This window comes from uncultured Zhongshania sp. (assembly GCF_963975605.1).
GTDB lineage: Bacteria > Pseudomonadota > Gammaproteobacteria > Pseudomonadales > Spongiibacteraceae > Spongiibacter > Spongiibacter aquimaris.
On sequence record NZ_CAXBHN010000006.1, the window covers coordinates 115344 to 164093 of the forward strand.

Consider the following 48750-nt stretch of genomic DNA (forward strand, 5'->3'; position numbering starts at 1 on the left):
TAGACGCAGCAGGTATGTCGAATGCCGAGTTGGCAAAACTGCTGAAAACCCTAGAGCAAGATATGCAGAAGCACGCTAAGAATCTTGAGTTTGAAGCGGCGGCGAATGTAAGGGATAAATTGTCAGAGATAAAACAGCGCTTCTTTGCTAGCTGAATCGGCCATGTATTAATCTGGGTTAAAACCTTGTGCTGATGTAAGCGCGTGATTATAATGCGCGTCCTTGTTAGGCAAGCGATTCGACGATTGCCAGCACGCTTTGTACGACCGTAGCTCAGTTGGTTAGAGCATCACCTTGACATGGTGGGGGTCGGTGGTTCGAATCCACTCGGTCGTACCAATTCGTTTAATCCTCAGTAGAGGCTGCCGCTGCATCAGCGACAGAAGAACATGCCTCCCACACAAACGTTACCGTCGAGCAAATAAGCTACTTCGTGTTCTTGCTCACCGGATTCATACTCTACAGCCACTAACAGCCGTCCGTCTGGACACTCCAGCTTACCGTCGTCGCGCAGGGCTATGCCCCATGAAAAATCGACTTCCCTGCCTGGTTCATAGCGTATCGCTTTACCGCCGGGCTTGATGACCATTCGCGTGCCTGACTCGCCCTTGGGTGCGTTTCTAAACCAGTAGGTTCCCGCAATAGAAGGGGAGATGTCGGTGCTCAGCTTAACGCTTGTGCCGTTAACAACGGTGGTGCGGGTGCGGTTTGATGTGAGCTTAAAACTGCTACACAGCGGCGCTGCCGTTTTCGGCTTCGCGGTACCTGAAATGCCAGCACTATTAGATCCCGACGCCGGTGAGGGTATCATGGTGTTTGGGCCTGTCGAATTGCCTGGTGCTCGCGAGGACATCGCCGTGCTAGAACCGTTTGCTGACGCCGCAGAAATCGGCTTCTGAGCGGCTTCGTAAGCAGCCACCTTTTGGTCTACGATGGCTTGTAATTCCCTATTTCCTTCTCGAAAAATTTCGTCCACCGAGCGGTTGTCGCCATAGCGGGACTGCATGCTCGCCAAGTTGTCTGTAGAACCGCTCAGTACGTCTTTGCTGTACGCGGTGATAAATTCTGACTTGGCATCTGCTGGCATATCCGCTGAGTTTGCGAGCGCAGCGCCCGCTGCCAGCGCAAAGACTTTATCCCAAGGCATTCTGTTTTTTGCCTTGCGCGCTTGCTCCTGCTCTTTTCGACGTTTTGTACGTTCTTTACGCTCTTGGTAGCGTTCATATTGTGCGACCTCAGCTTGGTACTCCTGGTATATTTTTTCGATAGTTGGCTTATCAGAGGGCATCATATCCAGAGGTTCGGCCACCGCATATTCGCGTTGCACATAAATACCTGTCTCGCTCTCCTTACCAAGAGTTACTGTGCCGACAAAGAACAGGTTAAACGCGTCTTTCATTTCGATAGGGCCACTGCCTTGGAGGTCGTCACGACCAGCCGAGCCAACAGTGGGGATGGCGATAAAATCACCCTGCAAGGTCACGCCGCTAGCAAAGTAATAGGTGCCGGAATCCGGTAGCGGTATGATCTTTTTGGTAAAGGGGTGTTGGTAGTGTTTAAACGTGCCGACAAAATAATCAGGATCCCCGTAGTATGCGTCGCTAGAACGAAGAAAACCCTCAAGAATAAGGCCTTGCTCATCGTAAATCGATCGGAACTGTTGGCCGCGATAAGTCACCGTGTATTCCCCAGCCACAGGTCTGCCCTGCTGCCAACGGCCATGGTAGCTAAGGTTGCCATCACGGGTCTGCTTGGTGCCTACACCATTGATACAATCACCCCGGACACACAGATCGTGTTCTGGGCAGGCAAACTCACCGTTGACCACACTGATTTTACACCGGTCCACAGGCATGGCGAGGGGCACGTAAGCCCAATGCTCAACATAGTGTCGAACAGCAATGGTTTTGGCCATACTCGGGGCTGCCAGTAATAGCAAAGCAAACGCCGTTATTAACGTGCCGCGAATTCGATAAATAGTCATTCTTAAAAGGTCTCACAGTTGGCTTTTTCAACCACGATACCCGCCTCATAGCAGGTGTTCGGTCCATCGCTTATCTCATATAAGCCGTGAATTTGCCCATTCTTCATCCGTAACACGCTTTTGAGTTCCGCGGCGTCGTAGCTGAGTATCTTCTTGCGTTGCTCATCAATATGGGTCACTACCATAGTGGTAAACTTACCGCTGATATCAGCGAGGTCGACGATCGAGACAGTGTCACGCTTACCCTCTATATTACTAGGGTAAGAAAGTACCGCGCTGAAGGTAAACCTCGGCTTCATGAAATCCTCTTTCATATCTGCGGCGTATTGGTCACCCGCGGCAGCCTCCTCTGAAGCCTCGTCCAAAAATGTTGAGGAAACCGTTTGAAATTTTCCATAGCCCAAAACAAAGTGGCGCTGATTATTCACTTGGGTGCGCTGCCAATCTTCCTGAATGCCGATGTGATCTTTCTCCCCCATATTAGCTTCGCGCTGTTGAATAGAGTGAAGATAATGGTCGGACTGTTTCCAGCTTCGGCATTGCCCAATTGGGGTATAGACCTCATAAACAACATAGCCGTTAACGAAGGTCGTCTTTGGCGCCGAACGTGCTGACGCCATCAGTGAGCGTTTCTTGCCGCTCTTTGGCGTTGTTATATTTGGGTCTGGAGCATCGACATTGCCACACAATTCGTAACTTGATAGATCGGTATTCAAATGATTTTCAGGCCTCGCTGTTTCACGGTTCGCGAGAAATTCCGCTTTTAAGTCTTCATAACCGGGCAGATTGAGTGCGGGCAGCGAATAGTCAAATGTCGTTGGTTTCATCGCGTCCTTGTATTCTTGGTAGATCGGAGCGGGAGGCATTCGATAGACGCAGGCGGCTGTTACTAGTGTGGTAGAAATTAAAAACGGTATCGACAAGGTGCGATTCAACAATGTCTGCGTCAATGTAGGATCCTCGGCAAGGCAATGAGTCGGGGGTATTAAAATTTGTTTTATACAACAAGCGCTATGGTGGGCGCGTGACTACTACGAAGAAGCTGAATGGAAAAGCCAGAAAAACGGGGTAGATAGCTGCATAATTATTTATCTGGGTTCAAGATAAATAATCTGGCTTTCTACTGCAAGTCCTAGTGGGGAGTGTATTAGTTGTATGCGCTTGGTTATGTTACTGGCTACTCAAAAATCCTTCAGTCATGTTTAGCAACAAACTGTTATACTCGCCACAGTATTTTTAATACTCAGCCAGCCTCGGAAAAGGGATTCCCGACTCGCTTAATTGCTTTGTTATAAGTCGGGAATACACCAATTAAATTAGCGCTATTTACTAAGGGCTTTTCCGCTAAGCCCGTCTGTTTTTTGTTTGCGGTTCTCTTAGTATCCGGCCTCGGTGCCGCTGAGTTTGGCAGTGCAACTGTGGCGGAAGTGCGTACTATCTATGACGGAGATACCTTTCGGGTAAATATTGCCGGTTGGCCGTCGGTGGTTGGCGAGAGTATGCCGGTGAGAATAAAAGGGGTTGATACGCCAGAGCTGCGTGGCAAGTGTCAGTCCGAAAAAGACGCGGCGCGAGCTGCCAAGCAATTCTCTGTCGGTCGGCTTAGAGAAGGGCGGGTCATTGAGTTGCGCTTTATCGAGCGAGATAAATATTTTCGTCTATTGGCCGAGGTTTGGATTGACGGTATGAGTCTTGGTGATCAGTTGATAAGCCAAGGATTTGCGGTGCCTTATACTGGCGGCAAAAAGATCGTCTGGTGCTGAGTGTCAGTATGTCTTGTTAAAATTAGCCTTGCGGTGAGTGGGATTTATGGAGTTTGAAGCGGACTTTTGGTGGGATAGCAAATTTAGCGGTTTGAAATTTGCGGGTTCTATTCACGGTAAGCGCTATGTGTTTGCGATATCACGGACTGCATTGGTAGATTTTTTCCAGACCGCAGATACGGTTGAGCAGGCGATTGAGAACTTCGAGCAGAATCGGCCTCGCTTTGAAAGTATGGTTGAACGGTTTGTTCTTGGGGAGCGCTTGCCTCACGATGATGGCCCTGTCGTGGTTACCTTGTTGCGATGCATCGAGTATCAACTTTAGCGGTGTCCGGTTGCCTAGATAAGCTTGCAGCTCGCAGCCACAATCCGCATAATAGTCGACCTAAAATTTCTATGTTTTTCAATTACTCACGTGGCCTTTAGTAGGGGTCACCACTGAAAGGAAAGTGCAATGCCCGTAATTACCCTTCCTGATGCAAGTCAGCGTGTTTTCGATGCCCCCGTTTCTGTTGCCGATGTCGCCTTTGATATAGGTCCTGGTCTAGCTAAGGCCGCGCTCGCTGGCCGGGTAAATGGCAAGCTTGTCGATACCAGTTTTGTGATTACTGACGACGCCGAACTGGGAATTATCACTGAGCGTGACGAAGAGGGTGTTGATGTTATTCGGCATTCGACCGCGCATTTGTTGGCGATGGCTGTGCAGGATTTGTTTCCTGGCGCACAGGTGACCATCGGCCCCGTTATTGAAGACGGCTTTTATTATGACTTCGCATACGAGCGCGCGTTTACCCCAGAAGATCTGGAGAAAATTGAAGCGCGAATGACCGAACTTTCCTCTGCGGACTTGGCGATATCTCGTGTAGTGATGAGTCGCGAAGAAGCAGTAAAAGCATTTGGCGATCTTGGCGAAGAATATAAAGTCGAAATTATTAAAGATCTGCCTGGTAACGAAGACATCTCTGTTTATAAGCAGGGTGAGTGGATGGACTTGTGTCGCGGCCCTCATGTGCCGAGCACAAGTAAATTGAATGCCTTTAAGTTGACCAAGGTAGCAGGCGCCTATTGGCGTGGTGATCAAGCTAACGCCATGTTGCAGCGTATCTATGGCACGGCGTGGGGTAATAAAAAGGCGCTGAAAGCCTATTTAAATCGTATTGCCGAAGCTGAAAAACGTGATCACCGCAAAGTAGCTAAAAAGCTGGATCTCTTCCATATGCAGGAAGAGGCGCCGGGCATGGTGTTTTGGCACCCCAAGGGTTGGAGTATTTACCAAGCGATTGAGCAATATATGCGCAAGCAGCAGGATAAACATGACTATAAAGAGATACGCACGCCGCAGGTGGTCGATATTTCCCTGTGGGAAAAATCGGGTCACGCCGATAAATTCAGTGACGGTATGTTTACCTTAACAGCGGATGAGCGCAATTTCGCTGTTAAGCCCATGAATTGCCCTTGCCACGTGCAGGTGTTTAATCAGGGTTTGCGAAGCTATCGCGACCTGCCTTTGCGTTTGGCTGAGTTTGGCTCATGTCATCGCAATGAACCTTCCGGTTCCCTGCATGGCATTATGCGGGTGCGTGGTTTTACTCAAGATGATGCGCATATCTTCTGTACTGAAAATCAAATTCAGCCAGAAGTGGCCTCGTTTATCGATTTCCTGCACGAGGTATACGAAGACTTTGGCTTTAGCGAGGTGATTTATCGCCTGTCTACGCGTCCAGAAAAGCGCGTGGGCAGTGAAGAAGATTGGGATCGCGCTGAACAGGCCTTGGCCTTAGCATTAGACAGTAAAGGTTTGCCTTGGGAATTGCTTCCGGGTGAGGGGGCGTTTTACGGCCCCAAAATCGAATTCTCACTAAAAGATTGTATTGGTCGGGTATGGCAGCTGGGTACGATTCAGGTCGACTTCTCAATGCCAGGGCGATTGGGTGCGCAATATGTTGATGAAGCAGGGCAGCGCCAAGTTCCTGTCATGTTGCACCGCGCAATATTGGGCTCCTTTGAGCGCTTTATCGGAATTTTAATCGAACATTACGAAGGTGCATTTCCGGTATGGCTGGCTCCCGTGCAGGCCGTAATTTGTAATATTACGGACAAACAGGCCGAATATGTGAGTAATGTGCAAGATTTATTGCGAGATAGTGGCTTTAGAGTCGATGCGGACTTGAGAAATGAGAAGATCGGCTTTAAAATCCGCGAGCACACAATTCAGAAGGTTCCGTTCTTGTTTGTTGTAGGTGACAACGAGATCGAAACCCAGACTGTTTCGGTACGTGCACGCAGTGGCGAAGATTTGGGGTCGGTATCAATTAATGACCTCAGTAAACTCCTCGCAGATAGCGTAGCTAAACGTAGCCGCGCAAATTCGGAGAACTAGCAATTAAACGCGATAACGCAAAAGGGCGCAGCAAACGTGCGCCGATAAACGAAGAAATTGAAGCTAATGAAGTACGCTTGATCGACGCTGAGGGCAACCAGGTTGGCGTTGTTCCCCTTGCGGAAGCGCTGAAAGCTGCGCAAGAAGCGACATTAGACTTAGTACAGATCACTGATTCGGACCCAATCGTCTGTAAAGTGATGGACTACGGCAAACATGTTTTCGAGGCCAAAAAGCAGCAAGCTGCGGCCCGAAAAAACCAAGTTCGAACCCAGGTTAAGGAAATTAAGTTCCGCCCAGGTACGGAAGACGGGGACTATCAGGTAAAACTACGCAACCTGACACGTTTCCTTGAACACGGAGATAAAGCCAAGGTAACCCTGCGTTACCGCGGTCGTGAGATGGCCCACCAGGAATTGGGTATGCAGCTATTGAAGCGGGTTGAAGAAGACCTTGCTGAATTAGGTTCTGTAGAACAATTTCCTAAAATGGAAGGTCGTCAATTGACCATGGTTATTGCTCCGAAAAAGAAAAAGTAGCGAGCTCTTAGGGCCTACTTGAATTAATTTACATTGAGAATGCGGAGTATCTAACGATGCCAAAACAAAAAGTACACAGCGGGGCGGCAAAACGCTTCAAGAAAACCGGTAGCGGTTATAAGCGTAAAAGCGCTCATAAAAGCCACATCTTGACCAAGATGACCACCAAACGTAAGCGTCAATTACGTGGTACTAGTGCTGTCCATAAGTCGGACAAAGTTCTAGTAGACCGCATGTTGCGCGCCATCTGATAAACGTCATCGAGATTAAGAGGAATATACTATGCCCCGCGTAAAACGTGGTGTGACCGCACACCGTCGTCATAAAAAGATTCTGAAACAAGCCAAAGGTTACTACGGCGCTCGTTCACGTATTTATCGTGTAGCGAAACAAGCGGTAATTAAAGCAGGTCAATATGCTTACCGTGACCGTCGTGCCAAGAAACGCGTATTCCGCGCTTTGTGGATCACTCGTATCAATGCAGGATCACGTGCTAATGGCTTAAGCTATAGCCGTTTGATCGCTGGCTTGAAAAAGGCAGACATCGCTTTAGACCGTCGCGTATTAGCTGACTTGGCAGTACATGACAAAGAAGCCTTTGCTGTGATCGTAGAACGCGCGAAATCAGCCTTAGCTTAAAAAGCGTTTGACCGTTGCGTGGCGGTCATTGTGCTTAGTTTTATTATAGGGAAAGGGCTAGCGCCCTTTCCCTATTTTTGTTTTTAAGACACTAATTTAAGTCACCGCTAATGATGTCCGTGAGGCTCATTAGCGGGGCAGTAGCGCAGAGATTGGGAGCGCAGAATGGAAAATCTTGAAGGCTTGGCGGCGGAAGCGGCGGCAAAAATCAGTGCCGCAACAGACGCGCAGGCGCTGGATCAGGTGCGAGTTGAGTATCTTGGTAAAAAAGGTCACATCACTGCGCTATTAAAAGGGCTTGGTGGCTTGTCTGCAGAAGAGCGGCCCGCAGCGGGCGCAGAAATTAACCGCGTGAAAGAGGCTCTGTCTGATCAGATCTCTGAGTCGAAGCTGCGCCTCGATCAAGCCGCTGTTGATGCGCGTCTTGAGGCTGAAAAAATTGATGTCACCCTGTCTGGCCGAGGTCAGCATGCCGGTGGTCTCCACCCAGTAACTCGCACTATAGAGCGCATCAGTGAATTTTTTGGCAGCATCGGTTTTGAGGTTGTTGAAGGCCCAGAAATTGAAGACGATTATCATAATTTTGAAGCGCTAAATATCCCCGCTCACCACCCAGCGCGCGCCATGCACGATACCTTTTACGTTGATGACTCGATGGTATTGCGCACGCATACATCACCGGTGCAGGTTCGTGTGATGGAGAGTAGCGAACCGCCAATGAAATTGATTTGTCCGGGGCGAGTTTATCGCTGCGACTCGGATTTAACCCATACCCCGATGTTTCATCAGGTGGAAGGGTTATTAATAAGCGAAGACACCAGCTTTGCCGATTTGAAAGGTATGCTTGAATCCTTTTTGCGGAGCTTTTTTGAAAAAGAGCTTAGCGTTCGTTTTAGGCCCTCGTATTTTCCGTTTACTGAACCTTCGGCAGAAGTCGACATCCAGTGTGTAATGTGTGGTGGTGAAGGTTGCCGAGTTTGCAGTCACACTGGCTGGATTGAAATACTGGGTTGCGGCATGGTGCATCCGAGCGTGTTTGAGGCCTCTAATATCGACGCCGAGCGCTTCACGGGCTTTGCCTTTGGTCTAGGTGTTGAGCGCTTGGCAATGTTGCGTTATGGCGTGAATGACCTGCGCTTGTTTTTTGAAAACGATCTGCGTTTTCTCGCCCAATTTAAGTAGGCCGGTTTCTGTGTCTGTAGACAGCTTAAGTACCTGCTAACCAAAAGCTTTTAGATGGAAAGAATATGAAATTCAGTGAACAGTGGTTGCGTGAGTGGGTGAGCCCCGCAGTCGATACCGAACAGCTAGCGGCACGGTTGACCATGGCTGGCTTGGAGGTCGACGCAATCGACCCCGTGGCGGGCAAATTCTCGGGTGTGGTGGTGGCGGAAATAATTGCCGTGCAGCCGCATCCCGATGCAGAGAAGTTGCAGGTTTGTCAGGTGAGCGATGGCAACAGCGAAGTCCAAATCGTGTGTGGTGCTGCAAACGCCCGTGCAGGTATTAAAATTCCCCTGGCGACATTGGGGGCGGTATTGCCTGGCGACTTTAAAATTAAAAAGGCTAAGCTGCGCGGCGTGGAATCTTTTGGCATGTTGTGCGCGGAGCAGGAGCTAGGTCTGGCGGAAAAGTCAGATGGCTTGATGGAGCTGCCAGCAGACGCACCGCTTGGGCAGGATATCCGTGACTACCTTAATTTAGATGATGCGGTCATTGAGCTTGGCTTAACCCCAAATCGCGCGGACTGCTTGAGTCTTCGCGGTATTGCCCGTGAAACAGCGGTGCTGAGTGAGTTAGCGTTTGAAGACAAAGCTATCTCTGCAGTGGCAGCCAGCATAGACGACGTATTGCCTGTGGTCGTGTCAGCGGCTGAAGACTGTCCGCGCTATGTTGGTCGTGTCATTCGCAATGTCGATGTTTCTGCGGCCAGTCCGCTGTGGTTGCAGGAAAAGCTGCGGCGCTGTGGTTTGCGCAGCATAGATGCTGTGGTCGATGTCACTAATTTCATTTTATTGGAATTAGGTCAGCCCATGCATGCGTTTGACTTGGATAAAATAAATGGCGGTATTACCGTGCGCCATGCAGCAGCCGGCGAAGTGGTCGCGCTGTTAGATGGTCAGAGCCTCGAGCTACGCGAAGGTGCACTGCTCATTGCCGATGAGAAACAGCCTTTGGCTCTGGCCGGTATTATGGGGGGCGAGCCATCGTCCGTTACCGATGCGACCGAGCACTTATTTCTTGAGGCGGCCTTTTTTGCGCCGGACAAAATCGCGGGTAGAGCTCGTTCCTATGGACTGCATACCGATTCGTCGCATCGCTTTGAGCGCGGAGTAGATTTTGAGCTGCCCGCGCGCGCAATTGAGCGGGCAACAGCTCTAATCCTAGAAATATGCGGTGGCGAAGCCGGTCCAATTAGCTTCGTAGATAGCCAGCTGCCAGCGCGCGAGCCTATTTTGCTGCGTGAAAAGCGTATCGAGAAGCTATTAGGTATGGCTTTAAGTACAAGCGACGTCGAGTCGATTTTGACGGGCTTGGGTATGTCGGTAAGCCCAACTGAGGGCGGCTGGACAGTTATCGCGCCAAGTTGGCGTTTCGATATAAGTATCGAAGTAGATTTGCTTGAAGAGCTGGCGCGGGTCTATGGCTATAACCGACTGCCGATAACACCCATCAGAGATACCTTAACTATTCGCACGGCGCCAGAGAGCAAGCGTGGCTTGCCGCTAGTTCGACAGCAGCTCGTGGCGAGGGGCTACCAGGAAGCGATTACCTATAGTTTTATCGATCCTGCGATGCATGCGGCTCTGTCAGAGGGGGACGTTGGTGTTGAACTGCTAAACCCAATTTCTGCCGATATGTCTATTATGCGGACAAGCTTGCTTCCCGGCTTATTAAAGACCGCGATGCACAATGCCAAGCGCCAGCAATCGCGTATTCGTTTGTTTGAATCCGGTCTGCGGTTTATTAAGTGCGCTGATGGTATGAAGCAAATACCGACTGTTGCTGCTTTACTCACTGGTCGTCGTGAGCCCGAAAGTTGGAGCGAGAATGGCGAATTAGTCGATTTCTTTGATCTAAAAGCAGATCTAGAAAGCCTCTTGTCGGTGTCGAGCGGCACAATATCATTTAGCGCGGCGAAGTATGCCTCGCTGCACCCCGGCCAGACCGCCGATGTTTTTTGCAATGACGTGCGAATAGGGCGAATCGGTGCACTGCATCCGAGCCTGCAATCGCGCTGGGATTTTGTGAATCCGGTATATTTATTTGAGATCGATTTGCAGCCGATCTTAGAGCGCAGTGTTCCGGTATTTTCTGAGTTGTCGCGTTACCCAGAGGTTCGCCGAGACCTCGCTTTGATAGTAGACCGACGGTTAGCTGCGTCAGAGGTGCTGAGTGCGGTTAGAGAATCTGCGGGTGAAAACCTCAGTGACTTGAAGCTATTTGATATTTATCAGGGTAAAGGTATTGATCCTGAACGAAAAAGTTTGGCGCTGGGCTTGACCTTCCGTCATTCATCGCGCACCCTTAACGAAGAAGAGGTGGGTCAATCGGTTGACGCGGTTGTACAGACCTTGAAGGAGGCATTTGGCGCAAGTTTAAGGAACTAGTGTGATGACGTCCCTCACCAAAGCAGAAATGGCTGAACGACTATACGAAGAGCTGGGCTTTAACAAGCGTGAGGCCAAGGAGCTGGTCGAATTGTTTTTTGAACAAATTCGGCACTGCTTGGAAAACAACGAGCAGGTAAAAATATCTGGCTTCGGGAATTTTGATCTTAGGGATAAGAGTCAGCGTCCTGGACGTAACCCCAAAACCGGTGAGGAGATTCCCATTTCGGCTCGCCGAGTTGTGACGTTCCGGCCCGGGCAAAAACTGAAATCCAGGGTAGAGGACTATGCTGGAACCAAGTCATAACGACGAATTACCACCCATACCGGGAAAACGTTACTTCACCATTGGTGAAGTCAGCGATTTGTGCTTGGTAAAACCTCATGTTCTGCGCTACTGGGAGCAAGAGTTCCCGCAGCTTACGCCGGTGAAACGCCGCGGAAATCGCCGCTATTATCAGCACCAAGACGTGCTAATGATCAGACAGATTCGCAGTTTATTATACGAGCAGGGCTATACCATCGGCGGAGCTCGTCAGCGTATGTCGGGCGATACAGCTAAAGATGAATCCTCACAAACCCGCCAAGTTATTCGGCAAATGCTCGGTGAGCTTGAGGAAGTGTTGAAACTATTGAAAAGATAGTTCACTCAACTTATATCTTGGGGTATGATGCTGCCCCTCAAGTCGGGGCGTAGCGCAGCCTGGTAGCGCACCACACTGGGGGTGTGGGGGTCGCAGGTTCGAATCCTGCCGTTCCGACCAAAAACATATAAATATCAATAGTTTGAGTAGGTTGTTTTTTTTGCCTGAACAAAAGTGAACACTAATTTTTGATATTTGAACAAAACTTAGAAGTACTTCTGCATGAAGAGACTTGGCAAGGAAGCTCGTATTCGCCATAAACGGCGCCTGCTGAAGTTCGCAAATCAAGAAATCTCTCCCTCGTCTGGTTTCAGACCACCTGTAAATTTGTATGAAATAGCCTGTCCTCCGGGTTACAAAATCCTGAATGCGCCATTGAATATCTCCATTGAGGGTGCGGAAGTTCAAAGAAGTTTTCTTACCTTCTTTGAACTTCTGAATGATACGGTAAAAGTTGGTCGTGTATTTATATCGTTTCAGAAAACCTGCTCTGCGTCGGCTGCGGGACTTGTTCTGTTTGTCGCGAACATAGATCTGTTGATAGGTACTTACGGGCAAGGTAGATTGGCTTGTTCGTCGCTGGCTGAGAACAAATTCGTTAACCGCGTATTGCGTGTGAGCGGAATAATCACTCTAATTCGTACTGGCGACTATGTTAAATTGGATGGTGGCGTTATTCCCGTTGTCAAAGGTAATACTGGCTCCCAAATACATGACCTGATTGATGCGATACTTAAAACTTATTTTAATGACAAAATAGAGGCTTTGAGTGAGCAAAAGATATCTACTGCCTTAACCGAGGCTGTGCTCAACGTGCAATATCATGCTTATGAGGGGGTGCCGGAGCCTAAAATAGGGCAATCAAAGCCGTGGTGGTTTTTGACAGAGGTTTCAAATCAGACGCTATCATTGGCGCTATATGACTTTGGGATAGGTATCCCTGCCAGCTTGCCTAGAAAGGATTTTTTCGAGAAATTGGCAGCTATTTTTTCAGTAAATGATGATGCCGATATGATAGAGGCATCATTGGAAACGTCGAGAACAAGAACAAATCTCGATCAGCATGGTAAGGGAGGCCGAGATATCAAGGCGCTGGTTGAGACCAGTGCCGGTGCGCATTTAGTGATTTACAGTAACGCTGGTGTATATCAGATATCGCGCAACGGTGAGTCGAACATCTCGAAAGAGAAGTTCTCTATGAAGAAGCCGCTGCGTGGGACGTTGATACAGTGGCAGATCCCTTTAGAGAGTTTTAAGAATGAAGACCATTGATGTCGCGAATGCTTTTTCAAAAAGGCCTTACGGCCGCTATCGAGAGGATGGGCCATTCAGTGGGCAGGACTTCCGAGATAAGCATATCGTCCCAGCCTTAAAGAATATTGGAAATGACAAGCTAAATGTGGATTTGTCTGGATCTCGGCGCTACGGCTCTTCTTTTCTTGATGAAAGCTTTGGTGGTTTAGTCAGGGTGGGATTTGACGTCAAGTTTCTCAAGTCTCATCTCGAGATTACGCATAATGAATTGCCTAGTATTGTTGAGCTATGTTGGTTGTATATCCTGCAGGCAGATAGTAAAGAATGACTGCTGGCGAAGTTGGCTTAGTCATTAGCCTCATTACTTGGGCTATTATTCTTTGGAATACACGTGCGCTAGCTTTTCGGACAGAAACGCGAGCCCTCTGTGAAAAAATTTATACTATCGATGCTTCTGTTAGTGAAAATGCTATAGGTCTTTGGGTTTCAGATATGAAGATCTCTCAAGCAGAAGTTGAGCGGCTACTTATTCAGATAGGTCGTTTGGAAATATATTTGCAGCATCTTGAGAGTAGAGAGTCTGCGTTTAAGCTCCCGGATAATCTTTTGGCTGAGTACCGTGGTTCGCTTACGCATTCCATCGAGAGTGCTGCCAGCTTACCTGAAAATGAAAAACTTGATGCGGCAAACAAGATTGCTGAGGATTCGACGCGATTGCAGCAGCATATTGAAACTAGTTATTTGAATACATACTTAACATTTTTTAAGCGCAACAGGATGGGTTTGCGCAAATAGCACCTAGGTTTTCTCTGTTTAAAACTCCCCACCCATAACCTCTGCAGGCATCACTAACCCAATTTCAGTCCATTTGGTTTCGTGGCCTGCTAGGTATCCTTCCGTTATTTTCTCTTCTGTGTGTGCTATTAGTTGCTGAATGTCTGCGGTGGTGTATCCCGCGCGTCGGTATAGGTCGCTTGATAGGGCGCGCACTTCGTGTAGTCCTGGGCGTGCTGCCGGGGTGTGGGGGTCGCAGGTTCGAATCCTGCCGTTCCGACCAATATTTAGGGGTTGAATTAACCCCTGATATTTTCCTTCTGATTTTCTGTATTTCACCCCTGTTTCGTTAATTTTTCCTGATATCTATCCTAACTGTGTGCTGCCTGGTGTGAATGATGGGCTTTCTACCTTGGCTGAGCAGGCCGTGGTAATTGATTTTGCTTGTCTTTGAATATAGTAACCCCAGCTAAGTAACTGTTAAGTCAATAGTATTGTCATTTATATGATTTTGGTGAAGTGCTAGACTTTTGGGTTGGCAGCTTTTATTCTTCGTCAGACTAAAATTATAAAAATACCTTGGGTGCTTACTTCAAAAAATACGTGTCTTGCTCGCCGTGTTGCATACGCTTGCTTTTGTGATGCCTTAATTGCATTGTGGCGGTAGAGTAATACACAAAATAATAAGAAGAATTTTATGGTTCAAATAGGTGTGTCTCGCCGTACCGCGCGGGGGTTTTCTGTTCAACGTCTCATTGCATTGTTAGCGATTGCGCTGGCATTGGGTGTTATTTCGTTTCTATTGTGGAAAACATTGCGAAATCCGCTCGAAACGGGCTTGCACATCATTCGATTAGAGCAATTGGATACCGCCGCCAAAGCGGATGCTGAGCTCAATCAGCAGATCGCCAGGGGACGGTTATCCCTTGATTCTGGGCCGCAGGAGCTAGAGCTGTCACGAGATCGCTTTACAGTTGCCCAGGAGGCTGTCAGCAGTGGTCAAGCGAGTTTGGCGGGATTGGCGCAGCCGATTGATGCGGCGCTTGCGCATTACAATGCCGTCGCTCAGTCCAAACTTAGTCTTCTCAATGATTACTCTGCCAAGCTGGCACGCTTAGCCCAGCATTTTTCCGTGTTGCGCGTTGCTGGTATTTCACTATTGAGTGCGCCATCTGTGAATGCCTCGGAAGAGCTGCGTAAAAATGTAATGTCTATTTTGCGTGAAGCGACGGCCTACGGCATTCAATCGTCGCCAACGAATGGCGGCTATATTGACGAGCTTGGCCAAGAAATTGTTGCCGCTGAAGAAGGCTTAGCAAATGACGCCGAGCGCGGTGCAGTCAGGCATTTATTGAATACGGTTGATTCTTTGCGCAGCGCCGCTGATCAGCTTCAAGTTTTGACCGAAGAATTTGATGCTGTGCCTAGTGGGCCGGCACTGTACGATTTGCGGACCGCCTACGAGAAACATTTCTATAATTTGCAAAGTACAGCGCGCAGCTATCGGCAAACCCTCGCCGTGTATGCGGTTGCGTTGCTGCTGGCCTTCGGTGTGATCGCGGTTCGATTGCGTTCGAGTTTCTCGACCTTGGACAGTTTGAACAGTGAGTTGCAGAATGCCAACGTCAATCTAGAGCAAATAGTCGATAAGCGTACGCAGGCACTGAGTAAGGCGCTAGACGATCTAAAAATGCAGCAAGGGCAGTTAATTCAGTCGGAGAAAATGGCTTCGCTAGGTCAAATGGTAGCCGGTGTAGCGCACGAGATTAATACCCCGCTAGGTTATGCATCGAGTAATGTCGAGATTGTCAGGGAGACGATGCAGGCTATGGATGGGGAGGTTGATGCCGAGAGTATTCTTGAGTTCGATACTCTTCTTGCAGATACCGAGTACGGTCTAAAACAAATTGCTGAGTTGGTAATGAGTCTGAAAGACTTCAGTCGTGTTGATCGCTCGCAATCGCAGTTGTTTGATTTGAACGAGGGCATCGAGACCGCACTTAAGATTTGCAATAGTCAGCTTAAAGATGGCGTTAAAGTCACAAGAATGTTCGCTGATCTACCGGAAATAAGCTGTGCGCCGTCGCAATTAAATCAAGTGTTCTTGAACCTTATCACCAACGCCGCGCAGGCAATGGACGGCAAGGGGCAAATTTGTATTCGCACCAGTGTTGTTGATGACAATGTGGAAGTGGCGATTAGTGACTCCGGAAGTGGTATGGATGAAGAAACTCGCGCCCATATTTTTGAGCCGTTTTTTACAACCAAACCGGTGGGTAAAGGCACGGGTCTTGGCTTGTCTATTGTGTTCCGTATTATCGAAGATCACGGTGGCACCATTCGAGTGGAATCCGAACTAGGTAAAGGAACGGAGTTTTTTATTCGCCTACCAATAGTGGGTGCGAGTAAAAGCGAAGACGTTATATCAGAGCAAGATGTGGTGGTGCTTGGAGATGCATAAAGTATGAATATGAATGTTGATACTGCGACAGAAGAACCCCGCGCGCGAATTTTATTTGTGGATGATGAACCTCGTATCCTAATAGCGCTGAAAGCATTGTTTAGGCGGGACTACGATGTGGTTACCGCCTCTTCGGGTGAGGCCGCTCTGGAGATTCTCCGGCAGGGTGATGTGGACGTCGTAGTTAGCGATCAGCGCATGCCAGAGATGACTGGCGTGGAGGTTTTACGTAAAGCTAAGGATCTTCGGCCACGGGCGATTCGAGTTCTACTGACGGGCTACTCAGATCTGAGTGCGATCCTGGCGGCGATAAATGACGGTGAGATTTTTCGTTTTATCAATAAGCCTTGGTCAAATGTTGATTTGCGGTCAACTATTGCCGCTGCGGTTAAGGCATCGGCAGTTGATTATGTGAAAGAAACGGTTGCTGCCGAAGAGGATTTAACGGAGCGCGTCCACATCCCAGGTATCGATGATGTCGGCACATTGATTCTGGATGATGATGAATCCACTCGGAACACCTTACAGCGTGTATTGGGTCGCGAGCGTTCGGTTTATACCGCATCGAATCTAGATGAAGGTCTAAACCTTTTAGAGCAGCATAAGATTGGTGTCATTGTGACCGAGATTGCGGTGGGGGGGGAGGTCGTCACTGATTTGCTGGCCGCCTTGCGGCAACACCATCCTAGTTTAGTGGCGATAGTGTTAACCGCAAAATCTGATGCTGAGCAGGGTATTGATCTTATCAACCGTGGCCAGATTTATCGCTTTCTCAGTAAGCCCGTCAGCGAAGGTTTATTGCGTGGCAGCGTTAACTTGGCGATGCGAAGATTTGAAATATTACAAAAGCATCCCGCGCAAACCTTGCGTCTTGCAGCAGAAGCTACACCGACTCCGCCGCCACAGTCTGATCGTCGCGGTGTGTTTCAGAGAATTGGGCGCTTGTTTGGTATGACGGCATGAGCAATTTTTGGGGAGTTGCTGAATGAATGATGCAGTAGGCACAATTGAGCAAAAACTGGGGTTGGGGCAGTCCGCAGAGTCGGTGATCGCGATCGCCCTCCTGTGCGTTTGTGCGGCGGCGGGATTGGCTGCGTGGTTGCTTTCCGGTGATGAGGCACCTGCGTTTAGCGCCGATAAAAGTGTGGTCGCGAAGGTCGCGACTGTGCAAGGTAATGAAAAATTGCAGTCTGAAGAGCAGGCGGTACTGGCTGAATGGCAGAGTCGCTTAGATGGCGAGTTTAGTCAGCGCGAACAAAATTTACGGCAACAGGCGCAGTTGGTGACTATGCAGCAGCAATCTGAGGCTCTGGCAATGGCGCAAGCTTCAGCGGAAGCTGCAGCTCGTGCTGCTGAGGTCGCTGAGGCGAGAGCGCAAAATGCTGAGAAAGAGCGTCAAGCGGCCTTAGCTAAAATGCGCGAAAAACCCGCTGACGTAGCGGCGGCTGAAGTAAAGACTCAGCCCAAGCTTGCATCGGCGTCGTTGCCTGTTAGTTCTGCGCCGGCAGTGAATACCGCGACTGTGCCGGCAAGTATTGACTGGAGTAGTTGCGCGCGTCCGGAATACCCTGATGAATCAGTTCGTTTTGGTCAGCAGGGTACGGTAACTATGTCGTTTTCGGTTGACGCTGAAGGTAATCCTAGCGATGGTAGGGTCGTTGACTCCAGTGGGACGCGACGTTTGGATTATCGCGCCTTATCTGCTTTATCACGCTGTCAGTTTGAGCCGGAGCGGGTAAATGGCACCGCGGTAGCATCCTTGGCCCAAGTGCGTTTTACCTGGAAGCTGACGCGTTAAACGGCGGGGTTTTCAGGTTTGCTGCCATGTGTTGGGTAGCTGATCTTTTAAGCGGTAGGCGAAGGCAATAATTTCGGCTACTGCGATATACAGTTCTCTCGGTATTTCATTGTCGAGCTCAACCCGCGATAACAATTGTATCAACTGACTATTTTGGTAGATTGGAATGTCGTGTTGAGTCGCAATTTCAAGTATTTGACGCGCAACTTCCCCCTCTCCCTTGGCACTGACGATAGGTGCATTTTGTCCGTCGTAGTGTAGCGAAACGGCAATTTCTCCTGGCTTATTCGTGTTCATGCTTGGGTATCCAATAAAGCCTTTGAATAGGCCTCTGATGCATTAATGGTAATCTTTTCGCTGAGGCATTGTACGCTTTGAGTGTTCACTCCTTGTGCCTCTAGAGCTTCCACGAGCTCGTGTTGCTTTCGCTCTATCAATTTACTGGTTGCCTTGTTTTCGGCAGTGAAGCGAATATCGAGCTCGGGTGCTTGTGATACTCGGACGCAAATAGGCCCTAGGCCCGGTAAGTCAAAGCTTAAGTTAATAGCCCAGTTATGTTGAGGCTTATCCGCCGACTTCTCGGCGTGTTGCTGTTCGTGCTCGGTTTGTTCAAATTTATGCAAATGGAGTTGCCATACATCAATGCCGTCATTGCCGCGGACTGGAAGTTCCACCATATATTGCGCTTGTGATTTATCGCTTTGCTGCAGATGCAATAGTTGATGAGACTCTTGGCGGGCGAGGCTGCCTCGCACATCTCGCAATACTTGCTGCAGCACCTCAAGCTCAGCATCGGCAAATTGAATACTTGCTCCTTGACGGCTTTGCGGGCGAAGCTCACCGGGTAATTCGGGCTTGGTAGGCTTGTCGGTGACGTTCTGGGGATAGTGCTCGACGGTTGTCTTGTTGTTCGGATACCCAGAATTCAATAGCGGGCTTGACCTTGATTGCGGCGCATATTCTTTCGCTAGCGTTGATCGCTTTGTTATCGAGCCGTCGCCATGAATGGTAGATTCTGTGGCTGGTTTACTAGCTGCCAGCTGGGTAGTAATTTGCCGGCTGAGTTTTAATAGTGCCTGCTTTAAATCTCCAGTAGGTGTTTTACCCTGCGCTAATTGGCTCTCTAGAAACAAGCCACTTTGCATGATGGCTTGGCGTAATTCGGCCGGATTGGACGATTGCGCTTTGCTCGCAATAGCTTCAATGAACTCTTTGCCTAGTGTTGCCAGCGGGTGCTGTTTGGGTAAATTGCTTAGTTTGCCAAGGTTGGCTAATAGATGGCTTACGCTTTGTTGTTGAGGCAGCGCGGCGCGCAGTTGGCTTTGGATCAGGCCGATCTCCCCTTTAAGTATTTGTAGTTGAGGTCTTTGCTTATGATCTTTTCCGGTAACCTGTAGTAATAGTTTTTCGCCATGGCGAAGCGCCGTTTGGCTTTCTGCCATTAGCTTTAAATTCCCAGACGCTAACTCATAGAGATGTTCTGCACGCTGGCCCACGACAACGGCTGTTAACACGCGATCAATAGCCAATACAGGCGCAGGTCCCGCTGGCCTATTAAATGCGGCGGGCTGGGTGGCAAAGCTGGGATTGATAATGACCATTTCTATATCGTGTCCGCAGATCTCATGGGGTACGTGCACCTTATCGGCAGGAAATCGCTGTGCTTTAGGGTTATTTGTTTTATATCGTGTGCGATATTATTGCCTGAGATATAAATATCTGTTCTAATGGCCTGGAGTAAGATTTGTACTGTTGTACTGTTGCACTGGTAGCGAACCGAGGGAAATGAAAATGACAACACTATACGATTTTGAAATAGCGAATTTACAAGGCAAACCTCTAGACTTGTCTGCATATAAAGACAAAGTGGTCCTTGTGGTGAATACCGCTAGCAAATGTGGTCTCACCCCTCAGTATGAGGGTTTGCAGGCTTTATATGAGAAATACAAGGATCAGGGTTTGGTGATTCTTGGGGCGCCCTGTAATCAATTTGCCAATCAAGAGCCGGGCGATGCGAATACCATTGAGGGTAGCTGTTTGATCAATTATGGGGTCAGTTTTCCCATTACTGAGAAAATTGATGTGAATGGCAAAAATGCGCATCCGCTGTTTGCCTATTTAAAAAAGGCGGCACCGGGGACCCTGAGTAACGCGGTGAAGTGGAATTTCACAAAATTTCTGGTGGGTAAAGATGGATTGGCGATAAAGCGTTTTGCGCCAACAACGAAGCCCGAGAGCATTGCCGCCGATATAGAGGCCGCATTAGCCGCATGAGTCAGGTCTTGGTCGATACCGTGCCACCGCAGCTGCAGTTGGAAAATCAATTGTGTTTTCCCTTGTATGCGGCCTCGAGAATGATCACGCGTTTATATCAGGATAAATTAACGCCGCTGGGCCTAACATATCCACAGTATATAGTGATGATGATTCTGTGGGAGCGCGCACCGTGTGCGGTGAAGGTGGTAAGTGAGCATGCGATGCTGAACACTAACACTCTGACGCCGCTGTTAAAGCGATTAGAGCAGCAGGGCTTTATTCGTCGCAGTCGCAGTGTTGACGATGAGCGGGTTGTCATGTTGCACCTCACCGAGCTCGGCAGGGGTTTACGTGACGACTGTGAATGTGTGCCGCAGGCTTTGCTTAATAAGTTGGCGGTGAGCGAGAGCGATATTGTGCAGCTTCGGGATTTATTAAGCCGGCTGTTGCCTTTGCTCAGCGCTGGCGTTAATGACGATTAGCAAATCTTCGCTATAACAAAACGGGCTCCTGGGAGCCCGTTTCTCGTTTCGCCTTAAGCGAAGTGCTTAGCTAAACGCTTTAATGATGTTACCCAGCATTTCTTTCGCATCACCGAACAGCATCCGCGTGTTCTCTTTAAAGAACAGGGGATTGTCGATACCGGCAAAGCCAGAAGCCATTGAGCGCTTCATCACAAACACATTGCGCGCCATGTCGACGTTAATGACCGGCATACCGTAAATTGGGCTGCCTTCCATTTCACGTGCTGCAGGGTTAACCACGTCGTTGGCGCCGATAACAATCGCCACGTCGAAGGTGTCCATGCGCGGGTTAATGGCGTCCATTTCCAGTAGCAGGTCATAAGACACGTCAGCTTCTGCAAGCAGTACGTTCATGTGACCCGGCATGCGGCCAGCAACAGGGTGAATAGCGTAAACCACTTCGGCGCCATTCTTTTCCAGTAGCTCTTGTAGCTCTTTGACCACGTGCTGAGCCTGTGCGACCGCCATACCGTAACCGGGCACGATAACAACGCTAGCAGCCGCTTCGAGCACGTAGTAGGCGTCTTCAGCGGTCATGGCCTTGGCTTCGCCTTCGATTTTGGCGGCCGCGCCACCTGCAGACACGGCGCTGAAGCCGCTGAACAAGACATTGCTCAGCGAGCGGTTCATCGCCTTACACATGATTTGCGTCAGGATAATACCGCTGGCACCAACCAGTGCACCGGCTACGATCAGGATGATGTTGTTGATCGCGATACCCGCCGCACAGGCCGCCAAGCCTGAGTAGCTGTTTAGCAGAGAGATAACCACCGGCATATCGGCACCGCCGATAGGAATAACCAGCATGATGCCCAGTAGCAATGACAGGCCAATCACCACATACAGATATATAGAGGTGGCGGGGCCAGTGCTAATGGTGAACATCACAGACGCCGCAATGATGGCGATAATCAGCAATATGTTAAAAATACGCTGACCGCTAAAGACCATCGCTTTACCAGAGATGCGCTCGCTGAGCTTGCCCCAGGCAACCATACTGCCCGAGAACGTCACGCCGCCGATCAGAATCGACAGGACGATGGTGATCAGTTCAAAGGTCGTTGCTTCAAAGCCGTAAAGTGCCGCCCAGCCCACGAACAAGCTAGCAACACCACCAAAGCCGTTGAACAGCGCCACCATTTCCGGCATGCCGGTCATTTCGACGCGGCGCGCAACGAGGGCGCCAATGAGGCCGCCGACCACAACACCGGCAATAATCCATTTGTAGTCAATAATGCTTTGATCAAGCAGAGTGATAACAACCGCGATAAACATACCCAGCGCAGAGACCAGGTTGCCTTTGCGCGCGGTCGCTGGTGAGCCCAGCATTTTAAGACCAAAAATAAACAGCACGGCTGCTGCCACATAGGACAGGTTAACCAGTAATTCGATACCCATTACTTAGTGCTCCCTTTTTTCTTGAACATAGCCAGCATGCGGTCAGTCACCATATAACCGCCGATCACGTTAATGGTGGCCATTGTCACCGCAATGGTGCCAAGAATAGTGGACAGTACCGCGTGTTCAGCGCCGGCCGAGGTCAGTGCGCCGACGAGGGTAATACCCGAGATCGCGTTTGAACCTGACATCAGTGGCGTGTGCAGGGTGGCAGGGACTTTATTGATCAGCTCAAAGCCTAAAAATATAGACAGCATTAAGATGAAAGCGAGAAATACTATTTCCATCATCTTCTCCTAGTTAATCAGGTTTTTAATGGTTTCGTTAACGATCTCGCCGCCGTGGGTAATCACACAGCCTTGCAGAATATCGTTTTCCATGTCGATAACCATTTTCTTGTCATCGCCGCTCCAGCCTTCATCAACGAGGTTGAAGAGGTTGGACGAATACATTTGGCTGGCATCGCGGCTAACAAAGTTAGACCAGTTGCCGTCGCCGATAATAGTCACACCGTCAACCACAACGGTTTGGCCTGCTACCGAGCCCTCAACGTTGCCGCCGCTTTCCGCTGCCATATCGACAATCACAGAACCGGGCTTCATACCCTTGATCATGTCGCTGGTGATAAGCACGGGTGGTTTGCGACCAAACAGCTGAGCCGTGGTAATCACGATATCTGAGTCTGCAATTTGCTTCTTTTGGCCTTCAAGCTGGAGTTTCATTTGCTCTTCGGTCAGGGCAACCGCGTAACCGTCTTTGGTCTGGCCGGTTTCGCCTAGATCGATATCGAGGAATTTGCCGCCTAGAGAGCGGACCTGCTCGGCAACAACCGAGCGGGTGTCAAACGCAACCACTTTGGCGCCGAGGCGCTTTGCAGTTGCAATGGCTTGCAGACCGGCTACGCCAGCACCGATGATGAAGACGGTAGAGGGCTTTAAGGTACCCGCGGGTGTCATCATCATAGGCAGAATGCGGGGCAATCTCGTGGTGGCAAGTAATACCATCACATAACCCGCCAAACTTGCTTGCGAACTCAGTGCATCCATCTTTTGTGAGCGCGTAGAGCGTGGAATCATTTCCATGCTGATGGCGCTAACGCCGCGATCACGAAACGCCTTAATTAAGCTGTGTTCGTTAAATGGATCCAGATAGCTGACGTGGATGCAGCCAGATTTCATTTGTCCAATTTCATCAAGCGTTGGCTTGCTGATACGTAAAATAATATCGGCGCTAGACAGCACGGTATTGCGGTCAGCGATAACAGTGGCGCCAGCGTCGGTGTATTCCTCGTCGCTAAAACCGCTGCCTAAGCCCAAGCCCGCTTCGATTTGAATCGTTGCACCGGCCCTGATTAGCTTTTTGGCATCTGTCGGAATGATCGCAACGCGGTTTTCGCCGCTCGCGAGTTCTTTTGGGATTCCTATGAGCATTGTTGTAGATCCATTGTGGTTAACAATTTGGTATTGGGTAAAACCGCGTAGGATATTACAACTAGCTTTAAGAAGCGATAAAAGTGTGGTTTAACTCAGTAGTCAATTCCAATAAAAAGCTCCATAAATTAAGGTGATAGCGCCATGTATTTACTCAATAGTACTGCTCGGGACGGTTGATGTTAGGCAGATGTACTTATGGTGGTCGCATCGTTCCGCGAACTAGACTGGTGAGGTAATTTGTCTATTTTGAGTGAGGTCGGGGCACAAGCTTAAAGAGAGCTAGTTTGTTTATGTCCAAAATCTCACTCAGTTACCCACTTGGGTCGTAAATGCCTAATCGCACCTTGATCTTGATAATCCCGCTGGCCTTAACTTACTTCGCTATTGGCAAGTTGGCACTGCTCCTCGCTATACCCCCTGGGTATGCCACCGCAATCTGGCCTTCGGCAGGTATTGCCTTATCTGCCATTCTCTTGAAGGGCTACCGTCTTTGGCCGGGAGTTCTGCTGGGCTCGTTTTTAGTAAATGTCGACGGAATGCCAAGTCTGTCGTCGTCATTCTTAACTTCTTTTTTCGTACCCATGGTTATCGCTACCGGCGCTGCTCTTCAAGCAGTGCTTGGTGCTTGGCTAATTCGTAGATATATAGGCAGCAGGATTTGTCTTGACAGTATTAGTGAGGTTTTTAAGTTTCTTGTATTCGCGTGTGGAGTAAGTTGCGCTGCGAGCGCCAGTATTGGCACCACTGCTTTGCTGTCCGCAGGGTTATTGCCTGCAGAAAATTATATATTCAACTGGTTTACGTGGTGGGTCGGCGACGGTCTCGGGGTGATGATTACTTCGATTCTGATCTTTGTGTATTTTGGGGAGCCAAGAGCTGTTTGGCGCAGCAGAAGACGGGTTCTACCGTTGGTTCTTGTCAGTGTTTCTCTGGTTGTCGTTACCTTGTATGTTTTGGGCAGTCGCTGGGAGCTGTCGCGCCAGCAGGGCGAGTTTAGGCGATATAGCCAACAAATTTTTAACGCAGCACAATCAAAAATCGATACCCATATTGATGACTTGCATGCGGTAAAGGCCTTTATCGAGGTGTCTGGCGGGCTTTCACGTGAGACTTATGAAGCTTTCGTGAAAGGGTTTTTAGACCGTAATGCGGGATTTCAGGCCATAGTCTGGGTGCAGCGAGTAGGTGCAGCAGAGCGTTTGGCGTTCGAGGCCTCAATCGGCGATGAGCTCGGCGCGCCGGTAACTATAATGGGCCGGGATCAAGATGGCAGCATGATTGTGCAGCCAGTCAAAGACGATTATTTCGTCATTCGATATATAGAGCCTATGGCAAAAAATGTAGGCGCTTTGTCTTATGATATTAGTTCAACTGAGCTGGTTCAAAATGCACTATCTCGGGCTTCTCTGTCCGGGATGCCGGCAACGACTGGGCCAATTTCTTTGGTGCAGGAGAGAGATGGACAGTTAGGTTTAGTTGTTTATCTGCCCGTGAATGCAGTCTCGTCGACGATGGGGGGCGGTGACTTGTCGGGTTATGTTGCGGGCGTTTATAGAGTGCCGGATTTAATGGCAGTATTACTGCCCAGGGCCGATTTACGAAATCTTTCTGGGGCGGTTTCTAGTTTAGATGGTAGTGGAAAAATATATTCAATTAATTCCTTGGACTCTAAACAAGCTTTGTTTTCGGATTCTGCGGTTTTGCATTTTGCCGATATTGACTGGCTTTTCGAGGTAGAGGCCGATCAAGGTTTTCTGGTTGGTAGTCGGTCCATGGTGCCGTGGACAATGTTGGTTGCTGGCTTGCTGTTTACCGGTCTATTGGGGATGACATTTTTAGTGCTTACTGGGCAAAAGCATAGATCCGATGTCGCCGGTGCAAAGCTCAAAGAGATGTTGCTTAAACTTCGAGAGACCCAAGATCACCTGGTGGAATCTGAGAAAATGGCTTCATTGGGAGGGTTGGTAGCGGGCTTTGCTCATGAGCTAAATACGCCACTTGGTATTGCGATCACGGCAGAATCAACCTTGCAGTCCGACCTTGGAAAATTGCGCGCGGCATTGGACGGCTCTGACTCACTAGCCCCGGTTGCCGAGACTTTATCGAGAATGCAGGAGGCGTCTCGCATGGTACTTTCTAATGTACAGCGAGCCGGGGCGCTAATTATGAGTTTTAAACAAGTGTCGGTTGATCAAGCAACAGCCGAGATCCGCGACATAAATTTACATGAATATTTAACGGATGTACTAAGTCATTTGTCATCCAGTTACCGCAGCGGCGGGCATAATGTGTCACTCGATTGCCCTAAGGATATTAGGATCCAAACCGTGCCGGGTGGAGTGGCGCAGGTGCTTATGAACTTATTGAGCAATAGCCTTACTCATGCTTTCCCATGCGGTAAGAGCGGAAATATTTGCCTGAGTGTGTGCAAGAGATATGACCATGTTGTGCTTAGATTCAGTGATGATGGTATTGGTATTCCTGTTGCAGATCAGAAAAAAGTGTTTGAGCCCTTTTATACAACTCGTCGCGGTGCTGGTGGCACCGGCTTGGGGCTGCATATCGTTTATAACACCGTGAAACGCCAGCTCAGGGGGCGGATTTCGGTAAATAGTCAGCCGGGCGGTGGGACGGTTATCGAGATAGTGTTACCCCTTATGATTAATGATTTTGCCTCGCAGGGGGAGGAATTCAGCTCCGTTGTTTAGAGAGGGGAGCGTTATGATCCCTAGGGTTTGGTCTTGATGCCGTCAAATAATAAATCAAGAGATTTCGCGACATACTCAGTTGAAAGTCCTGGTGGCGGGGAGCTCAGGTGGTGATGAAACAAACCAATAATATGGGTGTGGGTATGAATGGCGACGCATTCGGGGTTTAAATCGGCTCTTATTAACTTGGCTGTTTGCGCGTTATTGAAAAACCGCTGTAGTCTAATCGTTGCTAATTTGCGGTCGTTGCGAATTCGTTGCGTAAGTGATTCACTTTCATTGCACAGGGAGTACCTGAACACAAATCGTGTTATTTGCTCGAGTGCTGCTAGTTTGTTGGTGCGTTCAAAGGCGTCGACAATCACGTTTTTTAGCATATCCAAGGATAGGGTTTCATGGATGCTGGCATTGCCGAGTGCTTCCAGCGCTGCATCGGTGGGTGCGCCAACACTGTCCATCATGGCTTCGATTAAGTCTTCTTTATCTTTGAAGTGCCAGTAAATTGCGCCGCGGGTCACTCCAGCCTCGCCTGCAATGTCAGTTAATCTTGTACGAGTAATACCTTGAATTGCAAAGAGTTTGCCGGCGGCGTCAAGGATGCGCGCACGAGTAACTTCTGCATCGGCTTTAGATCGTCTCATTTATAGCTAACCCAACTATTATGTGTAGTGTTATGTTTTACAGAAACATCACTTTACATACATGCATGCATGTATGTAAAGTGATGTTCATATCTCCTTATGTGTGAGGCGTTTGCTAGTGCTTTCTTTTTCGTCCCGTTTTATTGCCGTCCTACTTTCATCTTTTACGCTCTTTGCTCTTGTTGCTTGTAGTAAAGAGAATCCCGCTCAGCAAGTTCTTCCTCCCATTCAGGTGAATGTGCTTCGCGCGGTTGAGCACTCGGTGCCGATTGGCGGGCTTTACCCTGGGCGGACCGTGGGTTCTAAGGAAGTGCAAATTCGGGCGCGTGTCGAAGGTATTTTATTACGCCGCGCGTATACCGAGGGACAGGCCGTCGCGGCTGGGCAGCTGTTATTCGAGATTGACGCCGCGCCGTTTGTGGTGGCATTGAACCGCGTGAAAGCGCAACTGGCTCAAGCGAATGCTAGTTTATCAGCCGCTGAGCGTCGCTGGCAGCGTGCGCAGGAGTTGATTAAAACCAATGCCATTAGCCGTCGTGAACGCGACGATACTGAATCCGATCTGGATTTTGCTAAGGCTGCGGTAAAGCTGGCTGAAGCAGAAGTGCAGGCGGCAAAAATTAATCTTGATTACACCCAGGTGAAAGCGCCAATCGCGGGAATCACCAGTCGCGAGGCCGTTTCAGAAGGTAGTTTGGTCGGTCCAGAAAATAGCTTATTAACGACTATAACCCAGCTTGACCCGCTTTGGATTAACGTGTCATTGCCGGATAAATTAGTGCTAGGCGTACGGCAAATGATTGATCGAGGCGAAGCGGCATTTGAAGGCAAGCGGGAAGTAGAAGTCCTTGTTGGTCAAGGTGAGACGTATCCGTATTACGGCCAGGTAAATTTCACCGAAAGTGCCATTGATCGCAGAACGGGAACGGTGCAGTTGCGCGCCATTATTCCTAACCCTGATGGCACCTTATTACCCGGACAGTTTTTACGCGTTAAGTTGCATGGTTTAATAAGCCTTAATTCGATAGTGTTACCTGCACGCGCAGTATTACAGGGCGCACAGGGGACATACGTCTATAAAGTGGGTAGTGACAATCAGGCAGAAATGCTCAGCGTTACCTTAGGTATGGACGCAGAAGACGGCGTCATTATTGAGTCAGGTATTGATGCCGGTGATCTTATTGTGGTCGATGGTGTCTCGCGAGTTCAACCCGGCGCAGCTCTTTCGCCCAACGAGCTTGAGGTTCCTGCGGCGGACCCGATACCGAGCGAGGCGGTAGTAATAGATTCTGGTAAGCCAGATTCCCCGCGAGCGGACGCGTCTGCGGTGGCGGGGGAGGCGGAGTGAGCGCACGTTTCTTTATTGAGCGCCCGGTACTATCAATAGTTATATCCCTTATGATTTTACTTGGTGGTGCGACAGCAATGAGTCGTCTGCCCATTTCTTTATACCCGGAGTTTTTGCCGCCAGAAATTGTCGTTTCAGCTAACTATCCGGGCGCCAATGCGGAGACAATTGCTGAGACCGTAGCCGCACCGCTAGAGCAGCAAATAAACGGCGTTGACGGTATGTTGTATATGTCTACGCAAGCGTCGGCCTCTGGCTCGGTAAGTATCAGCGTGGTATTTGCGACAGGAACGGATCCGGATCAAGCTGCAATCAACGTGAGTAACCGCGTTGCGGTAGCGGAAAATCGCTTGCCGGAAGCGGTAAAGCGATTGGGTATTCAAGTCAGTAAGCGCTCTTCAAATATTCTGATGATTTACGCGCTGACATCGGATTATCCGCAGTACGATTCAATCTATCTAAGTAACTACGCTCTGCTAAATATTGTTGACGAACTGCGTCGTTTACCTGGTATTGGTGACGCTCGCTTAATGGGTGCAAAAGATTACTCGATGCGGATTTGGCTGCAGCCAGATCGCCTCGCAGAGTTTGCCCTAACACCAGCGGATGTGGCGCAAGCGGTGCGGGAGCAAAATGCGAATTTTGCGGCGGGAAAGTTTGCAGCTGAACCTCTGGTTCAAGATACGCCGTTCACCTATACGGTCACGACTCAGGGGCGTTTAGCAACGGTATCCGAATTTGAAGATATTATTTTGCGTACAGATAATTCAGGTGCCACCTTGCATTTGGGAGATGTTGCTCGTGTCGAGCTGGGCGCAAAGGACTACGCATTCCAAGGTGCATTTAATGGCCAGCCCGCTGTGCCGGTGGCGATGTATTTGCAGCCCGGCGCTAACGCTTTAGAAACGGCGAAGCAGGCTCAAGAGGTGTTAGAGCATGTGCGAGCAAAGTTACCTCCGGGAATTGAGTTAACTTTGGCATTTGACACAACGGTCTTCGTAGAGCATTCGATTAAAGAAGTCATTATTACATTCTTAGAGGCGCTGGTACTGGTTGTACTAGTCATGTTTATTTTCTTGCAAAACATACGCGCAACTATTATTCCCCTGCTGGCGATTCCAGTGTCAATCATTGGTACATTTGCCGGGCTTTATATTGTCGGTTTTTCCATTAATTTATTGACGCTGTTTGGCTTGATACTCGCTATCGGTATCGTTGTCGACGACGCTATTATCGTGATCGAAAATGTCGAGCGAATAATGGAAGAGCAGCACGTAGACGCCGACACGGCGGTTAAGCGGGCCATGGAAGAAGTCTCTGGACCATTAGTAGCTATTGTTCTGGTCCTGTGTGCGGTGTTCTTACCGGTTATCTTTATGGATGGTTTAACTGGAGAGATGTACCGCCAGTTTGCTGTGGCCATTTCCGTTTCCGTTATTCTGTCGGGAATTGTGGCGTTAACCTTGACGCCTGCGCTGTGCTCAATGCTGTTAAAAAGCAAGGTGCACGCGCCGGCTAGTACCGGCTTTCTGGGTGGGTTTAATCGCTGGTTTGCTGTGCTTCGCAACGGCTATGTGAACGTCACCAGGGCGATTATAGAGCGCCGTCGCATCGGTTTAAGTGTGTTTGCCGGTTTGATGTTGGGGCTGTGGTATTTGTTCAGTATTGTGCCAAGCAGTTTAGTGCCGAGCGAAGATCAAGGTTACATCATGATGGCGTATAAGACGCCACCAGCCGCCTCTTTGTCGCGGACCATGGCGGTGACGGATGTCATGAACACGCGCATTCTAGAGCAGGATGAAGTGCGCAGCCTGATAACTTTCTCCGGCTTTGATTTACTGGCGTCGGCACAAAAGACCAATGCCGGCGTGTCATTTATTATGCTAAAAGATTGGGACGAGCGCCTGGAGGCAAGGCAGAGCTCAGATGGGATGGCCAAAAGTTTACCCAGGCTCGGCGACGATCTATTAGATGGTCAAATGTTCGCCTTTAATCCACCGCCGATTCTTGGTTTGAGCAGTACGGGGGGCTTTGAATTTTATGTGCAAAATCGCGGTAGCAGTGACTTCATTGAAATGGACAAGCAGCTGCAAGCCTTTCTGGCTTTAGCGAATAAACAGCCTGAATTGGTTGGTGTAAACACTACCTTCGATATTAATACACCCCAATACCGACTGACGCTCGATCGTGAGAAAGCCTTGAGCTTGGGCGTGCCAGTGGCGGATGTGTTCAGCACAATGCAGGCGACGTTCGGCAGCTTATACGTCAATGATTTCACCTTGTATGGCCGCAGCTTCCAGGTAAACCTTCAGTCAGAAGAGGACTTTAGAACCTCACCGGATGATTTAGGGAAGGTCTTTGTGCGGGCAGACTCGGGCAGTTTAGTGCCACTGCGCTCGCTGCTGCAGGTTGAGCGTATTGTCGGACCTGACACGGTTAGTCGCTTTAATGGTTTTTCCGCCGCGAAAGTGATGGGTAGCCCGGCGGAAGGTTATAGTTCTGGTGACGCTTTAGCTGTATTAGAGCGAGTTGCGGCCGAAGCCTTGGGTCCCGATTTTGATTTGGGGTGGGTGGGCAGCTCATATCAGGAAAAGGCGTCTAGTGGTTCCGGTAGTCAAGCTTTTGTATTAGCGGTGTTGATGGTGTTTTTGATTCTGGCGGCCCAGTACGAGCGCTGGATAATTCCCGCTGCGGTTATTTTGGCTGTGCCGTTTGCGTTGTTGGGCGCCATATTGGCAACGTGGATGCGAGGCTTGGAAAATGACATTTATTTCCAGATCGGCCTGGTCTGTTTGATCGGTTTGGCGAGTAAAAATGCCATATTGATAGTTGAATTTGCCATGCAAAAACAGCGACAGGGAATGACTATTGCGGATTCGGCCGTTGAGGCAATTAGATTGCGCTTCCGCCCCATCGTGATGACTTCACTGGCATTTACCTTGGGCTGCTTACCTTTGGCTTTGTCCAGTGGTGCGGGCGCTGCTAGTCGCATATCACTAGGTACCGGCGTGATCGGCGGCATGTTGCTGGCGACCTTTTTGGCGACGGTATTTGTGCCGCTGTTTTATGTCTTGCTTGCGACGCTCGGCGAGAAAGTAAAACGCAGTAAATGATGTAAGGGTAATTCTTGCAGGGCGGTCTAGCTGCCCTGCATTCTATCTCCGTAATCCCAGCTTGATAAGGTCTTCGTTTCAAGTTTGATGACATATTCATCAGCACTTCTGCTCAATAACCATTTCTTCAAGCTGGGCTGTGAATCCCCGACATAGCGATCGATCAGCTTAGTCAGTACCAGTCCATTGCTGTCTTTTGCGAGAGTGGCAATGGCCTTGCCTCTTACGCCGCAATACGGCAAATTATTGACAGACACGTCGAAGGCGCAGTGTGGATTGTTTTTTAAAACGCGGATGATTTTTGCAGATGCATGGCTCGCACAAAGAATTTGCTCACCGTCGACGATATACCAAAGCGAACATACTATTGGAAAACCGTCGCTATCTATAACCGCCAACCTTAGCGGACTGTATTGCTCCTTCAAAAATGTCAGTGCATCCATGTCGTGGTTTCTCGCTCTGATTATTGTGTACAGGCAGGACGAAATTTAAGCTTTCGCTAGTCGAATCCCACCATCTTCGATCGCTATACGTTGTTGCTTGTAAAGACGACCAATAGCTTGTTTAAAAATTTTCTTACTGACGCCAAATTGGGCGTAAATTTCCTCTGGCGGACTTTTGTCTCCCACGTCTAGAAAGCCGTTGTTGGCTTCTAGTTGAGCGATGATATTACTGGCAATGTCATTGTTAGTTACCGCCGTAATGGGCTGCATGCTTAGGTCGATGCGACCGTCATCGCGGACTTTTTTAACATAGGCGGTTAAGATTTCTCCGCGGCGTAGTGGGCGAACCAGGTCGCTGTCGTAAAGTAAACCCCAATATTGGTTTTCTATCACTGCCTTGTAGCCCAGTTCAGTTTTGTTGCCGACGGTGACCTTGAAAGATTGCCCGCGTTGAAGATGTGGCGCGGTGTCTTCAATAAATTCGTCAAGCTTCATTGAGGCAACAATGCGATAACTTTTATCGAGGTAGATTTTGACCAGTACGTTTTTGCCAGCAATGACCTCACCCATATGTTCCGCATAGGGCATGAGCAATTCTTTTTCTAAACCCCAGTCTAGAAAGGCACCGGTATCGTTCACTTGCGACACCTTAAGCAATATCACATCGCCGAGTTGTCCAAGGGGTGTTTTGGTGGTGGCGATTAAGCTGCCATCGCTGTGGTGATGAATAAATACGTTTAGCTCATCGCCTAGCTCGCAGTTTTCCGGTGCATTTTTCCGGCTTAAGAAAATATCCCCTAGCTTGCCACCGTCTAAATAAAACCCTGCTGGGGTGTGACGGCTAATTTTAAAGCGGCTAGTGCGACCGATCGCGGTCATGGGGTAGTCCTCATGCGGGGATAAAAAAATATAGTGGGATTATACGCTAGCTGGCGCAGCTATGAGCGAAAATATGGCTGACAAAATAAGAGGGGTATTGCAAAGCGTGGCCAGAAAAACACTGGCCGCGTGAGGGCTTGCTAATTAGACGAGTTCAATCGCTACCGCAAGGGCTTCACCACCGCCAATGCAAAGTGAGGCGATACCGCGTTTTTTACCGTATTGCTTCAGTGCGTACATCAGGCTGATGATGATACGAGCGCCGGTTGAACCAACGGGGTGGCCTTGTGCACATGCGCCGCCGTGTACGTTAACTTTGGCATGGTCGAGCTCCAAGTCGCGAATTGCCAACATGGTTACCATGGCAAAGGCTTCATTTATTTCCCAAAGGTCGACGTCGTCTTTGCTCCAGCCCGTTTTTGCCAATAGTTTTTGCATTGCTCCCACTGGCGCGGTGGTGAAGAGCGCTGGCTCTAAAGATTGGCGAGTGTGGGCTACGATGCGTGCCATAGGTGTCGCGCCGGTTTCCTTGAGCGCTTTCTCGCTCATTAAGACCATTGCTGATGCGCCATCAGAGATTGAGCTGGCATTTGCTGCAGTGATGGTACCGTCTTTCGCGAAGGCGGGGCGCAAGGTCGGAATTTTTTCAATGGACGCTTTGAGCGGTTGTTCGTCGTCAGTGACGATAGTTTCGCCGCTGCGCGAGCTAACCGTTACCGGTGCTGTTTCTGCTTTCAGTGAGCCATTTTTAATCGCGGCGCAGGCGCGGTTTAGCGACTCAATTGCGTAAGCGTCCATTTGCTCACGGGTAAATTCATTGTCGTCGGCGGTTTGCTGCGCAAAACTGCCCATCATTCGGCCCGAGTAGGCATCTTGTAAACCGTCAAAGAACATATGGTCTTCAAAGCCTTTGGCGCCGGTGCCAACGCCTTTGCGGGCGTTCAATACAATATGTGGCGCATTGGTCATGCTTTCCATGCCGCCGGCGACGATGATGTCGCAGCTACCCGCTTTAATTTGGTCGTGGGCGTAAATGGTGGTTTGCATACCTGAGCCACATAGCTTGTTGACGGTAACGGCACCGGTGGATTTTGGAATTCCCGCGGCGATGGCGGCTTGACGCGCTGGGCCTTGCTTTAAGCCCGCGGGCAATACGCAGCCCATGATGACGTCTTCGATTTTGCCTGCATCAATATTGGCGCGCTTAACCGCCTCGGCAATGGCTGTTGTGCCGAGTTCTACCGCGGTTAGAGAGCTTAACGAACCGAGCATGCCGCCCATGGGGGTGCGGGCACCGGAAACAATATATACGGAGTCAGACATAGGATGATTTCCCTGTTGGTTTGCCGCCGAGATGCAAAATAAAGCGATCTTCAGGCGTCGATTTTAAGAAGAAGGAATTTTTAGAGGCGGCACATTTAGCCACGCTAAGCCCTCATTTTCAAGGCTTGGCGGCATTTCGCTGAGGAATAGCGGGTATCACGATTTGTTCACTTCAAAGAGTTTTCGGCGCACGGCACGGCGATACTCACCAGGGCTGGTGCTGCTGTGTAGTTTAAATAAACGACAAAAATAGCTGGCGTCGCTATAGCCACACTGTTGCCCCACTTCTTCGACGCTCAAGTTGCTATTTTGTAGTAAATCTTGAGCTAGCTCTATGCGTAACTTCTGTAAATATTGTAAAGGTGGTAGGCCGGTAACTTGCCGGAAGCGGCGGTGAAAACTGCGTTCACTGAGGCCGCTTTGTCTTGCTAATTCGGGAATATTAAGCGGGTTGGCGATATAACGCGCCAACCAATTTTGCGCCAATGCGATGGTTTCGTCGCGGTGTAAGTCATTGCGATTGACGCGATAGCTATTGCGAGAGAAGGGCCGTCGACTTTCCGGTGAAAATTGCTGGGCGACACGGCTGGCAATCGATGCGCCCCAGTAACGGTCAATGAGATGAATGACCAGATCGGCTGCGGAATTGACGCTACCGGTACAAAAAATATTGTCGGCTTGGGTAATCAGATAATCGCGATGCAAAGCTACATTGGGGTAGCGGGCGGCAAAATCGTCGAAATAATGCCAGTGGGTGGTGGCGACACGGCCATCTAATAAACCCGCCTCAGCGAGGAAATAGCTGCCGTTACCCACCGCGCAAATTTCTGCACCACGGGCTTCGTGGCTGCGCAGCCATCGTTGCACATCGGGTTGCGTGGGCGCGCCGCGATGCGGGTGACGCCAGCGACTGGGAATGATGATCAAATCGTATTCTTTGCCGTTATTGATGTCGGTACTGGGTAGCATTTCCATGCCACCGGAAACGCTTATTGGCTGTCGGTTAAGGCCAACAAACTCGGAGCTGATGATAGCTTTGCGACTATCTAGCCGCGACACGCTGTTTGCCGCTGTCAGCAGTTCACTGGGTAGACTGATGCTGGTGGCGAGTGCGTCGTTAAAGGCGAGCAGGGCAACTTGCTTCATGTTGGCGTAATCATCTCATCTATTGGCGGTTATATTCTATTTCAAAGTGCCTAACATCGATAGACTAGCGTTCTATTATATTGTGCTGTCGGTAAGGAATTAGTGTGAGTAAGTTACCAGTTATCGTGGGTTTTGGCGGGGTGAATGCTGCCGGTCGTAGTTCATTTCATCACGGCTACCGCCGAATGGTGGTTGATGCATTACCTGATGATAAGGCGAGGCGGACCTACCAAAGTTTGGCCGCGATAATGGGCGTCCCGAGTGATCAAATCGATTGGGAAGCACAGCGTCAGTACATGCGCGACCATACCTTAATCCGCAAGATCGAAGGTAATATTTTTGATACTGAGCATGTCGCGTGGAATAAGCGTATGGCACTATCTGGCGCGGAGGGCGTGTTGCAGTTTGTGACCCGTGCCCGAGATTTGCCGGACAGCTTGCCCAGCGGCTGGCAAGTCACAGAATTAGGCGACGGCAAAGTGTCTGTAAGCGTAAGCGATGGCTGCAATATGTTGTTGCCAACCACGCGTAAAATCGAAGTATCATCCGCTGGTCAACTACCTACTGGTTTTGATCCCGCCAGTCTTTACGGTTCGCGAAATCATCCCCGTGGTTTGCAAATGGCCATTTGTGGTGCATCTGACGCTCTAAAATCCATGGGGATAGAGTGGCAGACGGTGATGGACAGTATTCGCCCAGATCAAATGGGGGTGTACGCGAGCTCGGCAATGGCACAGTTGGATGATAATGGTTTCGGTGGCCTGTTAGGTGCACGCGCCAACGGTGGCCGGGTGAGCTCTAAGCAGCTTGCTTTGGGTTTGGCTGATATGCCGGCCGATTTTGTGAGCGCCTATGTCTTAGGTAATGTTGGTACCAGTGGGCCAAGCTTGGGAGCCTGCGCGACCTTCTTTTACAACCTGCGTCAAGCGGTTAACGATATTCGCAATGGTCTCGTTAAAGTGGCTGTCGTTGGCGTAGCCGAATCCGGTGTTGATCCGCGGGTTATCGATGGCTACTACACAATGGGTGCCCTGGCATCTGATGCCGAGCTGCTAAAGCTAGATGCTGAAAAAGGCTTAACAGAGCCGGATTATCGCCGCGCTAGTCGCCCTTTTAGCAGTAATTGCGGTTTTACTATTTCTGAGTCTTCACAGTTTATTGTGCTGTTCGATGACGAGCTGGCTTTGCAGCTCGGCGCACAAATTCATGGCTCTGTAGCCGATGTATTTACCAATGCTGACGGATATAAAAAATCAATATCCTCACCAGGCATCGGCAATTATTTAACCATGGCAAAGGCAGTTGCAGCCGCCGCCGGCATTATTGGTGATAAGGCAATAAAGACCCGCAGCTTTGTTCAGTCCCACGGTACCAGCACGCCGCAGAATCGCGTCACTGAATCACATATTTTGAATGAGACCGCTAAAATATTTGGCATTGAGAATTGGCCGGTGGCGGCGATCAAAGCTTATATCGGTCATAGCGTTGGTGCAGCATCGGGGGACCAACTTATCGCGAGTCTAGGGATTTGGCACGACAATATATTACCGGGTATCGCAACCATCGATCATATTGCAGATGATGTTCATCAGAGTCATTTACGTCTGCAAAAGGAGCACATGGGGTTTGAGCCTGATAGTTTTGATGTCGCCATCCTTAATGCCAAGGGGTTCGGCGGCAATAATGCTAGCGTTGCGCTGCTGTCACCCATGTTGAGTGAGAAAATGCTCAAGGGACGCCACGGCAATCAAGTGTGGCAGTCTTATTTGGGGCGGCGCGAGGAAGTGCAGGCAAAAGCGGCTGCTTATGATGATGCGGCCTGTGAAACGGGGTTCAGCGTTAAGTACCAGTTTGGCGAAAATGTACTTGATGGTGGCGATCTTGAGCTAAGTCGTGCCGGAATTGGCATTAAAGGCTGGGCCGAAAAAGTCGCGTTGGAGTTTGAGTCACCGTATGCGGATTGGCTGGAGTCTAAGGAGTAAGTGGCCGCGCATAGCTCATTTCTTGGTTGTACTGCAAAGCAGTGGTAAATACGGATAGGTTAAGCCCAGGGTGTGTGGCTTACTCTCTTTAGATTACCGTATTCTTAACAGAGTCAAATGGGAGGAGGTATGCGGGAGTTTATACGCCATTCCAGTGAGTTTCCTGTCGCCGTGAAGGTGTCCGGGGAAGCTGGCTCCCGTCGTGGCTGTCTGCGAGACCTTAGCGTTGCTGGGTTATCTTTTGACGTTGCCAGTAAAATTGATGTTGGCAGCAAGATTAATTTTTATGTGCCGTCGCTGTCAGACGAACCCGCTGGCCGAGGTCATGTGGTGTGGTGCCGCCCATTGTGCGCGAGTTATCGCCTAGGCGTTGAATTCGAGACTGAGCAAGATGCCTACCGCACGCGTATGGTTGAGCAAGTCTGTCAAATCGAAAACTACCGGCGCGAAGTTAAGGAGTTGGAAGGACGAGTGCTCGAGCCCGAAGATGCCGCCGTTGAGTGGATAGAGAGCTACGCAGCTGATTTTGACCGACGATTTTCTTAAGTTCATGGAAGGCTTGCACTGTGGCTAGATGTTTATCAAGTCGAGACAGCTAATTAAATTCATGGTTGAATAGGTCCCCCGCAAGTTCGGGGGATTTTTTTTGCCCAGAGGAAATGGACAATGAAACATGAGGCGGCTGCGCGAGTCGTGATAAATATGCCGAGGGAGCAGGCTTGGAGTTTGCTCAAAGATTTATCACTTGCCCATAACTATGTACCTGGAATTACCCGCACGGAAATTACAACAGAGAAGGCTGAGGGGCCTGGTGCAAGCCGGCGAGTCTTTCAGTCGTCTGGCAAGGGCATGGATGAGACTATCGTTGAGTGGAATGAGGGCCACGGCTTTCTAATTCGGCTTCATCGCGGCGAAAAAGGCGCGCCGCCGCCATTTGCCAATGCGGCATTTCGCTACCGTCTTGACGATGCCGGGCATAACTGTACCGCGCTGACTACGAGTTTAATGTTTGACATGCGCTGGGGCGCATTGGGCCGGTTTTTACACTCGCGGCTATTACATAAAACATTTCGTGGTGTTATTCGCGACGTGGCAATTAGCATGAAGCAGTTTTATGAAACTGGAGAACCGGTGAAGCCAGAGCAGTTGAAGCAACTGCGGATTAACGCAAGGCAAGCCGCCTGATGGATGCCTTAACATTACTTAAGACTCGTAACTCTGCGGCAAAACTGTGTGCGCCTGGGCCAAAGGATGAAGACTTGGAAGAGATCTTTGCAGCGGCTAGCCGCGCACCAGATCACAGTCGTCTTCGTCCCTGGCGATTCTTAGTGGTGAGAGGGGAGTCTTTGAGCGCCTTGGGTGAGCTGTTTGCCACTGCCGCTATGCAACGCAATAGGGAATTAAGTGAAGCTGATTGCCAGCGCTTTCGACTGCAGCCTTTGCGTGCGCCACTGATTTTGGTGGTGATTGCCTGTATCAAAGACCACCCCAAAGTGCCGGTTATCGAACAACAGTTGTCGGCCGGCTGTGCCGCTCACGGTGCATTGCTCGCAGCCGAAGCCCTGGGCTATGCTGCCATCTGGCGGACGGGCGAAAATGCATTTGATCCCGTCGTTCACAAGGGGCTGGGGCTGGAGAGCCACGAAGAGATTTCCGGCTTTTTGTACATGGGGACACGTGAGGGATCAGCCAAGCCTTTACCTGAAATGCTGCCGACTGATTTTATGAAAGAGTGGAGATAATAATGAACAGTGTCGTTCCGCCGAGTTACACCACCTTAAAAGTGCGAATGGAAGAACACGTTGCATGGGTTGCCTTGAATCGTCCAGATAAGGCAAACGCAATGAATGAAGCCATGTGGGATGAGATTCAAGCGTGTTTTGAGTGGTTGGATCAAGAGCCCCTCGTCCGCGCCGTGGTGTTGTGTGGTGAAGGTAAACACTTTTGTGCAGGAATTGATTTATCCATGTTTGCTGGATTGGCGCAATCTGCTGAGGGCATGGAGAAGTCGCGCTTTGTTGAATGGTTTAGAGCTGTTATTTTGCGTTTGCAGGGTAATTTGACGGCTATTGAGCGCTGCCGCAAGCCAGTGCTGGCGGCCATACAAGGTAGTTGTGTGGGTGGTGGTGTCGATATTATCAGCGCGTGTGATATGCGCTATTGCAGCGATGGCGTCAAATTCTCAATTAAAGAAATCGACATTGGTATGGTTGCTGATGTCGGCACGTTGCAGCGCCTGCCGCATATCATTCCTGCTGGTGTGATGCGCGAACTGGCCTACACTGGTCGCAATGTCGACGCGACCGAAGCCGAACGAATTGGCTTAGTGAATCGTCGTTTTGACAACTATGAAGAAATGATCGAATGCGTATCCGCTCTGGCGCAGGACATTGCCCGTAAATCCCCGTTGGCGATCCGTGGCAGCAAGCAAATGCTGTTATATAGCCGCGATCATAGTGTGTCTGACGCTCTTGATTATCAGGCCACATGGAATGGTGGCATGCTCAGCTTTGAAGACGTGATGCAAGCCATTACAGCGACCAGCGAAGGCAAGACCGCAGACTTTAAAGATTAAGAATCGTTTAATTTCCCTCCGCCGAACAGCAGGGTGCTTGTACTGGCCCTGCTAGTTGGTAAACTCCCTGTAACCAAAATAAATACAGCGACGGATTCGCCCTCTGTCTATGTTGAGCGACCGCGACTCATGCAAACCCGTACTATTTTTAGCACGCCTCTAGTGAGCGGCTTTTTCCGTGTGATATTTAAAACGCTTACTTACTTGATCAGGTGGCGAATTGTAGGTGTAAAGCCCGTTGAGAAAAAATACGTGCTGATTGCGGCGCCGCACACCAGTAACTGGGATTTCCCAACCATGATGGTAGTTGCCTTTGTGTTAGGTTTAGACCCGCACTGGGTGGGCAAGCACACCTTGTTTCCCAAGGGGATTCTCGGGGTGGTCATGCGCTGGCTGGGTGGTATCGGTATTGACCGCCGGACGGCACACAATACGGTTGATCAAATGGTGGCGGAGTATGCTGCTCGCGATGAGTTAATGGTCTTGATTGCGCCTGAGGGCACTCGTAGCAAGGTTGAAAATTGGAAGGCGGGCTTCTATCACATTGCGGTTGGTGCCGGTGTGCCGATCTATTTGGGATTTCTTGATACCAAGACCCGAACGACGGGTATTGCAAAGGCATTTTATCCGACGGGCGACTACGAAAAAGATATTATCGAAATAAAGTCGTTTTATAGAGATAAGGTCGGGTTTAACCCCGAGCTGGCTTAAATCTGGTTTTTGATCGAAATATAAATGTTAAAAAATTAAATAAAAAATGCGGGAAATTACCATGTTAAAACTGAGTAGAAATATTGTGTCGTCGGTACTCTGTGTTGCCGCAATATTCCATTCGTTATTTGTCTTCGCGGACACTTCGGTGACAGTTAATACCGAAAGTATTATCGCTAATTCGCCAGATAATTGGTTGTCTTATGGCAAAGATTACAAAGAACAGCGCTACAGCGAACTTGATAAAATTAATGTTGGCAATGTCGCTGACTTAAGTTTGGCATGGTCTTTCGATACAGATTTTAACCGCGGTCTAGAAGCTACCCCGATTGTTATTGATGGCGTTTTATATTTAACCGGTAATTGGAGTGTGGTGTACGCACTCGACGCACGCAGTGGTGAATTACTCTGGAAATATGATCCAAAAGTTCCGAAAGAATGGGCGAAAATGGCCTGTTGTGATGTAGTAAATCGCGGTGTGGCGGCATACGAGGGTAAGATAATCTTCGGAACCCTTGATGCGCGCTTGATAGCCTTAGACGCCGCGAGTGGCGAAAAAGTGTGGGAAGTAGAAACCGCTGATTTGAAATCCTACCCTTACACTATTACCGGCGCGCCGCGTGTGGCTAAGGGTAAAGTCTTTATAGGTAACGGTGGCGCAGAGTATGGCGTGCGTGGCTATGTAAGTGCCTACGATGTGAATACTGGAGAGCAACTTTGGCGCTTTTACACCGTACCTGCCAATCCAGCAGACGGATTTGAAAATGACGCTATGAAAGCCGCCGCAGAAACATGGACTGGCAAGTGGTGGGAGAATGGCGGTGGTGGCACGGTTTGGGATTCAATTGTTTACGATAACGAATTAGATCAGTTGTATATCGGTGTAGGTAACGGTTCTCCGTGGAATGCAAAAATCCGCAGCCCAGAGGGCGGAGATAATTTATATTTGTCTTCTATTGTTGCCTTAAATCCTGATAGCGGCGAATACATTTGGCATTATCAGGAAACCCCTGCCGAGTCCTGGGACTACACCGCGAGCCAACATATCATGTTGGCGGATATGGACATCAAAGGTGAACTGCGCAAGGTTATTTGGCACGCACCGAAAAACGGCTTCTTTTTTATTCTCGACCGAGAAAATGGCAAATTACTTTCTGCAGAACCGTATTCCGATGTGAATTGGGCAAGCCACTATGATTTGGAAACAGGACGTCCGGTCGAAACTGAAAATGCCCGTTATTTAACGGACTCGCAGTTGATAAGACCTTCGTCCATGGGGGCTCATAACTGGCAGGCGATGGCTTACAGTCCGCAAACGGGTTTGGTTTATATTCCCGTGATTAATAGTTTGTTCGAATATAAAGCGGTTGATGAGTATTTATATGAGTGGGGGCAATGGAATTTAGGCATTTACATGCAGCAGCAGTCGGTTGCCGACCCTATTTTAGCCCAGCTACTCACTAGCAAAATTACTCAGGGAGCTTTATTGGCTTGGGACCCAGCAACCCAAAAGGCGGTTTGGGAAGTTCCGCATAAATTAACGTGGAATGGTGGTTTGCTGGCAACCGCGGGCGGTTTGATATTTCAAGGCTCGGCCGAGGGCGAAGTACTGGCATTTCGTGCCGACAACGGTGAAGAGCTTTGGTCGTTTGAAGCCAATACCGGCGTAATGGCACCCCCCGTAACCTACACTGTCGATGGTGAGCAGTATGTGACTATTTTGGCGGGTTGGGGCGGTGCATTTGGTTTGATAGCGGGTCTGGAACAGGAAGTTGCTCCACCACCAAGCCGGGTACTTACTTTTAAATTAGGTGGTACAGCGCCAGCATTGCCGGCGAACCCACTTAAGCAAAGACACGAGCCACCAGCACGTTTGACTGACGACGCGCAGATTTTAGAAAAAGGTCGAACGCTTTATTACGGTTATTGCAGTGCCTGTCATGGCACCGAAGTGATTTCCAATGGTGCGATACCAGATCTACGTCATTTGCCGAAAGCGTTTCACGATAATTTCAATGCGATTGTATTGGATGGGGTCATGAAAAAGGCGGGTATGGTTGGCTTCTCTGAGGTTTTGACAGAAGAGGATGCGTTTGCATTGCACGCGTATATTCTAGAGCAGGCCAATGTCGACAAAGAAAGCCGTGCACAGCCAAGTTGGTTGATTTCTATTAAAACTTGGTTTTACGGTATTGTCGCAAAATTGCTTGGTTTTGCGATGAGTTTTAGCTAACGCGTTGCGACGATAACATCGCGCAATCGATTGTTAATGATTGTGCGAAGGTCGGCGGCCAATTCTCTGTAAAAAACCCGATTCGGCGAATTGGCCCGCCACACCAAGGCGTGCTTTCGCAAAATCGGTATATTGCGAAGCTCGCATACATAGAGCGCTTCCGGGTTGTGCATTTCGGAGTGCACATATAATCCCGGTAAGAAGGCTACGCCCATTCCCATAACGACCATTTGCCTTAATGTATCTAAGCTAGTGCCTTCGTAGTCGCGCTGAAGATCGGCGCCCCAACGTTCACATATCTCTTGCACCTGTAAATGAAAATGATGTTTTTCTTCGAGGGTTAGTATTTTCTCCCCCCGTAATTTACTTGGTGTAATGCTCTTCTGTCCGGAGAGTGGGTGGTTTATCGGGACGACAAATTTTAGTGGCTCGATGAATAATGGAGTCATCGCAAGTTGGGGTATTGTCAGCGGCAGTGGAACAATAGCTAAGTCGTAAACCCCATCTAATAAATCTTTTTGCAATTCCCTGTGGGTGGCTTCGCGAACGTATAGTTTTAAGTTTACGTGGAGATCATGCAGATCTGGTAGCACATGGGGCAGTAAATAAGGGCCAACGGTTGGTGGCACGCCAAGGCGATAGGTTGTTTGATGCCCGTCGATTTTGGCTGCGGCCATGTCTTCAAACTCTTTCATACTGAGTAACACCTGCCGCGCGGCGTCGAGTAAATCTCTGCCGCTAGGTGAAAGCAATGTCCCCGCTCTGGAGCGCTCAAAAAGCTGAGTATTGAGCGTGGATTCAAGGATCGCTATCTGGTTTGTGAGGGCCGGCTGGCTCATTCTCAGTTCTTCGGCGGCACGCCGATAGCTCGCATGCTTGGCTACTGCAACAAAATAATTTAGCTGCTTTATGCTGGGGGAGCTTATTTTTGATGCCATGATCGCGCCTTTTTCTGATAACTTAATGATATCAGCAAATACTATACCTTGTTATTAAACTATCAAAGGATAATCAGCTCGAAATTGAATCCAGATTGTTTATTAACGAGGATGTGGTTGTGGAAGAACTTATTCAAGGTGTTACTAAGTTTCAAAACGAGGTGTATCCAGGCAAGGAGGCTGCATTTCGCAAATTGGCGAATGGTCAAAATCCTGAAGTATTGTTTATCACTTGTGCCGACTCGCGTATTGACCCTGGCATGCTGACGCAAACCCAACCTGGGGACTTGTTCATCTGCCGTAATGCCGGCAATGTGGTGCCGCCTCACAGCAATCAAACCGGCGGTATGACGGCATCAATCGAGTTTGCTGTTGCGGCACTTGGGGTATCGCATATTGTGGTGTGTGGGCACAGTGACTGCGGCGCGATGAAGGGCGCGATAGATCCAGGCGCTCTAGACGATCTCCCGCACGTCAAAGAGTGGCTAGGGCATTGTCGGGCAGCCCGCGAGGTTGTAAAAGAGCGACACGGCCATATCGATAAATGCCATTTAGACGAAGTCTCCAAAGAAAACGTTCTCCTTCAGCTACAGCATTTGCGCACCCACGCTGCTGTAGCGGCAAAGCTCGCAAGTGGAAAAGTTCGCCTACACGGCTGGATTTATAATATCGCCAGCGGTGAGGTTGAGTGTTACAACGAAGAGCGGAAGCAGTTTGAATTAATGGACTCCGCCTACAGTCATTTGATTGATGGTCAGTTAGCTGCCAAGCAGGGAGCGGCCGTATGACATTTAATCGAGACACCATAGCTGGTGATATCACAGGTGGTATAACAGCGGGGGTGGTGGCTCTGCCGCTGGCCTTGGCGCTGGGTGTCGCGTCTGGATTGGGGCCAATGGCGGGTATCTATGGCGCTATTGCGGTTGGTTTTTTTGCGGCCTTGTTTGGCGGTACAGCGTCGCAAATCTCTGGTCCAACTGGGCCAATGGTCGTGGTGCTAGCGGGTTTGTTCGCTAGCCTATCAGGTGACGTTGCGCTGATATTTACTACCGTTATGTTGGCCGGGGTGCTGCAAATTGTGTTTGGCTTCCTCGGTGTTGGGCAATATATTCGCCTAGTTCCTTATCCTGTCATTTCAGGCTTCATGACGGGTATCGGCGCCATTATTATTATCCTGCAAATGGGGCCGCTGTTGGGGCACGATTCGCCAGGGGATCCGCTAGGTGCAATGGCGAAGTTGCCGAATGCGATAATGGATATCAATTTTGCCAATCTTGCACTGGGTTTGGGTACTTTAGCGCTGGTGTTCTTTTGGCCAACTCGGATAGGGAAATATTTGCCGGGTCCACTCGCCGCTTTAATTATCGGCACATTGGCGGCATTTTTCTTATTCGATGTTCCCGTATTAGGTGATATTCCGTCAGGGCTGCCAAGCTTGCACTGGCCGGTCTTCGAGCAAAGTAAGGCGCTTTTGATCATGGAGGCCGCGTTTATTTTGGCGGTGTTGGGTTCAATTGACAGTTTGCTGACCTCATTGGTCGCCGACAATATGACCCGTCAACGACATGACAGTAACCGCGAACTTATTGGTCAGGGTATTGGTAATACAGTTGCTGGATTGATTGGTGGTATCGCGGGTGCAGGTGCAACAATGCGCACCGTGGTAAATATTCGTTCCGGTGGCAAGACTCGGGTTTCAGGTATGGTTCACGCGCTGCTGCTGCTAACCATTGTGCTTGGCTTGGGGCCGCTCGCCTCGAATATTCCTCTAGCTGTGCTAGCGGGTATTCTGGTGAAGGTGGGTTTAGACATAATCGACTGGAGCTATATCAAACGCGCTAATCATGGTCCGCGCTGGGATCTTGCTTTAATGGTGTTGGTATTATCGCTCACAGTATTTGTTGATCTGATTACCGCGGTTGCCGCAGGCGTGGTATTGGCCGCCTTAGCATTTGTGAAGCAAGTGGGGCAGCTACAGATTGCCAGCCTTAAAAATATGCCTGAACATCTTGATTCCGAAGTGGAGAAGGCGTGTTTGGCGGAGTGCGGAGATCGAGTCGCACTGTTTGAGTTTAGTGGCCCGCTGAGCTTTGGCGCGGCAGCTGACCTAGGTCATCATGTGCGAGAGCACAGTGAGGTTGGCTCAAGAGTGCTAATACTTGATTTCTCTAGTGTTCCCTTCCTTGATGTGTCCGCGGTTTTGGCCGTAGAGACCATTGCTAGCGATGCCGCTAGCAGCGGTAAGCTGCTGTACTTAGCTGGAATGAATGCTGCTGTGCAAAAGATTCTGACTGGGATGAATAAGGGTATGCCAGGTAACGGTGTTTATGCTACGCGTTTAGACGCGTTAGAGGCCGCGCAGTCTGCGATTAAGGCAAATGATAACCGCGCGGGGACGGTACTCGGCGCTGTCGCTATGTAAGGATGCAGTGCGCTTGGGTGGAGTTTATCCACCCGTTGCTGTTGTCGTGCATAGTTTGAAATGAAAGTGATTTAAAGGCGGCCGCGAGGCCGCTTTTTTTATAGTGCCATCTGTGTGCGTAGAGAAATTACATCTACATTGTCCGCTTCGCCGCCATTAGGCTGAATCAGTGGGCCAGCATCTACATCGTAGGCGCGGCTGTAACCAAATAGAATGCGCAGATTGGCGTTGAGATACCAGTTTAGATTGAGGCTAATTCGCTGCTGGCTGCCACCTTCAATTTCTTCATCTTTTAGATTTAACTCGTCGAGTCGCAAGGCCAGCTCCCACGCGCCCCAGTGGTTTTGAGACAGGTCAAAATTATTGCGGGGCTTCAGCATTTTGAACTCACCGTCTGAGCCTTTATAGTTGCGGGCTTCCCCCGTTAATGTCCAGCCAAGTTGCAGGTAGTGGGCATCGAACCGTAAGTCTGATCCGCTGTCGCGCTTGATGTTTGCTTGTCCCCATTCTGCCTGCGCTGAGAAGCGGCCTCGCATGGCGGCGAGCTCAAGCCCGGATAGTTGTATTTCCTCAAAGCCAGCAATGCTGCCGGTATCGCTGAGGTAAAAGTCTGACATATTGGTGGTTTCATAGCGCAGGCGCGGCGTTTTGCTATTGCTCAAATTGTTATTGTCGTTAGCTTTGCGCAGGCCAACGTTGGCGCCGATGTGGAGTAATTTTCCAGCTTCGTTAATGGGCGCGAAGGTTCCTCTGGCGCCGAAACCGCCGCCTTCGTCAGCACCGTCGCCACTGGCTGATATTGCATCGCCATATACTCCGCTTTGAAATGACCAGTTTTGTCCCATCGTTTTTACATTTACGCCCATCGCACGGTCGAAATGTGGCAATGTCAGTGCAGTAAGCAGCGAGCGCTCATTGAACATAATGTCATTGGAGCTTTCTTGTACCTCCATGCTTACCGCATGCTTCTGGTTGCCAACGGTGATTTCGAGTTTAGGGTTGGCATGGTAGGTCATCAAAACGTCTTTCATAGAGACGCTGTTGCCGCCCCAGTCTCCTTCAATGGTGTAAGTGAAATCTCTATTGAACCTGCCCTTCAATGCCAATCGCGCGCGGCGAAGCTCTGTGCCAGATACGGCTTCAACCGGGTCGCCATTACTGCGCTTTTGCAGCTCGTCATTCAAATGAGTTGTGCTGTCTGCATGTATGCGCCCACCTAGGCTGATGGCAAAGTCGCCATTACCTGACGTAACTACTAAGCCTTTGTTGCCTACCTCGAGTTTGGTGGGCGCTTGGTTGTTATCTGATTGGGTGAGTTCTTCGCTGGCTGGCTCGAATGTACCCAGTTTGACCCTGTTGGTACCGGGTTCGGTAAATACCTGTTTTGTCTCGCGGTCGACGTACAGATTTAGTTGGCTGGACGGGGCTGCGTTAGTGCTGACACTAGTCGCGAATAGACAAAACATGGCAAGTATTTGCGCGCGGGAGTGTTTTTGTGTGTTCTTCAATTCACCTAGTGAATTAGCGATAGATTTTGTCATTGCGTCCTCGTTCAGCAGTGTCTGCGATAAGCAAAGGTGTCGTGCCGGTAGCTTTGTAGTGATTGTGGTCGCAATTCTGCGATATTTATATTACAGAAATATGACACACATGTTTTTTTGTGACGGAATTATTACATTTCTGATTTTGTGGCTAGCTGCTTATTTAGGATGTGAAGCCCATGCGGCATGAGTTGGCAAACTAAGGGTTGTGTGTAATAGGAAAGGAAAATTGCAAGCCATCTGCCGATAAATTTAAGGAAAAAAAGTTCTTGTAGTAACGTCTCGCTACTGTTATTGGGCCACAATCTTGTCCACAGTATCTGTGGATAACTTGGTGGGTAACTTGTATGTTGTGGCAGGAGAGAGAGGGCTAATCGGGACTTTAACAAATTGTTCAAAAAATAGTCATTTTTAAAAAATATAATTAAAACAATATGTTATGAATGATTTTGCATGTCGTTAATGATGTTGTGGTCTTAAGCTCTGTATTTTGGTTACTTGCTCCCTAACTGTGAATAAGTGTTACGTCAAGGCTTAAATATTGTTACCTGTTACGTATTTTCACTTATTGTTGGGTATTCGCGGCGGCTTGGTCAAAAACGGTGCGGCAATTGAAAATCACTCGCCCTTGTAAACACACCCGCTGGTGCATGTTTCTCTAATTTCGACCCGACTTAGTGCGCTTAGCCGTGGTTTGAGTTGGTTCCAAATCCAGATTGCAATATTCTCGCTCGTTGGGTTTTCGAGCCCCTTTATGTCATTCAAGTAATTGTGGTCTAGTTGATCGTAGATAGGTGCGAACACTTTCTTTACCTCAGAAAAGTCCATGAGCCAGCCAGTGTGGGGATCGATATCACCTTCGATAACGATTCTCACCAGGAAGCTGTGTCCGTGAAGTCGGGCGCATTTGTGACCTTGGGGGACATTGGGAAGCCGGTGTGCGGCTTCAAAGGTGAACTCTTTGTAAATTTCCACGTGTCAGTCTCAGTTTTAACGATCAAAAGGGCGTGCAGGGAATCTGATTCAAGATTGGCGCTAATGGTAATCAGCTCTGGCGACGCTGTACAGCGCGCCTTAATTCATTGATTTGTTGGGTCTAGTTAGGGGGGGGGGTTTGGATAAAAAATGAACAAAATCAGTGTTATAGCTTTTTTACAAAGAAAATGTAAAAAAACAGCGTCCAGTATTTGACACCGAAAGCGATTACTGTAGAATGCGCCTCACTCGATTGAGAGGGTGATTAGCTCAGCTGGGAGAGCATCTGCCTTACAAGCAGAGGGTCGGCGGTT

General features: G+C 49.4%; 47 protein-coding genes and 2 tRNA genes (1 of these 49 cut by a window edge). 33 read left to right on the forward strand and 16 right to left on the reverse strand.

The features are described 5' to 3' along the window. Nucleotides 1-155, forward strand: the end of a protein-coding gene (uvrB, locus tag AAC007_RS07860) for an excinuclease ABC subunit UvrB (RefSeq protein WP_219041923.1). Its footprint begins 1870 nt before the window's first position; only the last 155 of its 2025 coding nucleotides appear in the window; its start codon lies beyond the left edge, outside the window; it ends in the stop codon at nucleotides 153-155. Between the two features lie 107 nt (nucleotides 156-262). Beyond that, a tRNA-Val gene (locus AAC007_RS07865) sits at nucleotides 263-339 on the forward strand. 34 nt (nucleotides 340-373) lie between these two features. Here AAC007_RS07865 and AAC007_RS07870 read toward each other — a convergent pair. Then, nucleotides 374-1984 (reverse strand): hypothetical protein, encoded by a 1611-nt coding sequence (locus AAC007_RS07870; protein WP_339675781.1) that lies wholly within the window; start codon nucleotides 1982-1984, stop codon nucleotides 374-376. A 2-nt stretch (nucleotides 1985-1986) separates the two neighbouring features. After that, the gene (locus AAC007_RS07875) at nucleotides 1987-2934 is read right to left on the reverse strand and encodes a hypothetical protein (RefSeq protein ID WP_339675783.1); all 948 of its coding nucleotides are present in this window, start codon (nucleotides 2932-2934) and stop codon (nucleotides 1987-1989) included. 411 nt (nucleotides 2935-3345) lie between these two features. Between AAC007_RS07875 and AAC007_RS07880 the strand changes: the two genes are divergently transcribed. From AAC007_RS07880 to AAC007_RS07945, 14 genes are all read left to right on the forward strand, one after another. Continuing rightward, nucleotides 3346-3747 carry a thermonuclease family protein gene (locus tag AAC007_RS07880; RefSeq protein ID WP_339675786.1) on the forward strand — a complete coding sequence of 134 codons (402 nt, stop codon included), beginning with the start codon at nucleotides 3346-3348 and terminating at the stop codon, nucleotides 3745-3747. Between the two features lie 46 nt (nucleotides 3748-3793). Beyond that, complete coding sequence (locus tag AAC007_RS07885) at nucleotides 3794-4072, forward strand: DUF1488 family protein (RefSeq protein ID WP_219041919.1); 279 nt, start codon at nucleotides 3794-3796, stop codon at nucleotides 4070-4072. 129 nt (nucleotides 4073-4201) lie between these two features. Further along, entirely contained in the window at nucleotides 4202-6127 is a 1926-nt protein-coding gene (gene thrS / locus AAC007_RS07890) for a threonine--tRNA ligase (RefSeq protein WP_339675787.1), read from the forward strand. 2 nt (nucleotides 6128-6129) lie between these two features. Further along, the gene (gene infC / locus AAC007_RS07895; RefSeq protein ID WP_219043066.1) at nucleotides 6130-6666 is read left to right on the forward strand and encodes a translation initiation factor IF-3; all 537 of its coding nucleotides are present in this window, start codon (nucleotides 6130-6132) and stop codon (nucleotides 6664-6666) included. Between the two features lie 56 nt (nucleotides 6667-6722). Next, a complete protein-coding gene (rpmI, locus tag AAC007_RS07900; protein WP_008247190.1) occupies nucleotides 6723-6917 on the forward strand; it encodes a 50S ribosomal protein L35 in 195 nt (64 codons plus the stop codon). A 31-nt stretch (nucleotides 6918-6948) separates the two neighbouring features. Then, nucleotides 6949-7305 (forward strand): 50S ribosomal protein L20, encoded by a 357-nt coding sequence (gene rplT, locus AAC007_RS07905; protein WP_103685876.1) that lies wholly within the window; start codon nucleotides 6949-6951, stop codon nucleotides 7303-7305. A 165-nt stretch (nucleotides 7306-7470) separates the two neighbouring features. After that, on the forward strand, nucleotides 7471-8487 hold the full coding sequence (gene pheS / locus AAC007_RS07910) for a phenylalanine--tRNA ligase subunit alpha (RefSeq protein WP_339675798.1): 1017 nt from the start codon (nucleotides 7471-7473) through the stop codon (nucleotides 8485-8487). Between the two features lie 65 nt (nucleotides 8488-8552). Further along, on the forward strand, nucleotides 8553-10916 hold the full coding sequence (gene pheT, locus AAC007_RS07915; protein ID WP_339675801.1) for a phenylalanine--tRNA ligase subunit beta: 2364 nt from the start codon (nucleotides 8553-8555) through the stop codon (nucleotides 10914-10916). A gap of 4 nt (nucleotides 10917-10920) precedes the next feature. After that, the gene (gene ihfA / locus AAC007_RS07920) at nucleotides 10921-11223 is read left to right on the forward strand and encodes an integration host factor subunit alpha (protein ID WP_103685879.1); all 303 of its coding nucleotides are present in this window, start codon (nucleotides 10921-10923) and stop codon (nucleotides 11221-11223) included. Next, nucleotides 11204-11560: a MerR family transcriptional regulator gene (locus AAC007_RS07925; RefSeq protein ID WP_295871179.1), complete on the forward strand. Its 357-nt coding sequence runs from the start codon at nucleotides 11204-11206 to the stop codon at nucleotides 11558-11560. The genes ihfA and AAC007_RS07925 overlap by 20 nt, the downstream gene beginning before the upstream one ends. A gap of 43 nt (nucleotides 11561-11603) precedes the next feature. Then, nucleotides 11604-11680: transfer RNA gene (locus AAC007_RS07930), tRNA-Pro, on the forward strand. A 102-nt stretch (nucleotides 11681-11782) separates the two neighbouring features. Next, nucleotides 11783-12832 carry a hypothetical protein gene (locus AAC007_RS07935; protein ID WP_339675804.1) on the forward strand — a complete coding sequence of 350 codons (1050 nt, stop codon included), beginning with the start codon at nucleotides 11783-11785 and terminating at the stop codon, nucleotides 12830-12832. Beyond that, nucleotides 12819-13142, forward strand: a complete 324-nt coding sequence (locus tag AAC007_RS07940; RefSeq protein WP_339675805.1) for an STAS-like domain-containing protein — start codon at nucleotides 12819-12821, stop codon at nucleotides 13140-13142. Before AAC007_RS07935 ends, AAC007_RS07940 begins: the two co-directional genes overlap by 14 nt. Beyond that, complete coding sequence (locus AAC007_RS07945) at nucleotides 13139-13609, forward strand: hypothetical protein (protein ID WP_339675806.1); 471 nt, start codon at nucleotides 13139-13141, stop codon at nucleotides 13607-13609. The genes AAC007_RS07940 and AAC007_RS07945 overlap by 4 nt, the downstream gene beginning before the upstream one ends. A gap of 18 nt (nucleotides 13610-13627) precedes the next feature. Here the strand turns inward: AAC007_RS07945 and AAC007_RS07950 are convergent, their stop codons facing one another. Continuing rightward, nucleotides 13628-13804: a hypothetical protein gene (locus tag AAC007_RS07950; RefSeq protein ID WP_339675807.1), complete on the reverse strand. Its 177-nt coding sequence runs from the start codon at nucleotides 13802-13804 to the stop codon at nucleotides 13628-13630. A 481-nt stretch (nucleotides 13805-14285) separates the two neighbouring features. Here AAC007_RS07950 and AAC007_RS07955 point away from each other — a divergent pair, with 481 nt between their 5' ends. The 3 genes from AAC007_RS07955 to AAC007_RS07965 are packed head-to-tail and all read left to right on the forward strand — an operon-like array spanning nucleotide 14286 to nucleotide 17847. Then, nucleotides 14286-16049 (forward strand): ATP-binding protein, encoded by a 1764-nt coding sequence (locus tag AAC007_RS07955; RefSeq protein ID WP_339675808.1) that lies wholly within the window; start codon nucleotides 14286-14288, stop codon nucleotides 16047-16049. A 3-nt stretch (nucleotides 16050-16052) separates the two neighbouring features. Next, complete coding sequence (locus AAC007_RS07960) at nucleotides 16053-17012, forward strand: response regulator (protein ID WP_339675809.1); 960 nt, start codon at nucleotides 16053-16055, stop codon at nucleotides 17010-17012. Between the two features lie 22 nt (nucleotides 17013-17034). Further along, nucleotides 17035-17847 (forward strand): energy transducer TonB, encoded by an 813-nt coding sequence (locus AAC007_RS07965; RefSeq protein ID WP_339675810.1) that lies wholly within the window; start codon nucleotides 17035-17037, stop codon nucleotides 17845-17847. A gap of 12 nt (nucleotides 17848-17859) precedes the next feature. Here AAC007_RS07965 and AAC007_RS07970 read toward each other — a convergent pair whose 3' ends face one another. After that, nucleotides 17860-18144: an EscU/YscU/HrcU family type III secretion system export apparatus switch protein gene (locus AAC007_RS07970; RefSeq protein WP_295871193.1), complete on the reverse strand. Its 285-nt coding sequence runs from the start codon at nucleotides 18142-18144 to the stop codon at nucleotides 17860-17862. After that, nucleotides 18141-19448, reverse strand: a complete 1308-nt coding sequence (locus AAC007_RS07975) for a flagellar hook-length control protein FliK (protein WP_339675813.1) — start codon at nucleotides 19446-19448, stop codon at nucleotides 18141-18143. The genes AAC007_RS07970 and AAC007_RS07975 overlap by 4 nt, the downstream gene beginning before the upstream one ends. 190 nt (nucleotides 19449-19638) lie before the next feature. Here AAC007_RS07975 and AAC007_RS07980 point away from each other — a divergent pair, with 190 nt between their 5' ends. Both AAC007_RS07980 and AAC007_RS07985 read left to right on the forward strand, forming a co-directional pair. Beyond that, nucleotides 19639-20121, forward strand: coding sequence for a glutathione peroxidase (locus AAC007_RS07980; RefSeq protein WP_339675815.1), 483 nt, complete (start codon nucleotides 19639-19641; stop codon nucleotides 20119-20121). After that, the gene (locus AAC007_RS07985) at nucleotides 20118-20585 is read left to right on the forward strand and encodes a MarR family transcriptional regulator (RefSeq protein WP_339675817.1); all 468 of its coding nucleotides are present in this window, start codon (nucleotides 20118-20120) and stop codon (nucleotides 20583-20585) included. Before AAC007_RS07980 ends, AAC007_RS07985 begins: the two co-directional genes overlap by 4 nt. A gap of 66 nt (nucleotides 20586-20651) precedes the next feature. On the opposite strand, the gene AAC007_RS07990 is transcribed toward AAC007_RS07985, so the two are convergent. Genes AAC007_RS07990 through AAC007_RS08000 form a run of 3 tightly spaced genes read right to left on the reverse strand, consistent with a single transcriptional unit; the run spans nucleotide 20652 to nucleotide 23455 of the window. Further along, nucleotides 20652-22025, reverse strand: a complete 1374-nt coding sequence (locus AAC007_RS07990) for an NAD(P)(+) transhydrogenase (Re/Si-specific) subunit beta (RefSeq protein WP_219044454.1) — start codon at nucleotides 22023-22025, stop codon at nucleotides 20652-20654. Further along, nucleotides 22025-22312, reverse strand: a complete 288-nt coding sequence (locus tag AAC007_RS07995) for an NAD(P) transhydrogenase subunit alpha (protein ID WP_295871981.1) — start codon at nucleotides 22310-22312, stop codon at nucleotides 22025-22027. The genes AAC007_RS07990 and AAC007_RS07995 overlap by 1 nt, the downstream gene beginning before the upstream one ends. Before the next feature lie 9 nt (nucleotides 22313-22321). Continuing rightward, nucleotides 22322-23455, reverse strand: coding sequence for an NAD(P) transhydrogenase subunit alpha (locus AAC007_RS08000; protein WP_295871206.1), 1134 nt, complete (start codon nucleotides 23453-23455; stop codon nucleotides 22322-22324). Nucleotides 23456-23787: 332 nt separating this feature from the next. Here AAC007_RS08000 and AAC007_RS08005 point away from each other — a divergent pair, with 332 nt between their 5' ends. Continuing rightward, nucleotides 23788-26166, forward strand: coding sequence for a CHASE domain-containing protein (locus AAC007_RS08005; RefSeq protein ID WP_339675821.1), 2379 nt, complete (start codon nucleotides 23788-23790; stop codon nucleotides 26164-26166). Nucleotides 26167-26186: 20 nt separating this feature from the next. Here AAC007_RS08005 and AAC007_RS08010 read toward each other — a convergent pair whose 3' ends face one another. Continuing rightward, nucleotides 26187-26807, reverse strand: a complete 621-nt coding sequence (locus AAC007_RS08010; RefSeq protein ID WP_339675822.1) for a TetR family transcriptional regulator — start codon at nucleotides 26805-26807, stop codon at nucleotides 26187-26189. 118 nt (nucleotides 26808-26925) lie between these two features. On the opposite strand from AAC007_RS08010, the gene AAC007_RS08015 reads away from it, so the two are divergent. Together AAC007_RS08015 and AAC007_RS08020 are read left to right on the forward strand one after the other, a co-directional pair. Further along, a complete protein-coding gene (locus AAC007_RS08015; RefSeq protein ID WP_339675824.1) occupies nucleotides 26926-28155 on the forward strand; it encodes an efflux RND transporter periplasmic adaptor subunit in 1230 nt (409 codons plus the stop codon). Then, nucleotides 28152-31268, forward strand: a complete 3117-nt coding sequence (locus AAC007_RS08020; RefSeq protein WP_339675826.1) for a multidrug efflux RND transporter permease subunit — start codon at nucleotides 28152-28154, stop codon at nucleotides 31266-31268. Before AAC007_RS08015 ends, AAC007_RS08020 begins: the two co-directional genes overlap by 4 nt. 26 nt (nucleotides 31269-31294) lie before the next feature. Here AAC007_RS08020 and AAC007_RS08025 read toward each other — a convergent pair whose 3' ends face one another. The 4 genes from AAC007_RS08025 to AAC007_RS08040 all read right to left on the reverse strand — a co-directional run bounded on the left by AAC007_RS08025 (nucleotide 31295) and on the right by AAC007_RS08040 (nucleotide 35059). Continuing rightward, nucleotides 31295-31711, reverse strand: a complete 417-nt coding sequence (locus AAC007_RS08025) for a hypothetical protein (RefSeq protein ID WP_339675828.1) — start codon at nucleotides 31709-31711, stop codon at nucleotides 31295-31297. Nucleotides 31712-31756: 45 nt separating this feature from the next. Further along, nucleotides 31757-32590: a S1-like domain-containing RNA-binding protein gene (locus AAC007_RS08030; RefSeq protein WP_339675830.1), complete on the reverse strand. Its 834-nt coding sequence runs from the start codon at nucleotides 32588-32590 to the stop codon at nucleotides 31757-31759. A gap of 144 nt (nucleotides 32591-32734) precedes the next feature. Further along, entirely contained in the window at nucleotides 32735-33913 is a 1179-nt protein-coding gene (locus AAC007_RS08035; protein WP_339675831.1) for a thiolase family protein, read from the reverse strand. 156 nt (nucleotides 33914-34069) lie between these two features. Then, on the reverse strand, nucleotides 34070-35059 hold the full coding sequence (locus AAC007_RS08040) for a helix-turn-helix domain-containing protein (RefSeq protein ID WP_295871224.1): 990 nt from the start codon (nucleotides 35057-35059) through the stop codon (nucleotides 34070-34072). A 104-nt stretch (nucleotides 35060-35163) separates the two neighbouring features. Between AAC007_RS08040 and AAC007_RS08045 the strand changes: the two genes are divergently transcribed. The 7 genes from AAC007_RS08045 to AAC007_RS08075 all read left to right on the forward strand — a co-directional run bounded on the left by AAC007_RS08045 (nucleotide 35164) and on the right by AAC007_RS08075 (nucleotide 42560). Then, a complete protein-coding gene (locus AAC007_RS08045) occupies nucleotides 35164-37041 on the forward strand; it encodes a beta-ketoacyl synthase (RefSeq protein ID WP_339675833.1) in 1878 nt (625 codons plus the stop codon). Nucleotides 37042-37170: 129 nt separating this feature from the next. Next, the gene (locus AAC007_RS08050; protein ID WP_339675834.1) at nucleotides 37171-37587 is read left to right on the forward strand and encodes a PilZ domain-containing protein; all 417 of its coding nucleotides are present in this window, start codon (nucleotides 37171-37173) and stop codon (nucleotides 37585-37587) included. Nucleotides 37588-37707: 120 nt separating this feature from the next. Continuing rightward, the gene (locus AAC007_RS08055; RefSeq protein ID WP_339675837.1) at nucleotides 37708-38226 is read left to right on the forward strand and encodes an SRPBCC family protein; all 519 of its coding nucleotides are present in this window, start codon (nucleotides 37708-37710) and stop codon (nucleotides 38224-38226) included. After that, nucleotides 38226-38783: a nitroreductase gene (locus AAC007_RS08060; protein WP_339675839.1), complete on the forward strand. Its 558-nt coding sequence runs from the start codon at nucleotides 38226-38228 to the stop codon at nucleotides 38781-38783. Before AAC007_RS08055 ends, AAC007_RS08060 begins: the two co-directional genes overlap by 1 nt. Before the next feature lie 2 nt (nucleotides 38784-38785). After that, the gene (locus AAC007_RS08065) at nucleotides 38786-39616 is read left to right on the forward strand and encodes a crotonase/enoyl-CoA hydratase family protein (protein WP_339675842.1); all 831 of its coding nucleotides are present in this window, start codon (nucleotides 38786-38788) and stop codon (nucleotides 39614-39616) included. A 129-nt stretch (nucleotides 39617-39745) separates the two neighbouring features. Continuing rightward, a complete protein-coding gene (locus AAC007_RS08070; RefSeq protein WP_339675844.1) occupies nucleotides 39746-40327 on the forward strand; it encodes a lysophospholipid acyltransferase family protein in 582 nt (193 codons plus the stop codon). Between the two features lie 61 nt (nucleotides 40328-40388). Beyond that, on the forward strand, nucleotides 40389-42560 hold the full coding sequence (locus tag AAC007_RS08075) for a PQQ-dependent dehydrogenase, methanol/ethanol family (RefSeq protein WP_339675845.1): 2172 nt from the start codon (nucleotides 40389-40391) through the stop codon (nucleotides 42558-42560). Here AAC007_RS08075 and AAC007_RS08080 read toward each other — a convergent pair. Next, complete coding sequence (locus tag AAC007_RS08080) at nucleotides 42557-43498, reverse strand: hydrogen peroxide-inducible genes activator (protein WP_295871244.1); 942 nt, start codon at nucleotides 43496-43498, stop codon at nucleotides 42557-42559. The two genes, AAC007_RS08075 and AAC007_RS08080, sit on opposite strands and share 4 nt — an antisense overlap. Nucleotides 43499-43617: 119 nt before the next feature. Between AAC007_RS08080 and AAC007_RS08085 the strand changes: the two genes are divergently transcribed. Then, on the forward strand, nucleotides 43618-44286 hold the full coding sequence (locus tag AAC007_RS08085; RefSeq protein ID WP_295871247.1) for a carbonic anhydrase: 669 nt from the start codon (nucleotides 43618-43620) through the stop codon (nucleotides 44284-44286). Then, on the forward strand, nucleotides 44283-45920 hold the full coding sequence (locus tag AAC007_RS08090; RefSeq protein WP_339675849.1) for a SulP family inorganic anion transporter: 1638 nt from the start codon (nucleotides 44283-44285) through the stop codon (nucleotides 45918-45920). Before AAC007_RS08085 ends, AAC007_RS08090 begins: the two co-directional genes overlap by 4 nt. Nucleotides 45921-46018: 98 nt before the next feature. On the opposite strand, the gene AAC007_RS08095 is transcribed toward AAC007_RS08090, so the two are convergent. Both AAC007_RS08095 and queD read right to left on the reverse strand, forming a co-directional pair. Further along, nucleotides 46019-47461, reverse strand: coding sequence for a porin (locus tag AAC007_RS08095; RefSeq protein WP_339675851.1), 1443 nt, complete (start codon nucleotides 47459-47461; stop codon nucleotides 46019-46021). A 618-nt stretch (nucleotides 47462-48079) separates the two neighbouring features. Next, a complete protein-coding gene (gene queD, locus AAC007_RS08100) occupies nucleotides 48080-48436 on the reverse strand; it encodes a 6-carboxytetrahydropterin synthase QueD (RefSeq protein ID WP_339675853.1) in 357 nt (118 codons plus the stop codon). Nucleotides 48437-48750 lie beyond the last annotated feature (314 nt).

Coding starts and splice junctions, on each gene's coding strand:
- AAC007_RS07940 (WP_339675805.1), top strand. CDS start 12,819: ATGAAGACCATTGATGTCGCGAATGCTTTTTCAAAAAGGCCTTACGGC.
- AAC007_RS07935 (WP_339675804.1), top strand. CDS start 11,783: ATGAAGAGACTTGGCAAGGAAGCTCGTATTCGCCATAAACGGCGCCTG.
- AAC007_RS07985 (WP_339675817.1), top strand. CDS start 20,118: ATGAGTCAGGTCTTGGTCGATACCGTGCCACCGCAGCTGCAGTTGGAA.
- AAC007_RS08010 (WP_339675822.1), bottom strand. CDS start 26,807: ATGAGACGATCTAAAGCCGATGCAGAAGTTACTCGTGCGCGCATCCTT.
- AAC007_RS08075 (WP_339675845.1), top strand. CDS start 40,389: ATGTTAAAACTGAGTAGAAATATTGTGTCGTCGGTACTCTGTGTTGCC.
- AAC007_RS08070 (WP_339675844.1), top strand. CDS start 39,746: ATGCAAACCCGTACTATTTTTAGCACGCCTCTAGTGAGCGGCTTTTTC.
- AAC007_RS07965 (WP_339675810.1), top strand. CDS start 17,035: ATGAATGATGCAGTAGGCACAATTGAGCAAAAACTGGGGTTGGGGCAG.
- AAC007_RS07980 (WP_339675815.1), top strand. CDS start 19,639: ATGACAACACTATACGATTTTGAAATAGCGAATTTACAAGGCAAACCT.
- AAC007_RS07990 (WP_219044454.1), bottom strand. CDS start 22,025: ATGGGTATCGAATTACTGGTTAACCTGTCCTATGTGGCAGCAGCCGTG.
- AAC007_RS07945 (WP_339675806.1), top strand. CDS start 13,139: ATGACTGCTGGCGAAGTTGGCTTAGTCATTAGCCTCATTACTTGGGCT.
- rplT (WP_103685876.1), top strand. CDS start 6,949: ATGCCCCGCGTAAAACGTGGTGTGACCGCACACCGTCGTCATAAAAAG.
- AAC007_RS08055 (WP_339675837.1), top strand. CDS start 37,708: ATGAAACATGAGGCGGCTGCGCGAGTCGTGATAAATATGCCGAGGGAG.
- AAC007_RS08050 (WP_339675834.1), top strand. CDS start 37,171: ATGCGGGAGTTTATACGCCATTCCAGTGAGTTTCCTGTCGCCGTGAAG.
- AAC007_RS08095 (WP_339675851.1), bottom strand. CDS start 47,461: ATGACAAAATCTATCGCTAATTCACTAGGTGAATTGAAGAACACACAA.
- AAC007_RS07885 (WP_219041919.1), top strand. CDS start 3,794: ATGGAGTTTGAAGCGGACTTTTGGTGGGATAGCAAATTTAGCGGTTTG.
- AAC007_RS08040 (WP_295871224.1), bottom strand. CDS start 35,059: ATGAAGCAAGTTGCCCTGCTCGCCTTTAACGACGCACTCGCCACCAGC.
- AAC007_RS07955 (WP_339675808.1), top strand. CDS start 14,286: ATGGTTCAAATAGGTGTGTCTCGCCGTACCGCGCGGGGGTTTTCTGTT.
- AAC007_RS08005 (WP_339675821.1), top strand. CDS start 23,788: ATGCCTAATCGCACCTTGATCTTGATAATCCCGCTGGCCTTAACTTAC.
- ihfA (WP_103685879.1), top strand. CDS start 10,921: ATGACGTCCCTCACCAAAGCAGAAATGGCTGAACGACTATACGAAGAG.
- AAC007_RS08030 (WP_339675830.1), bottom strand. CDS start 32,590: ATGACCGCGATCGGTCGCACTAGCCGCTTTAAAATTAGCCGTCACACC.
- AAC007_RS07960 (WP_339675809.1), top strand. CDS start 16,053: ATGAATATGAATGTTGATACTGCGACAGAAGAACCCCGCGCGCGAATT.
- AAC007_RS08035 (WP_339675831.1), bottom strand. CDS start 33,913: ATGTCTGACTCCGTATATATTGTTTCCGGTGCCCGCACCCCCATGGGC.
- thrS (WP_339675787.1), top strand. CDS start 4,202: ATGCCCGTAATTACCCTTCCTGATGCAAGTCAGCGTGTTTTCGATGCC.
- pheT (WP_339675801.1), top strand. CDS start 8,553: ATGAAATTCAGTGAACAGTGGTTGCGTGAGTGGGTGAGCCCCGCAGTC.
- AAC007_RS08090 (WP_339675849.1), top strand. CDS start 44,283: ATGACATTTAATCGAGACACCATAGCTGGTGATATCACAGGTGGTATA.
- AAC007_RS08065 (WP_339675842.1), top strand. CDS start 38,786: ATGAACAGTGTCGTTCCGCCGAGTTACACCACCTTAAAAGTGCGAATG.
- AAC007_RS08060 (WP_339675839.1), top strand. CDS start 38,226: ATGGATGCCTTAACATTACTTAAGACTCGTAACTCTGCGGCAAAACTG.
- AAC007_RS07975 (WP_339675813.1), bottom strand. CDS start 19,448: ATGGTCATTATCAATCCCAGCTTTGCCACCCAGCCCGCCGCATTTAAT.
- AAC007_RS07870 (WP_339675781.1), bottom strand. CDS start 1,984: ATGACTATTTATCGAATTCGCGGCACGTTAATAACGGCGTTTGCTTTG.
- AAC007_RS08025 (WP_339675828.1), bottom strand. CDS start 31,711: ATGGATGCACTGACATTTTTGAAGGAGCAATACAGTCCGCTAAGGTTG.
- AAC007_RS08080 (WP_295871244.1), bottom strand. CDS start 43,498: ATGGCATCAAAAATAAGCTCCCCCAGCATAAAGCAGCTAAATTATTTT.
- pheS (WP_339675798.1), top strand. CDS start 7,471: ATGGAAAATCTTGAAGGCTTGGCGGCGGAAGCGGCGGCAAAAATCAGT.
- AAC007_RS07925 (WP_295871179.1), top strand. CDS start 11,204: ATGCTGGAACCAAGTCATAACGACGAATTACCACCCATACCGGGAAAA.
- AAC007_RS07995 (WP_295871981.1), bottom strand. CDS start 22,312: ATGGAAATAGTATTTCTCGCTTTCATCTTAATGCTGTCTATATTTTTA.
- AAC007_RS07970 (WP_295871193.1), bottom strand. CDS start 18,144: ATGAACACGAATAAGCCAGGAGAAATTGCCGTTTCGCTACACTACGAC.
- rpmI (WP_008247190.1), top strand. CDS start 6,723: ATGCCAAAACAAAAAGTACACAGCGGGGCGGCAAAACGCTTCAAGAAA.
- AAC007_RS08000 (WP_295871206.1), bottom strand. CDS start 23,455: ATGCTCATAGGAATCCCAAAAGAACTCGCGAGCGGCGAAAACCGCGTT.